General features: G+C 68.2%; 57 protein-coding genes (2 of these 57 only partly in view). 38 read left to right on the forward strand and 19 right to left on the reverse strand.

What is annotated here, in order from left to right:
* Window positions 1-663: the 5' end (the start) of a flavin-containing monooxygenase gene (locus tag ACYR7D_RS23735; RefSeq protein WP_459546739.1), read on the reverse strand. Its footprint begins 879 nt before the window's first position; 663 of the gene's 1542 nt are visible here — the first part of the coding sequence; its start codon is at window positions 661-663; its stop codon lies beyond the left edge, outside the window.
* Window positions 664-1017: 354 nt separating this feature from the next.
* On the reverse strand, window positions 1018-2097 hold the full coding sequence (locus ACYR7D_RS23740) for an SDR family oxidoreductase (RefSeq protein WP_459546740.1): 1080 nt from the start codon (window positions 2095-2097) through the stop codon (window positions 1018-1020).
* 119 nt (window positions 2098-2216) lie between these two features.
* Between ACYR7D_RS23740 and ACYR7D_RS23745 the strand changes: the two genes are divergently transcribed.
* The 7 genes from ACYR7D_RS23745 (at window position 2217) to ACYR7D_RS23775 (ending at window position 8032) form a co-directional block, all read left to right on the forward strand.
* Window positions 2217-2843, forward strand: coding sequence for a TetR/AcrR family transcriptional regulator (locus ACYR7D_RS23745; RefSeq protein ID WP_459546741.1), 627 nt, complete (start codon window positions 2217-2219; stop codon window positions 2841-2843).
* 218 nt (window positions 2844-3061) lie between these two features.
* Window positions 3062-3370 (forward strand): hypothetical protein, encoded by a 309-nt coding sequence (locus ACYR7D_RS23750; RefSeq protein WP_459546742.1) that lies wholly within the window; start codon window positions 3062-3064, stop codon window positions 3368-3370.
* Window positions 3371-3687: 317 nt separating this feature from the next.
* Window positions 3688-4101, forward strand: coding sequence for a DUF779 domain-containing protein (locus ACYR7D_RS23755; RefSeq protein WP_459546743.1), 414 nt, complete (start codon window positions 3688-3690; stop codon window positions 4099-4101).
* A gap of 106 nt (window positions 4102-4207) precedes the next feature.
* Window positions 4208-6607 (forward strand): sensor histidine kinase, encoded by a 2400-nt coding sequence (locus ACYR7D_RS23760; protein WP_459546744.1) that lies wholly within the window; start codon window positions 4208-4210, stop codon window positions 6605-6607.
* Window positions 6608-7027: a roadblock/LC7 domain-containing protein gene (locus ACYR7D_RS23765; RefSeq protein WP_459546745.1), complete on the forward strand. Its 420-nt coding sequence runs from the start codon at window positions 6608-6610 to the stop codon at window positions 7025-7027. It begins immediately after the preceding gene.
* A gap of 32 nt (window positions 7028-7059) precedes the next feature.
* Window positions 7060-7434: a DUF742 domain-containing protein gene (locus tag ACYR7D_RS23770; RefSeq protein ID WP_459546746.1), complete on the forward strand. Its 375-nt coding sequence runs from the start codon at window positions 7060-7062 to the stop codon at window positions 7432-7434.
* Window positions 7435-7444: 10 nt separating this feature from the next.
* Window positions 7445-8032, forward strand: a complete 588-nt coding sequence (locus ACYR7D_RS23775; protein WP_459546747.1) for a GTP-binding protein — start codon at window positions 7445-7447, stop codon at window positions 8030-8032.
* Window positions 8033-8072: 40 nt separating this feature from the next.
* Here ACYR7D_RS23775 and ACYR7D_RS23780 read toward each other — a convergent pair whose 3' ends face one another.
* Window positions 8073-8480 carry an NUDIX hydrolase gene (locus ACYR7D_RS23780; protein ID WP_459546748.1) on the reverse strand — a complete coding sequence of 136 codons (408 nt, stop codon included), beginning with the start codon at window positions 8478-8480 and terminating at the stop codon, window positions 8073-8075.
* Between the two features lie 82 nt (window positions 8481-8562).
* On the opposite strand from ACYR7D_RS23780, the gene ACYR7D_RS23785 reads away from it, so the two are divergent.
* The 15 genes from ACYR7D_RS23785 to ACYR7D_RS23855 all read left to right on the forward strand — a co-directional run bounded on the left by ACYR7D_RS23785 (window position 8563) and on the right by ACYR7D_RS23855 (window position 25849).
* Complete coding sequence (locus tag ACYR7D_RS23785; protein WP_459546749.1) at window positions 8563-8973, forward strand: Rv3143 family two-component system response regulator; 411 nt, start codon at window positions 8563-8565, stop codon at window positions 8971-8973.
* Window positions 8974-9256: 283 nt separating this feature from the next.
* Window positions 9257-9637: an NADH-quinone oxidoreductase subunit A gene (locus ACYR7D_RS23790; protein ID WP_459546750.1), complete on the forward strand. Its 381-nt coding sequence runs from the start codon at window positions 9257-9259 to the stop codon at window positions 9635-9637.
* A 67-nt stretch (window positions 9638-9704) separates the two neighbouring features.
* Complete coding sequence (locus tag ACYR7D_RS23795; RefSeq protein ID WP_459546751.1) at window positions 9705-10259, forward strand: NuoB/complex I 20 kDa subunit family protein; 555 nt, start codon at window positions 9705-9707, stop codon at window positions 10257-10259.
* Window positions 10256-10981 carry an NADH-quinone oxidoreductase subunit C gene (locus ACYR7D_RS23800; RefSeq protein ID WP_459546752.1) on the forward strand — a complete coding sequence of 242 codons (726 nt, stop codon included), beginning with the start codon at window positions 10256-10258 and terminating at the stop codon, window positions 10979-10981. Before ACYR7D_RS23795 ends, ACYR7D_RS23800 begins: the two co-directional genes overlap by 4 nt.
* Window positions 10981-12354 (forward strand): NADH-quinone oxidoreductase subunit D, encoded by a 1374-nt coding sequence (locus tag ACYR7D_RS23805; RefSeq protein ID WP_459546753.1) that lies wholly within the window; start codon window positions 10981-10983, stop codon window positions 12352-12354. Before ACYR7D_RS23800 ends, ACYR7D_RS23805 begins: the two co-directional genes overlap by 1 nt.
* Window positions 12355-12556: 202 nt before the next feature.
* Window positions 12557-13276 carry an NADH-quinone oxidoreductase subunit NuoE gene (nuoE, locus tag ACYR7D_RS23810; RefSeq protein ID WP_459546754.1) on the forward strand — a complete coding sequence of 240 codons (720 nt, stop codon included), beginning with the start codon at window positions 12557-12559 and terminating at the stop codon, window positions 13274-13276.
* On the forward strand, window positions 13273-14601 hold the full coding sequence (gene nuoF / locus ACYR7D_RS23815; protein ID WP_459546755.1) for an NADH-quinone oxidoreductase subunit NuoF: 1329 nt from the start codon (window positions 13273-13275) through the stop codon (window positions 14599-14601). Before nuoE ends, nuoF begins: the two co-directional genes overlap by 4 nt.
* Window positions 14598-17063: an NADH-quinone oxidoreductase subunit G gene (locus ACYR7D_RS23820; protein ID WP_459546756.1), complete on the forward strand. Its 2466-nt coding sequence runs from the start codon at window positions 14598-14600 to the stop codon at window positions 17061-17063. The genes nuoF and ACYR7D_RS23820 overlap by 4 nt, the downstream gene beginning before the upstream one ends.
* Window positions 17056-18870, forward strand: coding sequence for an NADH-quinone oxidoreductase subunit NuoH (nuoH, locus tag ACYR7D_RS23825; protein ID WP_459546757.1), 1815 nt, complete (start codon window positions 17056-17058; stop codon window positions 18868-18870). Before ACYR7D_RS23820 ends, nuoH begins: the two co-directional genes overlap by 8 nt.
* Entirely contained in the window at window positions 18867-19718 is an 852-nt protein-coding gene (locus tag ACYR7D_RS23830; RefSeq protein WP_459546758.1) for an NADH-quinone oxidoreductase subunit J, read from the forward strand. The genes nuoH and ACYR7D_RS23830 overlap by 4 nt, the downstream gene beginning before the upstream one ends.
* Window positions 19715-20014, forward strand: coding sequence for an NADH-quinone oxidoreductase subunit NuoK (gene nuoK, locus ACYR7D_RS23835; RefSeq protein ID WP_058855693.1), 300 nt, complete (start codon window positions 19715-19717; stop codon window positions 20012-20014). Before ACYR7D_RS23830 ends, nuoK begins: the two co-directional genes overlap by 4 nt.
* Before the next feature lies 1 nt (window position 20015).
* Window positions 20016-21902 (forward strand): NADH-quinone oxidoreductase subunit L, encoded by a 1887-nt coding sequence (gene nuoL / locus ACYR7D_RS23840; RefSeq protein ID WP_459546759.1) that lies wholly within the window; start codon window positions 20016-20018, stop codon window positions 21900-21902.
* On the forward strand, window positions 21899-23512 hold the full coding sequence (locus ACYR7D_RS23845; protein WP_459546760.1) for an NADH-quinone oxidoreductase subunit M: 1614 nt from the start codon (window positions 21899-21901) through the stop codon (window positions 23510-23512). The genes nuoL and ACYR7D_RS23845 overlap by 4 nt, the downstream gene beginning before the upstream one ends.
* Window positions 23509-25131 (forward strand): NADH-quinone oxidoreductase subunit NuoN, encoded by a 1623-nt coding sequence (nuoN, locus tag ACYR7D_RS23850; RefSeq protein ID WP_459546761.1) that lies wholly within the window; start codon window positions 23509-23511, stop codon window positions 25129-25131. Before ACYR7D_RS23845 ends, nuoN begins: the two co-directional genes overlap by 4 nt.
* A 223-nt stretch (window positions 25132-25354) precedes the next feature.
* Complete coding sequence (locus ACYR7D_RS23855) at window positions 25355-25849, forward strand: MarR family winged helix-turn-helix transcriptional regulator (protein WP_459546762.1); 495 nt, start codon at window positions 25355-25357, stop codon at window positions 25847-25849.
* An 88-nt stretch (window positions 25850-25937) separates the two neighbouring features.
* Here the strand turns inward: ACYR7D_RS23855 and ACYR7D_RS23860 are convergent, their stop codons facing one another.
* Window positions 25938-26288, reverse strand: coding sequence for a hypothetical protein (locus ACYR7D_RS23860; protein ID WP_459546763.1), 351 nt, complete (start codon window positions 26286-26288; stop codon window positions 25938-25940).
* Window positions 26289-26511: 223 nt separating this feature from the next.
* Between ACYR7D_RS23860 and ACYR7D_RS23865 the strand changes: the two genes are divergently transcribed.
* A complete protein-coding gene (locus ACYR7D_RS23865) occupies window positions 26512-27711 on the forward strand; it encodes a cytochrome P450 family protein (RefSeq protein ID WP_459546764.1) in 1200 nt (399 codons plus the stop codon).
* Between the two features lie 21 nt (window positions 27712-27732).
* Here the strand turns inward: ACYR7D_RS23865 and ACYR7D_RS23870 are convergent, their stop codons facing one another.
* The 3 genes from ACYR7D_RS23870 to ACYR7D_RS23880 all read right to left on the reverse strand — a co-directional run bounded on the left by ACYR7D_RS23870 (window position 27733) and on the right by ACYR7D_RS23880 (window position 29831).
* Window positions 27733-28665 (reverse strand): helix-turn-helix transcriptional regulator, encoded by a 933-nt coding sequence (locus ACYR7D_RS23870; protein WP_459546765.1) that lies wholly within the window; start codon window positions 28663-28665, stop codon window positions 27733-27735.
* A 154-nt stretch (window positions 28666-28819) separates the two neighbouring features.
* Window positions 28820-29593, reverse strand: coding sequence for a DUF1542 domain-containing protein (locus ACYR7D_RS23875; RefSeq protein ID WP_459546766.1), 774 nt, complete (start codon window positions 29591-29593; stop codon window positions 28820-28822).
* A gap of 79 nt (window positions 29594-29672) precedes the next feature.
* Window positions 29673-29831: a hypothetical protein gene (locus tag ACYR7D_RS23880; protein WP_459546767.1), complete on the reverse strand. Its 159-nt coding sequence runs from the start codon at window positions 29829-29831 to the stop codon at window positions 29673-29675.
* 289 nt (window positions 29832-30120) lie between these two features.
* On the opposite strand from ACYR7D_RS23880, the gene ACYR7D_RS23885 reads away from it, so the two are divergent.
* Window positions 30121-30615: a hypothetical protein gene (locus tag ACYR7D_RS23885; protein ID WP_459546768.1), complete on the forward strand. Its 495-nt coding sequence runs from the start codon at window positions 30121-30123 to the stop codon at window positions 30613-30615.
* Here ACYR7D_RS23885 and ACYR7D_RS23890 read toward each other — a convergent pair.
* The 4 genes from ACYR7D_RS23890 to ACYR7D_RS23905 form a co-directional block, all read right to left on the reverse strand.
* The gene (locus tag ACYR7D_RS23890; RefSeq protein WP_459546769.1) at window positions 30606-31820 is read right to left on the reverse strand and encodes a phospholipase D-like domain-containing protein; all 1215 of its coding nucleotides are present in this window, start codon (window positions 31818-31820) and stop codon (window positions 30606-30608) included. The two genes, ACYR7D_RS23885 and ACYR7D_RS23890, sit on opposite strands and share 10 nt — an antisense overlap.
* 269 nt (window positions 31821-32089) lie before the next feature.
* Window positions 32090-32608: a hypothetical protein gene (locus ACYR7D_RS23895; protein ID WP_459546770.1), complete on the reverse strand. Its 519-nt coding sequence runs from the start codon at window positions 32606-32608 to the stop codon at window positions 32090-32092.
* Between the two features lie 72 nt (window positions 32609-32680).
* The gene (locus ACYR7D_RS23900; RefSeq protein WP_459546771.1) at window positions 32681-33160 is read right to left on the reverse strand and encodes a GreA/GreB family elongation factor; all 480 of its coding nucleotides are present in this window, start codon (window positions 33158-33160) and stop codon (window positions 32681-32683) included.
* Between the two features lie 345 nt (window positions 33161-33505).
* Window positions 33506-35044, reverse strand: a complete 1539-nt coding sequence (locus ACYR7D_RS23905; RefSeq protein WP_459546772.1) for a PucR family transcriptional regulator — start codon at window positions 35042-35044, stop codon at window positions 33506-33508.
* A gap of 294 nt (window positions 35045-35338) precedes the next feature.
* Here ACYR7D_RS23905 and ACYR7D_RS23910 point away from each other — a divergent pair, with 294 nt between their 5' ends.
* On the forward strand, window positions 35339-36760 hold the full coding sequence (locus ACYR7D_RS23910; protein ID WP_459546773.1) for a cytochrome ubiquinol oxidase subunit I: 1422 nt from the start codon (window positions 35339-35341) through the stop codon (window positions 36758-36760).
* Window positions 36761-36763: 3 nt separating this feature from the next.
* A complete protein-coding gene (locus ACYR7D_RS23915; protein ID WP_459546774.1) occupies window positions 36764-37810 on the forward strand; it encodes a cytochrome d ubiquinol oxidase subunit II in 1047 nt (348 codons plus the stop codon).
* Between the two features lie 88 nt (window positions 37811-37898).
* Here the strand turns inward: ACYR7D_RS23915 and ACYR7D_RS23920 are convergent, their stop codons facing one another.
* Window positions 37899-38846, reverse strand: coding sequence for a helix-turn-helix domain-containing protein (locus tag ACYR7D_RS23920; protein WP_459546775.1), 948 nt, complete (start codon window positions 38844-38846; stop codon window positions 37899-37901).
* Window positions 38847-39188: 342 nt separating this feature from the next.
* Between ACYR7D_RS23920 and ACYR7D_RS23925 the strand changes: the two genes are divergently transcribed.
* The 6 genes from ACYR7D_RS23925 (at window position 39189) to ACYR7D_RS23950 (ending at window position 46417) form a co-directional block, all read left to right on the forward strand.
* Window positions 39189-40007, forward strand: coding sequence for a SigB/SigF/SigG family RNA polymerase sigma factor (locus ACYR7D_RS23925; RefSeq protein WP_459546776.1), 819 nt, complete (start codon window positions 39189-39191; stop codon window positions 40005-40007).
* 138 nt (window positions 40008-40145) lie between these two features.
* The gene (locus tag ACYR7D_RS23930) at window positions 40146-41183 is read left to right on the forward strand and encodes a YdcF family protein (RefSeq protein ID WP_459546777.1); all 1038 of its coding nucleotides are present in this window, start codon (window positions 40146-40148) and stop codon (window positions 41181-41183) included.
* 197 nt (window positions 41184-41380) lie between these two features.
* The gene (locus tag ACYR7D_RS23935) at window positions 41381-42667 is read left to right on the forward strand and encodes an ATP-binding protein (RefSeq protein WP_459546778.1); all 1287 of its coding nucleotides are present in this window, start codon (window positions 41381-41383) and stop codon (window positions 42665-42667) included.
* 2 nt (window positions 42668-42669) lie between these two features.
* Window positions 42670-44715 carry a CocE/NonD family hydrolase gene (locus ACYR7D_RS23940; RefSeq protein WP_459546779.1) on the forward strand — a complete coding sequence of 682 codons (2046 nt, stop codon included), beginning with the start codon at window positions 42670-42672 and terminating at the stop codon, window positions 44713-44715.
* Between the two features lie 204 nt (window positions 44716-44919).
* Entirely contained in the window at window positions 44920-45375 is a 456-nt protein-coding gene (locus tag ACYR7D_RS23945) for an SRPBCC family protein (protein WP_459546780.1), read from the forward strand.
* Window positions 45376-45577: 202 nt separating this feature from the next.
* Window positions 45578-46417 (forward strand): SDR family oxidoreductase, encoded by an 840-nt coding sequence (locus ACYR7D_RS23950; protein WP_459550262.1) that lies wholly within the window; start codon window positions 45578-45580, stop codon window positions 46415-46417.
* A gap of 88 nt (window positions 46418-46505) precedes the next feature.
* Here ACYR7D_RS23950 and ACYR7D_RS23955 read toward each other — a convergent pair whose 3' ends face one another.
* Both ACYR7D_RS23955 and ACYR7D_RS23960 read right to left on the reverse strand, forming a co-directional pair.
* Window positions 46506-47342 carry an RNA polymerase sigma factor SigF gene (locus tag ACYR7D_RS23955; protein ID WP_459546781.1) on the reverse strand — a complete coding sequence of 279 codons (837 nt, stop codon included), beginning with the start codon at window positions 47340-47342 and terminating at the stop codon, window positions 46506-46508.
* Between the two features lie 279 nt (window positions 47343-47621).
* Complete coding sequence (locus tag ACYR7D_RS23960) at window positions 47622-48995, reverse strand: cytochrome P450 (RefSeq protein ID WP_459546782.1); 1374 nt, start codon at window positions 48993-48995, stop codon at window positions 47622-47624.
* A 323-nt stretch (window positions 48996-49318) separates the two neighbouring features.
* Between ACYR7D_RS23960 and ACYR7D_RS23965 the strand changes: the two genes are divergently transcribed.
* Complete coding sequence (locus ACYR7D_RS23965) at window positions 49319-50293, forward strand: phosphatase PAP2 family protein (RefSeq protein ID WP_459546783.1); 975 nt, start codon at window positions 49319-49321, stop codon at window positions 50291-50293.
* Here ACYR7D_RS23965 and ACYR7D_RS23970 read toward each other — a convergent pair.
* Entirely contained in the window at window positions 50290-50478 is a 189-nt protein-coding gene (locus ACYR7D_RS23970; protein ID WP_459550333.1) for a hypothetical protein, read from the reverse strand. The two genes, ACYR7D_RS23965 and ACYR7D_RS23970, sit on opposite strands and share 4 nt — an antisense overlap.
* On the opposite strand from ACYR7D_RS23970, the gene ACYR7D_RS23975 reads away from it, so the two are divergent.
* Window positions 50404-50574, forward strand: a complete 171-nt coding sequence (locus ACYR7D_RS23975; RefSeq protein WP_459546784.1) for a hypothetical protein — start codon at window positions 50404-50406, stop codon at window positions 50572-50574. The genes ACYR7D_RS23970 and ACYR7D_RS23975 overlap by 75 nt on opposite strands.
* A 191-nt stretch (window positions 50575-50765) precedes the next feature.
* Complete coding sequence (locus ACYR7D_RS23980; protein WP_459546785.1) at window positions 50766-51743, forward strand: glycosyltransferase family 9 protein; 978 nt, start codon at window positions 50766-50768, stop codon at window positions 51741-51743.
* Window positions 51744-51752: 9 nt separating this feature from the next.
* On the opposite strand, the gene ACYR7D_RS23985 is transcribed toward ACYR7D_RS23980, so the two are convergent.
* Window positions 51753-52070, reverse strand: coding sequence for an ArsR/SmtB family transcription factor (locus ACYR7D_RS23985; RefSeq protein ID WP_459546786.1), 318 nt, complete (start codon window positions 52068-52070; stop codon window positions 51753-51755).
* Between the two features lie 184 nt (window positions 52071-52254).
* On the opposite strand from ACYR7D_RS23985, the gene ACYR7D_RS23990 reads away from it, so the two are divergent.
* Both ACYR7D_RS23990 and ACYR7D_RS23995 read left to right on the forward strand, forming a co-directional pair.
* Complete coding sequence (locus tag ACYR7D_RS23990) at window positions 52255-52989, forward strand: M23 family metallopeptidase (protein ID WP_459546787.1); 735 nt, start codon at window positions 52255-52257, stop codon at window positions 52987-52989.
* A 106-nt stretch (window positions 52990-53095) separates the two neighbouring features.
* The gene (locus ACYR7D_RS23995) at window positions 53096-54166 is read left to right on the forward strand and encodes a hypothetical protein (RefSeq protein ID WP_459546788.1); all 1071 of its coding nucleotides are present in this window, start codon (window positions 53096-53098) and stop codon (window positions 54164-54166) included.
* On the opposite strand, the gene ACYR7D_RS24000 is transcribed toward ACYR7D_RS23995, so the two are convergent.
* Window positions 54117-54440, reverse strand: a complete 324-nt coding sequence (locus ACYR7D_RS24000) for a hypothetical protein (protein WP_459546789.1) — start codon at window positions 54438-54440, stop codon at window positions 54117-54119. The genes ACYR7D_RS23995 and ACYR7D_RS24000 overlap by 50 nt on opposite strands.
* 424 nt (window positions 54441-54864) lie before the next feature.
* Between ACYR7D_RS24000 and ACYR7D_RS24005 the strand changes: the two genes are divergently transcribed.
* Window positions 54865-55200 carry an RNA polymerase-binding protein RbpA gene (locus ACYR7D_RS24005; protein WP_449895681.1) on the forward strand — a complete coding sequence of 112 codons (336 nt, stop codon included), beginning with the start codon at window positions 54865-54867 and terminating at the stop codon, window positions 55198-55200.
* 80 nt (window positions 55201-55280) lie between these two features.
* Here the strand turns inward: ACYR7D_RS24005 and ACYR7D_RS24010 are convergent, their stop codons facing one another.
* Together ACYR7D_RS24010 and ACYR7D_RS24015 are read right to left on the reverse strand one after the other, a co-directional pair.
* On the reverse strand, window positions 55281-56111 hold the full coding sequence (locus ACYR7D_RS24010) for an ABC transporter permease (RefSeq protein ID WP_459550263.1): 831 nt from the start codon (window positions 56109-56111) through the stop codon (window positions 55281-55283).
* A 71-nt stretch (window positions 56112-56182) separates the two neighbouring features.
* A protein-coding gene (locus ACYR7D_RS24015; protein WP_459546790.1) for an ATP-binding cassette domain-containing protein crosses the window boundary here: on the reverse strand, window positions 56183-56302 show its 3' portion. The gene runs 870 nt beyond the window's last position; only the last 120 of its 990 coding nucleotides appear in the window; the start codon falls outside the window, past its right edge; its stop codon occupies window positions 56183-56185.

The raw sequence follows: 56302 nt of genomic DNA on the forward strand, positions 1-56302 counted from the left end.
CGGGTCGTCGGCCGGTATGGAGGCGATATAGGTGGGCGAACGCTGCAGCATGGTGACATGCGCTGCGGCGCGGGCCAGGGCGGGCACCAGGGTGATCGCGGTGGCACCGCTACCGATCACCACGACCTTCTTGTCGCGGTGGTCGAGGTCTTGCGGCCAGTGCTGCGGGTGGACGATCCGGCCGGTGAAACGCTCCTCGCCGGGGAAGGAGGGACGGTAGCCGTTGTCGTAGTCGTAGTAGCCCGTGCACCCCACCAGGAAGTCGCCGGTCCAGACCTCTTCGGTGCCGGTCGCTTCCACGAGTACCCGTACGGTCCACCGGTTCTCCACACCGGACCAGCTCGCCGAGACGACCCTGCGGCCGAACCGGATATGCGGGACGACCCCGTACGCCTCGGCGGTCTCCTCGAGATAACGGCGGATACCGGCGCCGTCGGCCAGCATCTTCGTTCCCCGCCAGGGGCGGAAACCGTAGCCGAAGGAGTACATATCGGAATCCGAGCGGATACCCGGGTAGCGGAACAGGTCCCAGGTGCCCCCGATGGCCTCGCGCCGCTCCAGGACCGCGTAACTGCGTCCGGTGTTCTCCTTTTCCAGGTGGCAGGCCACATCGATACCGGACAGCCCGGCGCCGATGATCAGTACGTCGACATGCCGCGTCATTGCGTTCCTCGTCTGTTCGTGCCGGGTCGCCGCCAGATTCGTGACAGACGCACCTACTATCTGTAACCGAGAGTACATAATATTTCCCGGCCACCGGAAGGGAACGGGAAGACCGGAGCGCGGACCACCCGACCCGACGAACCGGGCCTCGGTGGACCACCCGCCGCCGACCTCCATCCGGCAGAGAACGACGGCGGCGGGTTCGGACGGCCCACCGGTACGACCATCCGAACCCGCCACACCGCACCCGGCGCCGGGCCGCCGACGGAGATATTCCGCCCGACGTCTCACGCACCCGGCCCCGGCAGCGGATCCGGCGCGATCATCGCCGCCGCGGTGAGCACGACACCGCCGCTAGACCTGGGCCACCGGTCGCGGCCGGCACCCCGGCGCCGTCGCCGCGCGCCGTCGCGGAACCACGATCCCCCGCCGCACCAGACTCTCCGCGGTATCCCGGATCGTGTCCGAAATCGGGCGCATGGTCCACCCCAGTTCCCGGTACGCCCGGTCGGCGCTCAACCGCTCGACCCGGCCCAGCGTGGGCACGGTCAGCCGCAACCCCCGGTCGGCGAGCGCCGCCACCCGCACCAGCAGATCGGGCAGTGTGCGGGTGGTGACACCGAACCCCCGGGGCCCGTACTCCGCGGCGAGCATCCGAGCCATATCCCGCATCCACAGGTGTTCCCCGGCGCAGATGTAGCGGTGCCCCGCGGCCTGCGGCTTCTCCATGGCCAACCGGTGCGCCACCGCGAGGTCCCGCACATCCACCATCGCCCACCCGACCCGCGGCGATCCCGGATCGGCCCCGGCGAGCAGGCGGCGGATCGGCTCGTGCGAGGTACTCGTCCGCGACGAGAGCAGCGGGCCGAGCACCATCCCCGGGTTCACCACCACCAACTCGAGCCCACGACCAGCGGGCAGTGCGGCCACGAAATCCCAGGCGGCCCGCTCGGCAAGGGTCTTACTGCGCTGATAGGCGGGACTACGCTCGATGACCGTCCAGTCCGCTTCGGTGCGTACCGCGTCGTCCCGGTGCCCGTACGCGATCGCGGCGATCGAGGACGTCACCACGACCCGTCGCACCTCCGGCGCGTCCGCACAGGCCCGCAGCACCCGCAGAGTACCGTCGACGGCGGTCGCGACCAGTTCACCGTCGTCTTCCGGCGGTGTCGACGGGAAGGGCGACGCGATGTGCAGTACATGAGTGCAGCCCGCGACCGCCTCCGCCCAGCCGCTGTCACGATCCAGATGCGCGGCCACGAATTCGAGCTCGGCCCCGTTGCGCGCGGCGTGATCGGCCAGATGCGCCCATCCGGCCGAATCGGCCGTATCGCGGACGGTGGCGCGGACCGCGTAGCCGTGCCCGAGCAGTTCGACGATCACGTGTCCGGCGACGAATCCTGTCGCGCCGGTGACGAGTACCCGTGTACTCATATCCACTTCTCCCATTCCCGCGGCGCCGTCTGAGCACCGCTCAGATAATCTAAGCACTGCATAGATCAGATGTCCAGACCGCATCCGGTCCAGGGCCGTGATGCGCTTACCCTCAGGAGGTGTCCCGCACCTCCTACCACCACGGCGCGCTCCGCGACGCACTGCTGGCCGCCTGCCTGCGGCTCATCGAAACCGAAGGCATCGCCTCGGTGAGCCTGCGCCGGGTCGCCCGGGAGGCCGGAGTGAGCTCCGGAGCCCCGTATCACCATTTCGCCGACCGCGCCGCGCTACTCGCCGACCTGGCCACCCAGGGGTTCCGCAAACTGGCCGAACAGCTCACCGCCGCGCGGTCCGCGGCCCCCTCCCCCACTGCCGCGCTGGAGGCCGTGGTGCAGAGCTACGTGGGGTTCGCCAGAGAACAACCCGGCTATTTCCGGCTGATGTTCCGGCCCGAGTTGTCACAACCGGAGAAGCATCCGGACACCCGCGCGGCCGGCGAAGCCGCGTTCGGAGTTCTCACCGATGCGGTCACCGCCTGCGTGACCGCCGGTGACCTGCCACCGGAACGCGCCGAGACCACCACCCTCACCCTCTGGGCACTCGGCCACGGCCTGGCTTCGCTCTGGCTCGACGGCCAGCTCGACAAACGTGGCGTACTGCTCGGCACCACCCCGACGGCCCTGATCGATTCCGTCATGGGCAACATCACCGGAATCGCCACCCTCGAATCCGGACCGCCCCGATGATCCGCCGGGGCACCACCCCGCCCGGCCGCCGGGGCACGACGCGATATCGCCGGACCGCTCGGCAGTACCGCGCGGATGCCCCGGCGGCACCGTATTCGCCGAAGTCGCCGTGTCCCCCTCGGCGACGGACCACGCGGCGGGCCGACGGTCCCGCTTCGGACATATGGTGGAAACCGGGTCGGCGCGGCGCCCGTCCGAGCCGACCAGGAGGAACTGTCATGAATGCCACCAAAGCCCGGACCGGCCTGATCATCGCGGCCGCCGCGCTGGCACTGGCCGGCTGCAGCGATATCGAGCAGGCACTCAACAAGGGTGGCGACACCCCGTGCCGGGAATACGTCGCGCAGGACGCCGAGACCAAACGAGTGACGATCACCAAGTTCCTCGAGGAACAGCAGGGCCGCGAGCCGACGGGGACCAATGTGGATCTGTCCATGGCCGCGGTCGAGGCACTGTGCAGCGTCCAGGCCAATGCCGATACCCCGATCGAGCGCGCGGACCTCGCCGGAATATTCATTCGGAAATAGCTGAGCCCGTGCGTTCTCGGGCCTCGGCACGGCTCTGCGGCGCACCCCCGGCCGTTCCACGACGGCATCCGGGCCGCGGATAGCCTATACCACAGCCCTTTTCACCGAAGCAGGGAGACCCACTCGCCTCAGCCGAGGCGATACGCAAGAATGTGTTCGCAAAAGTGCTGGCGAAAAAGCGATCCGGAAAGGGGCAGCGGTGAGACCGGACGCGGTGCGCCCGCCCGGCATCCGGCGCCGGAGACTGCGAGGAGCAATATGTTTCATCGGATCGATGCGATAGCACCGCTGTACCGCGGCACGGCGCGGAGTCGCTGATGGCGTATCGCACTGATCGGGTCGCGGTAACCGACAGAGCCCGCAACGCGCTCCGTGAGTTGATCGAGCAGCACGGCCCCATCCTGTTGTATCTCCCCGGGGACGACGCCGGTGAACCGTCCCCGCAGTGGCTCCCGATCCGCGATTTCCGGGCCGCCGACGGCGATACACTGTTCGGGCGGCTGGCCTGGCACACCGAACTGTGGATGAGCGCCGCGTCCTATACGCGATTCGAACGCGAACATCTCACCGTCGACGTCCCGCCCGATTCCGGATCGGCGGGAATCGGGGAAACCACGGACCCGCAGCCGGAGACACCGACGACCTTCCTGCTCCGCGCTCGCCGGCTCAGCGCCGCGGAAACCGCCGCTCTCGAGGCCCGTAAACGCGGTGGCCGCGGCAACGCCGGCTGATCCGTCCGGGCGCGGCTCGGCGTCCGGACGCGATTCGAGGTCAAAGCAGGTCCCGATCAATGGGATTCGATATGCGCACAAGGAGCCGGAACGTTATCTTGTGGCGATGTTCAGAGCGAGGCTCGGTGTCCGCGCCCGGATCCTGGCCATCGCGCTCATCCCGAGTCTGACCCTGTTGGTGGCCGGTGTGGGTGCGACGGGTTACCTGATCGATCAGGGGCAGCACAACCGTCAGGTGACCGAGGCACTCCGCGAGGTCTCGGGCCCCACCCGTAACGCGTACGAGGTGATCCAGAACGAACGCCGGCTGACACTGGCACACCTCGCCGGCGATCCCACCGCGGCCGAGGCCCTCGCCACGGTCCGGCCCGAGACCGAGCAGTCGCTGAGCGATCTGGTAGCGGGTTCGCAGCGGCTCCGGGAGCTACAACCGGAGGAGATCACCGACGACGTCGGCTCGTTCACCACCCTCACCCAGCAACTCGGCAATATCCGTTCCGCCGTCGACAAGCGCGCCGTACCGACCGGTGACGCCTACACCTTCTATGTACGCGTTCTCGATACCTTCGCCATCGGCGCGCAGCTCTCGCACACCTTCGAGGAGAATCCGGAGGCGGTTGTCCAGCTCGGCCTGGTCGCCCGGATCATGCACGCACTCGAGGCGGCCTCCCGCAGCCATGCCCTGGCCGGCGCGGCCCTGCGGACCGGCAACCCTGTCGCGCTTCCCGAAGAGTACATCCAGCAGACGGGCTTCTACCACGCCGAAACCGCGCTGCTGGCCACTCAACTGACACCGGAGATCGGCGAACGGCTGCGCGGCCTGCTCGACAGCCCGGAATGGCAGCTGCTGATCCGCACCGAGAACACGCTCATCGCCCGCAGCGCCCCCGGCGCGGAACCCGGCGGCAGAGCCGACGGACTACCGGCCGCGCAACTGGCGGCATGGGAGGCGGCAGCCGACCACGTCAATCAGGAACTGCTGAACCTCTGGGACGACCAGAACCAGCTGATGCAGAACATCTCGCTCGACGCGGCCGCCCGCACCACCTACCGATCGCTGCTGCTGGGCCTCGCAGCGCTGGTGTTCTCCGCCGCGGCCTTCGGTGTGTCACTGGTGCTGGCCAACCGGTTCATCCACCGCCTGGTCCGGCTGCGCGACCATACGCTGGCGCTGTCCGACGAACGGTTGCCGGATATGCTCGACCGTCTCCGTGCCGGTGAGGACATCGATGAAACCGAGGCCGCCCCGAAACTCGATTTCGGCCGTGACGAACTCGGAGCGGTGGCCACCGCCTTCGAACACGCACACGCGGCGGCGGTGACGGCGGCCGTCACCGAGGCCCGCACCCAGCAGGGCGTCAAGGCGATCTTCCTGAACATCGCCCACCGCAGCCAGGTGGTGGTCCACAAACAGCTGGAGATCCTGGACGAGGCCGAACGCCGTGAAGAGGATCCGGCCATGCTGGACATCCTGTTCAAACTGGATCACCTGGCCACCCGGGAACGCCGCAACGCCGAGAATCTCACCGTGCTCGGTGGCGGTAAACCGGGCCGGCAGTGGCGCGCCCCGGTACCGCTGGTGGATCTGGTGCGCAGCGCGGTCGGGGAAACCCAGGACTACACCCGGGTACGACTCGCCCGCCTGCCCGAACTGCGCATCGCCGGTAACGCGGTCGGCGATCTCATCCACCTGCTCGCCGAACTCGTCGACAATGCCACCTCGTTCTCGCCCCCGCAGTCGCGCGTGCAGATCACCGGCTCGGTCATCGGCAAGGGTGTCGCGGTGGAGATCACCGACCAGGGCATGGGTATTCCCGCCGAGAGCCGCGACCGGCTCAACGAACTCCTGGAGAATCCACCGAATTTCGAGGTCAATTCGCTGCAGGGCGATTCCCGCCTCGGACTTTTCGTGGTGGCACAGCTGGCCGCCCGGCACGGTGTCTCCGTGCGGCTGGGCGAATCGGAGTACGGCGGCGTGCGCGCGGTGGTCATCGTGCCCTCCGTCCTGCTGACCGACCCGGCGGAGGAAACCACGCCGCTGGCCGGCCTGCCGCGGACACCGGCGCCGGCCCCCGACGTCCCGGCGGATCCCCGGGGTGAACCCACCACGGAGACCAGGACCACCGCAACGCTGCTCGCGGACCCGCCCACCGTGCCCACCACCACCCGCGAACCCGCCGAACCGGCGCCCGCCGGAGACTCCGGTCCGCCCGCCGCCGCCCTCGCGGGCGAGGCCGCCGCCCCCCCGGCGGAACCGAAGCTACTCGCCGACGGTCGTCCGGCTTTACCGCGCCGCACCAGGCAGGCTAAAGTCGCACCGCGACCAGAAGATTCGGCCGCTCCGCAGGCCACAACGGCGCGGCCGCGCTCGGCCGAACAAGCACGAGACCTGATGGCAGCGATCGAGAACGGCACCCGGCAGGGCCGCAGGCCATTGCCCGCCGAAGATTCCGGCACCGGAAGCCCGGCGCCGGACGGCCCATCCTCGAAGGAACAGGAAGGCTAAGTGTCCACTTCCACGCAAGGTGATCTGAACTGGTTGCTCGACGACCTCGTCGAGCGGCTCGCCGGGGTCCGGCTGGCGGTCGTACTGTCCACCGACGGAATGCTGCTCGGCCACTCCTCGAAAATGGACCGCACCGAAGCCGAACACTTCGCGGCCATGTCGTCCACGCTGCACGGGCTGGCCCGCAGTGCGGGCGCGCGATTCGACGGCGGCAGTGTGCGCCAGGCGGTGATCGAGCTCGACCGCGCCGTCCTGTTCGTCACCTCGGCGGGCGATAACGCCTGCATCGCGGTGCAGGCGGCCGCCGACGCCAATCTCGGTATGGTGGCCTACGAGATGAACCTGACCGTCCAGCGTGTCGGTACCCACCTCTCGACAGGTTCCCGCGGTGGGGCCGGGGCCGAGCCGCCCCGGTCGTGAGCGCGGCGACGGTGCACAACAAGTGAGCTGGTATGACCGGTAAACGGGATTCCTGGTTCGACGACGAGGCCGGCCCTCTGGTACGTCCGTATGCGATCACTCGGGGCCGCACCGTGGGCGCGGGACACGAGCTGGATATGCTCACGGTCGTGGTCAAAGCGCGCGGCGCTCCGCCGTTGCGCCGCACCGAACCCGAGTACACCGATATCGTGCACCTGTGCACGGAAGCACAAACCGTGGCGGAGGTGGCAGCCGCCTTGAAACTGCCGCTGGCGGTGACCAAGATTCTCGTCGGAGATCTGATCGGTGACGGCCATCTGATCTTCCGGGCTCCGGTGCAGATGGAGTCCGGTCCCGGCGACTTCAACATATTGCGAGCGGTACTGGATGGAATCCGAAAAATTTGACCCTGCCCGGATGGACCCCGGAGCGCCGGCCCTTGCTGCGTCGGTGAAGGTCCTCATCGCCGGTGGTTTCGGCGTCGGCAAAACCACCATGGTGTCGTCGATCAGCGAGATCCCGCCGCTACGCACCGAGGAGATGATCACCGAACTCAGTACGGGGATCGACGATCTCTCCGGCGTCGAGTCCAAGACCACCACCACGGTGGCGCTGGACTTCGGCCGGATCACCATCGACCGGGATCTGGTGCTGTACCTCTTCGGTACGCCCGGCCAGGACCGCTTCTGGTTCCTATGGGACGAATTGGCCCGTGGCGCGCTCGGCGCGGTGGTACTGGCCGATACCCGTCGGCTCGGTAATTCCTTCGCCGCCATCGACTATTTCGAACGGCGCGGGCTGCCCTTCCTGATCGCGGTGAACTGTTTCGACGGTGCTCCCCGCTACACCATCGACGAGGTTCGCGACGCGCTCGATCTCGACCCGACGATCCCGGTGATGCTGTGTGACGCACGCGATCGGGTCTCGGCCAAGAATGTGCTGCTCAGCCTGATCGAGCATCTCATCGACCGGGCCACCCGGCCGAAGAACCTCACCACCAGCTGATCATCCGGTGCGGAGCCGGTGCGCCCGGCTCCGCCCCCGGTCAGGGTGCGAGCAGCCGCGCCGCGTGTAGTTCATCGAACAGCAGCTGGTCCACCGGCGGCACGCGCGGCCGGTCGTGGTAGCCGAACCACGCGAGTTCGGCGATCTCGCTGCTCGCCGTGAGCACACCGCGGTAGTCGGCTCGGTAGCAGCTCATCCGGACCCGGGCGCCGCCGTCGGTGGCCTCGTAGACCCCCACCGGTACGACGGTGGCGGGGTCCAGCGCGACGGTGAGTTCCTCGGTGATCTCCCGCAGCAGGGTCTGTTCATCGGTTTCGCCGGATTCGCGTTTACCACCCGGGATGTAGAAGACGTCCTTGCCGCGCGGACGCGCGCACAGAATCCGGCCGTCCACGATCAGCACCCAGGCGACCGTATCGATGAGTTCCCCGACCAGCTCGTCCGTCACGCGGGGAGCTTAACCGACGTGGCCGAGGGCGTTCTCGGCCAAGGTGCCACGAACCGCACGTCCGCGGACGTACCATGCGGACGTGGCCGATGCGAATCCTCCCGCCGTGCTGCGGGTCCTGGTCTACAGCAACGATGCCGACACCCGGAGCCAGGTGATGCTGGCGCTCGGGCGTCGCCCGCATCCGGAGCTACCCCCCTTGGAGTATCTCGAAGTGGCCACCGGGCCGGTGGTTCTGGACCGGATGGATGCCGGCGCGGCCGACCTGGCGGTGCTGGACGGGGAGTCCGTACCGGTCGGGGGGATGGGGCTGGCCAAACAGCTCAAGGACGAGATCGACAACTGCCCGCCGCTGATCGTGCTCACCGGACGTGCCGACGATGCCTGGCTGGCGAACTGGTCGCGGGCCGAGGCGGTGGCCGCGCACCCGATCGACCCGCTGCGGCTCACCGAAATCGTGGTCGATCTGCTGCGTCGCCGTTCGGCCGCATAAGCGGCGATTGCGTTCTTTCGCTCATAAATCTCAGTCCCGAATTCGATCAAAGCACCTGGCGAATCCCCATTCGTCCTGCCGGGACAGTTGTAGGCTGTGCTTTAGCTCACATGAGCGCGGGAGATGACATATAACCCGCGGTGCCGTATTCCCTGCCCAGCCCCTCTCGGCCTCCGGGCACCGACCGGCAACGCGGGCCGTACCCATCGAACGCCCGACCCCGTTCGCGGAACCCGGCGGCACAACCGCGGGGTTCCAGTTCGCAAGGAGGGGAAGCGCAGTCGTGAACACCGAACTGCCGATACTGGTCCTCGGCGCGGTCGCCGCCGCCTTCGCGGTGATCTCGGTCCTGATCGCGAGCCTGATCGGCCCCAAACGCTACAACCGCGCCAAGCTACAGGCCTACGAATGCGGTATCGAACCGACCCCGCACGCGGTCGCGGGAGGCGCGGGAAATATTACCGGGCAACGCTTTCCGGTGAAGTACTACCTCACCGCCATGCTGTTCATCATCTTCGATATCGAGATCGTGTTCCTCTACCCGTGGGCGGTCCATATCGATGCGCTCGGGGTGTTCGGACTGGTTGCGATGACCCTGTTCATCGTCAATGTCTCGGTGGCCTACGCCTACGAATGGCGCCGCGGCGGCCTCAGCTGGGACTGAACCGCGAACCTCCGATCAGCCGGACCCGCGCCCCGGCGCGGGCCAGAGACCCAGGGAGTAGTCGGACATGGGTTTGGAAGAGAAACTGCCCAGCGGTTTCGTGCTCAGCACGGTCGAAGCCATGGCAGGGTATATGCGCAAGGGTTCGCTGTGGCCGGCCACCTTCGGCCTGGCGTGCTGCGCGATCGAGATGATGGCCACCGGCGGCGGCCGCTTCGATTCGGCGCGGTTCGGTATGGAGGTCTTCCGTGCCTCGCCGCGGCAGGCGGACCTGATGATCGTGGCGGGGCGGGTCAGCCAGAAGATGGCGCCGGTGCTACGCCAGGTCTACGACCAGATGACCGAACCCAAATGGGTGCTGGCCATGGGGGTCTGCGCTTCCTCCGGGGGCATGTTCAACAACTACGCCATCGTGCAGGGCGTGGACCATGTGGTTCCGGTGGATATCTACCTCCCCGGTTGTCCACCGCGCCCGGAAATGCTGCTCAACGCGATCCTCGCGTTGCACGCCAAGATCCAGGCCACCCCGATGGGCGTGAACCGCGCCGAGGCGATCCGGGCCGCGGAACAGGCCGCGCTGGCCGCCACTCCGACCATCCGGATGGAAGGCCTGCTGCGATGAGCACCGAGGAACCCGGAACCCGCAGGACGCGCGCGGTGGAACCGGAACAGCCGGTCGGCCCGCACGACGAGGTGATCGGCGTCCGCCGAGGCATGTTCGGAATCTCCGGCAGCGGTGACACCTCCGGATACGGCCGGCTGGTACACGAGGTCGCGCTCCCGGGCGGTACCCCACCACCGTACGGCGGCTGGTTCGACACCGTGATCGATCTGCTGCGCGCCGCACTGGCCGCCGAGGCGGGCTATGACGCATCGGTCGAGAAAGTGGTGGTGGACCGGAGTGAGCTCACGCTGCACATCCGGCGGGAGCATCTGGTGGCGGTGGCCCGCGCGTTACGCGACGATCCCGCCCTGCGCTTCGAACTGTGTCTCGGCGTGAACGGCGTGCACTACCCGGAGGACACCGGCCGCGAACTGCACGCCGTCTACCACCTGAACTCGATCACCCACGGACGGCGGCTGCGCCTCGAGGTATCCGCTCCCGACGCCGATCCGCATATCCCCTCGCTGTACCGGGTGTACCCGACCTGCGACTGGCACGAGCGGGAAACCTACGACTTCTTCGGTATCCGATTCGACGGGCATCCCTCGCTGACCCGCATCACCATGCCCGACGACTGGCGCGGTCATCCACAGCGCAAGGACTACCCGCTGGGCGGGATACCGGTCGAGTACAAGGGCGCGCGTATCCCGCCGCCCGATGAGCGGAGGGCCTACAGCTGATGAGCGAGATCGATATCCGGCCCGGGATCCCCGGCGGGCCGGAAACCAGCGACCCGAAGTCCGGCGAACCGGCCACCGCCGGCCCCACCGATCCGGTGGTCACCGTCGCCGGCCAGGACTGGGACGAGGTCGCCGACGCACTACGCGGTGCCGGCGAGGAACGCATCGTCGTCAATATGGGCCCCCAGCATCCGTCCACCCACGGTGTCCTGCGACTCATCCTCGAGATCGAGGGCGAAACCGTGGTGGAAGCCCGCTGCGGAATCGGCTACCTGCACACCGGAATCGAGAAGAATCTCGAGTTCCGTACCTGGGCCCAAGGCGTCACCTTCGTCACCCGGATGGACTACCTGTCCCCCTTCTTCAACGAAACGGCCTTCTGCCTGGGCGTGGAGCGGCTGCTCGGGATCACCGAGGACATCCCCGAGCGCGCCACCGTGATCCGGGTGCTACTGATGGAGCTCAACCGCATCTCCTCGCACCTGGTGGCGCTGGCCACCGGCGGTATGGAACTGGGAGCGCTCACCCCGATGCTGTTCGGGTTCCGCGAGCGCGAACTGATCCTCGACGTTTTCGAGGCCATCACCGGGCTGCGGATGAATCACGCCTTCATCCGGCCCGGCGGGATCGCCCAGGACCTACCGGACAACGGGGTGACCAAGATCCGCGAACTCCTGGACCTGATGCCGAAGCGCCTCCGGGATATGGAGCATCTGCTCACCCACAACCCGATCTTCAAGGCGCGTACCGAGGGTATCGGCTACCTCGATCTCACCGGCTGCATCGCGCTGGGAGTCACCGGGCCGGTGCTGCGGTCCACGGGGCTACCCCACGATCTACGCAAATCCATGCCGTACTGCGGGTACGAGACCTATGAGTTCGCGGTGCCCACCACCGATACCTGCGACTGCTACGGCCGCTACCTCATCCGCATCGAGGAGATGAAGGAGTCGCTGAAGATCGTCGAGCAGTGCCTGGACCGGCTGCGGCCGGGGCCGGTGATGGTGGCGGACAAGAAGATCGCCTGGCCCGCCGATCTCACTCTCGGCGCCGACGGCCTCGGCAATTCCCCGCGGCATATCGGCCGGATCATGGGCACCTCCATGGAGGGGCTCATCCACCATTTCAAGCTGGTCACCGAGGGTATCCGGGTACCGCCGGGCCAGGTCTACGCGGCGGTCGAATCCCCACGTGGGGAATTGGGGGTGCATATGGTCAGCGACGGCGGTACCCGCCCCTACCGGGTTCACTATCGCGATCCCTCGTTCACCAATCTGCAAGCGGTGGCGGCGATGTGCGAAGGCGGCATGGTAGCGGATGTCATCGCCGCGGTCGCCAGTATCGACCCCGTGATGGGCGGTGTGGACCGATGATGCGATACCTCCGCCTTCGCTGCGGCCTCCGCGGACCGCATCGACCCACTCCGGAAAAGCACCCCACAAGGCGATACCTCCGCCTTCGCTGCGGCCTCCGCGGACCGCATCGACCCACTCCGGAAAAGCACCCCACAACGGGATACCTCCGCCAACGCTGCGGCCTCCGCGGATCCTGTGTACCGGCTTCGAGGGAGGACCTGTGACCGAGATCCTGTTGCGTCTGAGCACCCGGCCGCAGCCCTACCCCGAGGACGTGCGCGCCCGGCTGGAACCGGACGCGAAAGAGATCATCGCCCGTTATCCGCAGCCTCGTTCGGCGCTGCTACCGCTGCTGCACCTGGTGCAATCCGAGGAGGGATACGTCAGCAGTACCGGGATCGATTTCTGCGCCGAGCTGCTGGGTCTCACGGGCGCCGAGGTGACCGCGGTCGCCACGTTCTACTCCATGTACCGTCGCACGCCCACGGGTACCTACCACGTAGGAGTGTGTACCAATACTCTGTGTGCGGTGCTGGGTGGTGATGCCATCCTCGCGGCCCTGCGCGAACATCTGGGCATCGCGCACGGCGAGACGACCGCCGACGGTGCGGTCACGCTCGAGCACATCGAATGCAACGCGGCCTGCGATTACGCGCCGGTCGTCATGGTGAACTGGGAGTTCTTCGACAACCAGACGCCCGAATCGGCGCGCGCCCTGGTCGACGCCCTCCGCGCCGGGAACACCGTCACTCCGACCCGCGGCGCGCCCCTGTGCACCTTCCGGGAGACGGCACGGATCCTGGCGGGCTTCCCCGACACCAGGCCCGGTGCTCTCGACGGCGAACCGGGAGCCCCGACCCTCGCGGGCCTCGATACCGCCCGCGAACACGGGATGGGCACCCCCGAAGCACCGGCCGCGACCGAGGACGGTGCACGATGACGCTCACCCCCGTCCTCAGCCGGTATTGGGACCTGCCGGACTCCTGGACCCTGGCCACCTACCGCTCCCACCAGGGTTACGAGGCCTTGCCGATCGCCCTGGGGATGTCGCCCGACCAGGTGATCGCGACGGTCAAGGACGCCGGATTGCGCGGTCGCGGCGGCGCCGGGTTCCCGACCGGGATGAAATGGGGTTTCATCCCGCAGGGACCCGAACCCGATGGGACCGCCAAACCCCACTACCTGGTGGTCAACGCCGACGAATCCGAACCGGGGACCTGCAAGGACATCCCGCTCATGCTGGCCGCGCCGCATTCGCTGATCGAAGGGGTGATCATCGCCGCCTACGCCATCCGGGCCGCGCACGCGTTCATCTATCTGCGCGGCGAGGTGGTGCCGGTGCTGCGCCGGCTGCACGCCGCGGTCGCCGAGGCCTACGCCGCGGGACTACTGGGCCACGATGTTCTCGGTTCCGGCTACGATCTCGAACTCACCGTGCACGCCGGCGCCGGCGCCTATATCTGCGGTGAGGAAACGGCGCTGCTGGATTCGCTCGAGGGCCGGCGCGGCCAGCCCCGGCTGCGCCCGCCGTTCCCCGCGGTCGCCGGGCTCTACGCCAGTCCCACCGTGGTGAACAACGTGGAGTCCATCGCCAGTGTGCCGCCGATCATCCGCAACGGTCCCGCCTGGTTCCGGTCCATGGGCAGCGAGAAATCACCCGGATTCACGCTGTACTCGCTGTCCGGGCATATCGCCCGGCCGGGCCAGTACGAGGCACCGCTGGGTATCACCCTGCGCGAACTGCTCGGGTACGCGGGCGGTATCCGCGCGGGACACGAGCTCAAGTTCTGGACTCCCGGTGGTTCCTCCACCCCGCTGTTCACCGCCGAACATCTCGACGTCCCCCTGGATTACGAGAACGTGATGGCACAGGGGTCGATGCTGGGCACCAAGGCCCTGCAGATCTTCGACGACACCACCTGCGTCGTACGGGCGGTCCTGCGGTGGACGGAGTTCTACGCGCACGAATCGTGCGGTAAGTGCACCCCCTGCCGGGAGGGGACGTACTGGCTGGTGCAACTGCTCACCCGGCTGGAGGCAGGCCTCGGTACCCCCGCGGACCTGGACAAGCTGCTGGATATCGCCGACAACATCAACGGCAAATCCTTCTGCGCTCTCGGCGACGGCGCGGCCAGCCCCATCGTGTCGTCGATGAAGTACTTCCGCGACGAGTACATCACCCATCTGGAACAGGGTGGCTGCCCCTTCGATCCGGCCCGCGCCACCGCCTGGGCCGGATCCGCGGCCGGAGAGGGAGTCCGATGACAGCCACGGTCCGTTCCGATTCCGCCGATCTGCAACCGGCCGACCTGGTCACCGTTACCATCGACGGCACCACGGTCGCCGTCCCGGCCGGAACCCTGCTCATCCGCGCCGCCGAACTGATCGGCATCCAGATTCCCCGCTTCTGCGATCACCCGCTGCTCGCCCCGGTCGGCGCCTGCCGGCAGTGCCTGGTGGAAGTGGAGGGCCAGCGCAAACCGGTGGCCTCCTGCACCATGGCTGTCACCGACGGTATGGTCGCGCGCACCCAGCTCACTTCCGCCGTCGCGGACAGAGCTCAGCAGGGTGTGATGGAACTGCTGCTGATCAACCATCCGCTCGACTGCCCGGTCTGTGACAAGGGCGGGGAATGCCCACTGCAGAACCAGGCCATGTCCACCGGGCGTACGGAAACCCGGTTCGAAGGCGTCAAACGTACCTTCCCCAAACCCGTTCCGCTGTCCAGCGCGGTACTGCTGGACCGGGAACGCTGTGTACTGTGCGCGCGCTGCACCCGGTTCTCCCAGCAGATCGCCGGAGATCCGTTCATCGAACTGCTCGACCGCGGGGCGCTCCAGCAGGTGGGTACCGCCGAGCACGAACCCCTCGATTCCTACTTCTCCGGCAACACCGTGCAGATCTGCCCGGTAGGCGCACTCACCGGCACCAGCTACCGCTTCCGGGCCCGCCCGTTCGATCTGGTGTCCAGCCCGAATATCTGCGAACACTGCGCCTCGGGCTGCGCGCAGCGCACCGACCATCGCCGCGGTAAGGTGCTGCGGCGACTGGCCGGTGACGACCCGCAGGTCAACGAGGAATGGAACTGCGACAAGGGCCGCTGGGCCTTCACCTACGCCACCGAACGGGACCGGATCACCACCCCGCTGCTCCGCGGCGCCGACGGCGAACTGGCACCGTGCTCCTGGCCGGAGGCGCTCTCGGCCGCCGCCCGCGGGCTGCGCGCGGGCGGGGGCAACGCGGCGGTACTCACCGGCGGCCGGATCACCGAGGAGGAGGCGTACGCCTACGCCAAATTCGCCCGGGTGGTCCTGGGCACCAACGATATCGACTTCCGCGCCCGCGCCCATTCCGCGGAGGAGGCGCGATTCCTCGCCGCCCGGGTGGCCGGGCGCACCGGCGCCGTCACCTACGACAGTCTGGCCGCCGCGCCGGTGGTGTTGCTCGCCGGTTTCGAACCCGAAGAAGAGTCCCCCATCGTGTATCTGCGGCTACGGAAAGCGGCGCGCACCCGGGGGCTGCCGGTGTTCTCGGTGGCTCCCTACGCCTCGCGCGGCCTGACCCGGATGTCGGGCACGCTCGTCCCGGCGGTTCCGGGTACCGAGCCTGGTGTCCTCGCGGAACTCGGTGCCGACGACGGCGATTCCGTTGCCGCCCGCTTGGCCCGGCTGCTGCGGGAACCGGGTGCGGTGATCCTGGCCGGGGAGCGTCTGGCCGCGATCCCCGGGGCGCTGTCGGCGACGGTGCGGCTCGCCGCCGATACCGGGGCCGCGCTCGCCTGGGTTCCCCGCCGGGCGGGCGAACGCGGCGCGGTGGAGGCCGGTGCCCTGCCCGGCCTGCTGCCGGGCGGCCGCCCGGTCACCGACCCGCAGGCGCGCCGGCAGGTCTGCGATGTGTGGAACATCGCCGATCTGCCCGAGACGCCGGGGCGTGATACCGGCACGGTCCTGGACGGGTCGGCAACGGTGGAAACCCTGCTGATCGGTGGTGTCGAACTCGCCGATCTCCCCGACCCCGCGGCGGCCCGCGCGACCCTGGCGGCGGCACGTTTCGTCGTCTCCCTGGAACAGCGGCACAGTGAGGTCACCGCATACGCCGATGTCGTGTTCCCGGTGGCGACAGCCATGGAGAAATCCGGGACCTTCCGGACCTGGGAGGGCCGGCCGCGCCCGTTCACGGCCGCGCTGACCGAGAATACGGTGCGCCGAACCGCCGCCCCGCTCACAGATCAACGGGTACTGCACAGTCTCGCCGCGGAACTGGGGGTCTCGCTCGGTCTGCCCGATACCGCCGCCGCCCGCGCCGAGCTCGACCGGTTGGGTGCCTGGACCGGTGCCACCGCCGCGCCGCCGACGGTCGAGGCCGCACCACTCGCCCGCACCGAACCGGGGACCGCGGTACTGGCCGGCTGGCGCATGCTGCTCGACCGGGGCCGTATGCAGGACGGTGAGCCGAATCTGGCCGGGACCGCACGGCGGCCGGTGGCCAGATTATCGGCGGCCACCGCCGCGGAAGTGGGCGCCGCCGAAGGGGAGCCGGTGATCGTCGGCACCCCCCGCGGCAGTGTCACGCTGCCCCTGGCCGTCACCGAGATGCCGGACCGGGTGGTGTGGCTACCGATGAACTCTCCCGGCTGCTCCCTCTACACCGATCTGGGCGCCGGACCGGGCAGCGTCGTCACCCTGCGGCGCGCCGAGAAGCGGACGGAGGAATCCGACCATGACTGATCTGTCCCTCTTCGGTCACGACCCGCTGTGGCTGGTCGCCGCCAAAGCCGTCGCCGTCTTCGTGTTCCTGCTGCTCACCGTGCTCTTCGGCGTGCTGGTGGAACGCAAGGTGGTGGCCTGGATGCAGATGCGGGTCGGGCCGAACCGGGTGGGCCCCAAGGGCCTACTGCAGAGCGCCGCCGACGGGGTGAAGATGGCGTTCAAGGAAGACATCGTGCCCGCCATCGTGGACAAACCCATCTTCGTTCTGGCTCCGATCATCTCGGTGATCTCCGCGGTGCTGGCCTTCGCGGTGATACCGTTCGGGCCCGCGGTGTCGATCCTCGGGCAGCGCACCCCCCTGCAACTCACCGATCTGCCCGTCGGCGTGCTCTACATCCTCGCGGTCACGTCGATCGGGGTCTACGGCATCGTGCTGGCCGGGTGGGCTTCGGGTTCCACCTATCCGTTGCTCGGCGGTCTGCGTTCCACCGCGCAGGTGATCTCCTACGAGATCTCCATGGCCCTGTGCTTCGCGGCCGTGTTCCTGCTCGGCGGCACCATGTCCACCTCCGGGATCATCGCCGCGCAACAGCCCACCTGGTATGTGTTCCTGCTGCTGCCGTCGTTCCTCGTCTACTGCGTCTCCATGGTCGGCGAAACGAACCGGGCGCCGTTCGATCTCCCCGAGGCCGAGGGCGAACTCGTCGGCGGCTTCCACACCGAGTACTCGTCGCTGAAATTCGCGATGTTCATGCTCGCCGAGTACGTGAACATGGCGACGGTATCGGCCCTGGCGACCACCATGTTCCTCGGTGGTTGGCGGGCGCCGTTCCCGATCAACCTGTGGGAGGGCGCGAATTCCGGCTGGTGGCCGCTGCTGTGGTTCACCGCCAAGGTGTGGATGTTCCTGTTCGTATTCATCTGGTTGCGCGGTACGCTGCCCCGGCTGCGTTACGACCAGTTCATGAATCTGGGCTGGAAACTGCTCATCCCGACCTCACTGGTGTGGGTGATGGTGGTGGCCACCGCGCGGGTCCTCGACCTCGAGGGCTATCCCGTCCGCGCCCCGATCCTGGTGGTCGGCGGCCTGCTGATCACCGCGGTACTGGTGGGGCTCTTCCTCCGGGCCGGGCGCACACCCGCACCCGCACCCGAATTCGGCCCCGACGAGGAACCGGCCACCGTGGTCTCCTCCTCCGCGTCGAGCGGTACCGAGGTCTTTCTCGGCTTCCCCACCCCGCCGCTACCGGAACGGACCTCGACCATCACCACCTCCCCCGGGTTGTTCGAACCGCTGGCGGGTTTCGCGGTGACCGCGCTCACCATGTTCAAGAAACCCAATACCGAGTTCTACCCCGAGGAGAAAGTACCCACCGCACCCCGGTATCACGGCCGGCACCAGCTCAACCGGCACCCCGATGGACTGGAGAAGTGCATCGGATGCGAACTCTGCGCCTGGGCCTGCCCGGCCGACGCCATCTATGTGGAGGGCGCCGACAACACCGAGGACGAGCGCTACTCCCCGGGGGAACGCTACGGCCGCGTCTACCAGATCAACTACCTGCGCTGCATCGGCTGCGGTTTGTGCATCGAGGCCTGCCCCACCCGGGCGCTGACCATGACCAATGAATACGAACTCACCGACGACAACCGCGCCGATCTCATCTACGAGAAGGACCGCCTGCTCGCGCCCCTGACCCCCGATATGCAGGCCCCGCCGCATGCCATGGCGCCGGGCACCACCGAGGCCGACTACTACCTCGGGCGGGTGACGGGCACACCGGAGCGGCCCACCGCGGACACCGCACCGGGAGGCACGCGATGACACCGGACCCGTCCACGGCTCTCCTGGCCGCCGAACCCCTCACCGGGACGAGTACCGCCGAGGCAGTGCAGTTCTGGATCCTCGCCCCGCTGGCGGTGCTCGGCGCTCTCGGCACGGTCTTCGCGGCCAAGGCCGTCCATTCGGCGATCTGCCTGGCCGCGACCATGATCACGCTCGCGGTGTTCTACATAGCTCAGGACGCCCTGTTCCTCGGTGTCGTACAGATCGTGGTGTACACCGGCGCGGTCATGATGCTGTTCCTGTTCGTGCTCATGCTGGTGGGCGTCGATTCCACGGAATCGCTCCGGGAAACGCTGCGCGGACAACGGATCGCCGCGGCGGTGGTCGGTTCGGGCTTCGGACTGCTGCTGTGCACGGGTATCGCGCACGGGGTGCGGCGCTCCGATATCGTCTTTCCCGCCACCGGGTTCCCGGGCCGGGATGTGATCGGTGCGCTGGCGGAACTGATCTTCGTACGCTACGTCTGGGCTTTCGAGCTCACCGGCGCGCTGCTGATCGCCGCCACCATCGGGGCCATGTTGCTGGCCCACCGCGAGAAGTTCGGGCCGAAACTCGGCCAGCGGGAACTGGCGCGCCGGCGATTCCGCGATCCCGGGCACCGGCCCACCCCGCTGCCCACCCCCGGCGTCTACGCCCGGCACAACGCCGTCGATATCCCCGCCCGCCTCCCGGACGGGTCGTTCGAGGAACTGTCGGTCTCGACCATTCTGCGGCACCGCCGCACCCGGGCGCTCACCGATGCCGCCGTCCTGTCGGTCGGCACCCCGCAGGCTCCCGGCGCCGAGGACGGTACCGCCCGCCCGGCCGAAGAGGAAGGTATCCGGTGAATCCCGAGAACTATCTGTTCCTTTCCGCGCTGCTGTTCACCATCGGCGCCGCGGGTGTGCTGCTCCGGCGTAACGCGATCATCGTGTTCATGTGCATCGAGCTCATGCTCAACGCGGTGAATCTCGCGTTCGTCACCTTCGCCCGGATGCACGCGAACCTGGACGGCCAGGTGTTCGCGTTCTTCACGATGGTGGTGGCCGCGGCCGAGGTCGTGGTCGGCCTGGCCATCATCATCACCATCTTCCGTGCCCGCCGCTCGACCTCGGTCGACGACGCCAACCTGCTGAAGTTCTGACGTGGATACCGCAACGCTGTGGCTGCTGCCCGCCCTGCCCCTGGCCGGCGCCGCCGTACTGCTGCTCACCGGACGCCGGTCCGACGCCTGGGGTCATCTGCTCGCCACCGTGACCGCGCTGGCCTCCTTCTTCGTGGCGGTACTCGCCTTCCTCACCATGCTGGGCCGCGCCGACACCCAGCGCGCGGTGACCCTGGACCTGTTCAGCTGGGTGCCCGTGGCCGGTCTCCAGGTCGATTTCGGGTTGGCGCTGGACCAGCTGTCGATCTGTTTCGCTCTGCTCATCACCGGTGTGGGATCGCTGATCCACATCTATTCGATCGGGTACATGCACGCCGATCCCGGACGGCGCCGGTTCTTCGCCTACCTCAACCTCTTCCTCGCGGCCATGCTGCTGCTGGTGCTGGCGAACAACTACCTGGTGTTGTATCTGGGCTGGGAGGGCGTCGGGCTGGCCTCGTATCTGCTGATCGGATTCTGGTATCACAAACCGACCGCGGCGACGGCGGCCAAAAAGGCGTTCGTGGTGAACCGGGTCGGCGATATGGGTCTGGCAGTGGCCATGATGATCATGTTCGCCACCTTCGGAACCCTGGATTTCGCCGCGGTGTTCGGCGCCGCCCCGAACGCGAGCGACGGCGCACTCACCGCGATAGGCCTTTTCCTGCTGCTGGCCGCCTGCGGTAAATCCGCCCAGGTGCCGCTGCAATCCTGGCTCGGCGACGCCATGGAGGGTCCTACACCGGTATCGGCACTCATCCACGCGGCCACCATGGTCACCGCGGGGGTGTATCTGATCGCCCGATCGAACGCGATCTACGATCTCGCTCCCACGGCGCAGGTCGCGGTGGTCGCGGTGGGTGCGGTGACGCTGCTGTTCGGCGCCGTCATCGGCTGCGCCAAGGACGATATCAAGAAGGCCCTCGCCGCCTCCACGATGAGTCAGATCGGCTATATGGTGCTGGCCGTCGGGCTCGGCCCCGCCGGATACGCGGTGGCGATCATGCATCTGCTCACCCACGGGTTCTTCAAGGCGGGCCTCTTCCTCGGCGCCGGATCGGTGATGCACGCGATGGACGACGAAACCGATATGCGCCGGTACGGCGGGCTGCGCACGCTGCTGCCGATCACCTACGTGACCTTCGGGCTCGGATATCTGGCCATTATCGGCGTCCCGCCTTTCGCGGGATTCTTCTCCAAGGATCGCATCATCGAGGCCGCGTTCGCCGCGGAGGGGGTGGCCGGGCCCGTCCTGGGCACCGTCACGCTGATCGGTGCCGGGCTCACCGCGTTCTACATGACGCGGGTGATGCTGATGACCTTCTTCGGCGCACGCCGTTGGAAACCGGATACCCATCCCCATGAGGCACCGGGTGTGATGACGGGTCCGATGATCCTGCTGGCCCTCGGATCGGTGGGCGCGGGCGCGATATTCGTCTGGGGTTCCTCGCTCCAGCACTGGCTCGCCCCGGTCGTCGGTGAGCAGCACGGGGAGCCCGTACTCCCGGTTCCGGTGATCACCGGCCTGGCGCTGGCGGTCGTCGCGGTGGGTGTGGCGGTGGCGTACCTGCGCTACGCCCGGAGTGAGGTGCCCGCGACCGCACCGGAAGCGGTGACCGCGCTGACCGTCGCCGCCCGGCGCGATCTCTACGGGGACGCGGTGAACGAGGCGGCGTTCGAGCGGCCCGGCCGGCACCTGACCCGGGCGCTGGTCTTTCTCGACAACCGCGGCATCGACGGATTCGTCAACGGTACGGCCGCCTTCATCGGCGGCCTGTCCGCCCGGGCGCGCCGGGTACAGACCGGGTTCGTCCGTTCCTATGCCCTGTCCATGTTCACCGGCGCGGCCCTGGTGGCCGCCGCCCTGCTGGCCGTAAGGATCTGGTGAGCGTCGTGCCCTGGTTGAGCGTGCTCTGGCTGTTGCCCGTGGTGGGCGCGGCTGTCGTACTCGTCCTGCCCGCGAACCGGCGGCATATGGCCCGCTGGGCCGGGCTGCTGTTCGCCGTGGTCACTTTCGGTGTGGCCCTGGGCGTGGCCGCGGGTTTCCAGCCCGGCGGGGAACAGTTCCAGTTCGTCGAATCCCACAGCTGGATACCGGCGTTCGGTGCCGGATACACGCTCGGAGTGGACGGGATCGCGCTGGTACTGGTCCTGCTCACGGCCGGTCTGGTCCCGCTGCTCCTCGTCGCCGGATGGCACGACGACCGCGCGGTCGGTACCGGGAAACGGGTGGCGCACACCTATATCGCACTCACCTTGCTGGTCGAGGCGATGGTACTGGTGTCCTTCCTGTCCCTCGATATCCTGCTTTTCTACGTGTTCTTCGAAGCCATGCTCATCCCGATGTACTTCCTCATCGGCGGTTTCGGACCACGCACCGATGATGCGCAGCTCCGGGCCCAGCGTTCCCGGGCCGCGGTGAAGTTCCTGCTGTACAACCTCTTCGGCGGGCTCATCATGCTGGCGGCGGTCATCGGACTGTATGTGCTCACCGTGCGGGAGGACCTCGGCGCGGACGGGGCCGGCACCTTCGATCTGCGCACAGTGGTGGAAGCCGCCAATTCGGGGCAGCTCGGTGCCGGTCCCGCTGTCCTCAACGCGCTGTTCCTCGGGTTCCTGTTCGCGTTCGCGGTCAAGGCTCCGCTCTGGCCGCTGCACACCTGGCTACCGGACGCGGCCGTCGCCGCGACTCCGGCCAGCGCGGTGCTCATGATGGCCGTCGTGGACAAGGTCGGTACTTTCGGCATGCTGCGCTACTGCCTGCTGCTCTTCCCTGCCGCGACCGACACCTACGCACCGCTGGTGATCACCCTGGCGGTGATCGGAATCGTCTACGGCGCGCTCCTGGCCATCGGCCAGACCGATGTGATGCGGTTGATCGCCTACACCTCGATCTCCCATTTCGGTTTCATCGTGCTCGGTATCTTCGCCATGACCGGTCAGAGCCAGACCGGTGCCACGCTGTACATGGTCAATCACGGCCTGTCCACCGCGGCGCTCTTCCTGGTGGCCGGTTTCCTCGTCTCCCGGCGCGGCAGCAGGCTCATCGCCGACTACGGCGGAGTGCAGAAGGTGGCGCCGGTCCTGGCCGGCTCCTTCTTCATCGCCGGGCTGGCCACCCTGTCGCTACCCGGGCTGGCTCCCTTCGTCAGCGAGTTCCTGGTGCTGATCGGGACGTTCGGCCGCTACCAGGTGGCGGCGGTGATCGCCACGAGCGCACTGGTACTGGCCGCTGTCTATGTGCTGTGGCTGTACCAGCGGATGATGACGGGACCGGTGGCCCGGGGCAGTGAGGGTATCCGCGATCTGCTGCCCCGCGAACTCGTGGTCGTGGTTCCGCTGCTCGGTGCCCTGATCTTCTTCGGTGTGTACCCGAAGCCCGTCCTGGAGTTCATCGATCCGGCGGTGACCCAAACCCTCACCACCATCGGAAGTGTCGATCCCCCACCGTCGGTTCCGGCGCAGCCGGAGGCGGCGAATCCCGGAGGTGCGCGATGAGCCCTCGGCTGCCCGGCGGAACCGTCCTCGCCGCGTCCGTTCCCGCGCCGGATATCGAATACCACGTACTGTCGCCGGTACTCATCGTGTTCGGTGTGGCCGTGCTGGGCGTGCTGGTGGACGCCTTCTTCCCCCGGCCGTGGCGCTACACCGTGCAACTGGTGCTCACCCTGGCCGGGCTGATCGCCGCCCTGGTGGCCGTATTCCTGCTGTCGGGCACCGCGACCACCGCGGTGGCCGGGGCCGTCGCCGTCGACGGCGTGACCCTGTTCCTGCAGGGCACTCTTCTGATCGTCGGGATCCTGGCCGTGCTGTTCGTCGCCGAACGGGGACCGCTGCCCCGGCCCCGGTCCGGCCCCGGTACCTGGAGCCGCGCCGCGGCGCTTCCCGACTACGGCATGGACGCGTTCACTCCGCAGGCTTCCGCGGTACCGGGTAGCGCGACGGAGCGTTCGGCGGCGACCGCCGGTATCACCCCCACCGAGGTATTTCCGCTGCTGCTCCTGGCACTCGGTGGTCTCCTGCTGTTTCCGGCGGCCAACGATCTGCTGACCATGTTCGTCGCGCTCGAGGTGCTTTCGCTGCCCCTGTACCTGTTGTGTGGCCTGGCCCGGCGACGGCGCCTGCTCTCGCAGGAAGCGGCGTTGAAGTACTTCTTGCTCGGCGCGTTCTCCTCGGCGTTCTTCCTCTACGGCGTCGCCCTCCTGTACGGCCGGGCCGGGACCGTCCGGCTCGCCGGGATCGCCGACGCGCTGGCCGCCGAATCCGGTGCACCCACCCTGGCCCTGCTGGGTGTGGCGATGCTGGCGGTGGGGCTGCTGTTCAAGGTCGGCGCGGTACCGTTCCAGGCCTGGGTGCCGGATGTGTACCAGGGCGCGCCCACCCCGATCACCGCCTTCATGGCGGCGGCCACCAAAATCGCCGCGATCGGCGCGCTGCTGCGGGTGTTGCAGGTCGGTGTTCCGGCATTGGCGCCGGACTGGCGCCCGGTCCTCGCGGCGGTCGCCGTGGCCACCATGGTGGTCGGCGCGGTCCTGGCCGTCACGCAGACCGATATGAAGCGTATGCTCGCCTACTCCTCGATCGCGCATACGGGATTCCTGCTGACCGCCCTGGTCGCCGCGAACGACAAGGGCGTCTCGTCGACCCTGTTCTACCTCTTCGTCTACGGTTTCGGCACGCTGGGCGCGTTCGCGATCGTCGGTATGGTGCGGGAATCCGATGGGACCGAGGCGACCGCGCTGTCCCGCTGGGCCGGGTTGGGCCGGCGTTCGCCCTGGACGGCAAGCGCGTTCGCGGTGATACTGCTGTCGTTCGCCGGTATCCCGGTCACCGCTGGTTTCGTCGGTAAATTCGCGGTGTTCCAGGCGGCCGCCGCGGGCGATGCCGGGCTGCTGGTGATCGTCGGCGTCCTCGCCAGCGCCGTCGCCGCGTTCTTCTATATCCGGGTGATCGTGTTGATGTTCTTCACCGATCCGCCGGAGGATGCCCCGATCGTCGTCGGGCCGCCCGCCGCGACGGCGCTGGCGGGTCTGGCCACCGCGCTCACTCTCTTCCTCGGAATCGTTCCGCAACCACTGCTGGATCTCGCCGAGCGGGCGAGCGAGTTCGTGCGGTAGGGGCCGGGCGAACCGTCACGAGGCCGCACCGGCCGGGTGTTCGGCCGTCTGCCGGATGCGCCACCCGGCAGACGGCCCGGTGACGACCGGCCGGTGTCCGGACTGGTAAATACGTTCCCATCAGGTCTTATGTGCGCAGTCGCACGTCCCTGACCATTGATCCGGTAAAGCAACCGACGTATAGTTGATTACCGCAAGCAATTAGCGACCCCTGGAGCCCCGCATGGGAATCTCGCCCGACACCGCACAGAGCCTCCTCGACGAGCTGTTCCTCATCAGTCGATCGCTGCGCCGATCACTCGCACAGCCCGAAGAGGTGCGGTTGCTGCCGGGTGGGATCAGCGTCCTGGTGAACCTGGCGCAGGCCGGGCCGTGCCGTCAGGTCGACCTCGCCGCCCAGATCGGTATCAGCGCCTCGGCCATGAGCCGCCACATCACCGAACTGGTGGCCGACGGGTACGTCGTGCGCAATACCGACCCCAGCGACGGCCGCGCCATTCGGGTCGAGGTCTCTCCCGCCGGCCGGGAACTCCTGGGCCGCATTCGCGAATCACGAGTGCGGGGTCTGCGGGAGGTGCTGGCCGGATGGACGCAGGAGGAGGCGGAGAACGCCCACCGCGTGATGCACCGGCTCCGCAACGATCTCATAGCCCGGGACAGTCGCGGCGCCACGGGCACTCGGCGTGAGGACCGGGGACACGAACTCGATATCCGGTAACACCGCGGTACCGCACAACCCGAACCCCGCAGCCGTCTCCGATGCCCGCCCGCCCCGGAACCCCGGTAGCCGACGGACACCGCCCCATTCAGTTCCAGAGTGCGGCGATCAGCACGGTGACGATCGCCAGCCCACCGGCGGCATCCGGCATCCACGCGGGATCCTTACCCCGTTTCGCATCGGCCCGGCTCATTTCCGCGAACGCGGCCACCAGCACCGCCAGTACGAGCTTGATGCCGATCTTCACCATGTTCAGCTCTTTGTCCAGCGAGGTCAGCGACTCGGCCATACCGACCAGCACCACACCGGTGACGAGCTGCGCGCGGGCGCCCCAGACCATCACCTCGTTGACCCCGGGCCGTCCGGAGACCCAACCACCGACCACCGCCGCCATCCCGAGCAGGTGGGTGACGACCACGACGTTGTAGACGAAATCCATGAGATACGACGCTACTCGATCACGCGGCGGCCTACTACATAGAGTCGTAAAACGCGGGATACGGCTTCCGCCTTCCGCGGGCGCGGAAGTCACGGACGGACAGAACTTGCGTTCAAATGCACGGTTTCATCGGTAATGGGCAGGAAGTGGTGTATCGCGTTGTGCGACCCGGAACGGCATCGGAAACTTTCCGCGTCGATGCCGAAAATTTCAGGGAGACACCATGTCCGAGCCGCTGATCCAACTTCCGACCCCCGGAGAGTCGATTCTCGAAACACATCGGCGAATCCTGCGCGCCGGGGAGGTCGTGCCCATCGAATTACCCGGCGGTGTGCCGGCGTGGATCGCGGTCAGTCATCGTGCGGTGAGCGAAGTACTCGACGACAAGATGTTCGTCAAGCATCCGTCGAACTGCCCCGCTCTGCGTGACGGCCGGATTCCCGCCGATTGGCCGCTGCGAGCACTGACCGATGCCGAGCATATGCTCAACCAGGACGGCGCCGAGCACCGGCGGTTACGCAAAACGATCAACAAGGCGTTCACCTCGGCCCGGATCGCGGCGCTGGAACCACGGATTCAGCAGATCGCCACCGAGCTCGTGGACGCGCTGCCGGTGGACGGTGACATCGACCTGGTCGCGAATTACACCACCCCCCTGCCGGTCCGGGTGATCTGCGATCTGTTCGGCGTGCCGATGGACGAGCAACCCCAGCTCAAGAACTGGACGCTCACGATCGTCTCGGCCACCAGCACGGGCGAGGAAACGCAGGCGGCGATGGCCGCTATGAGCGCTTATTTCACCGAACTGCTCGCACGCAAACGGCGCGAACCCGGTGATGACCTCACCTCGGCACTGCTGGCCGCCGTCGAGGAGAACGAGCTGACCGATGAGGAACTGGTCGGCATGCTGTGGTTGGTGATCGTGGCCGGACACGAGACCACGGTGCATCTGCTCGGAAACGCGGTGATCGCGCTGCGCGAGCACCCCGACCAGCTCGCCCGCGCACTGGCCGAGGATCGCTGGGCGGATGTGGTGGAGGAAACACTCCGGTACCGCTCGTCGGTGGTCGGCGGGCTCATGCGCTACGCGCTCGAGGATGTGACCGTCGCCGGGGTCGAGATCCCGGCCGGCGGTATGACGCTGTGGCACGGTGGAGTGGGTCGCGATCCGCGGAAATACACCGACGCCGACACCTTCGATCTCGACCGCGAGCACCATGATCAGCTGGCGTTCGGCCGCGGCCCGCATTTCTGCCTGGGCGCACCGCTGGCCCGGCTGGAGAGCCGTATCGCCCTGGCCACGTTGTTCGGACGGTATCCGGATCTGGCCTTGGCCGTCGATCCCGGCGATATCGAATACACCGTTCAGATCAGTACGGTCGGTCCGGTCGCCCTTCCGGTGCGGCTGAAGCCGAACGCCTAGGATCGCGAGACGCGGCAGGGATCACGCCCGCAGCGCGGTATCGGTGCGGTGGCGCCGGAACTCCCGGGGCGTCTGGCCGTAACGTTGTTTGAACGCCGCGGAGAACCAGGTGGGCGTGAATCCGCAACGGGTGGCGAGTTCCGCGATGCTCATGGTGGCGTGCGGGTCTTCCAGGAGTTCACGGGCGACCCGCATCGCTTCCTCGTGCCGCACCTGGCGGAAAGTCGTTCCCGATTCGCGCAGTACGAGCCGCAGCTGGCGCGGCGACCAGCCGAGGGCATGAGCAACGGCCGGTAATCGCACATCGGCGCGGCCGAGGTGCGTGCGCAGATACTGCCGGATACTTTCCGCCACCGCGGCGTGATGGGCCCGCTGCGGTTGGGTTTCCCCGGCGAGCATCAGGCACAGCAGTTCGGTCAGCCGATCGCATACGGCGTTGAACTCCCGCTCGGAGAGCCGGGATTGTTCGGCGTGAACACCGCGGATCATATCGCCCGCGATCCGGCCCAGGCCGCTACTCATATCGAGGACCTTCCGCATATGCCGGCGGGGAGATATCCGGTGATCGAACTCCGTGCGCGGAACCTGGAGCGCGTAGGCCGCCGAATGCGGGATGTGCAGATGGCAGGGGATCTCCAGCCCCGCCACGACCGCACGCCCGGGCGGGACCCGCAATATCTCGTCGCGGAAACGCAGGGAGAACACATCGTACTCGGGTGCCACGACCCAGTAGAAGTCGTCGCCCGGAATTTTGCGGACATGCCGGCTGGTGCGGTGGCACGAGCGGGTGCCACGCTGGTTCCAGCGCAGGAGTGTGTACACGTTCGACTCCTGCGTGGTGAGTCCGGCAGACCACCCGTCGATCTCACCGAACTCGTGCGCCATCGGGAGGAACCCGTCGGCGAGCGCCGCGAACGATTCGGGTCCGCACGGGGCCACGCTGTACCAGCGCATGACGACCATCCTTCTCGACCGTATCCACCCCGGGCCGCGGGCCGATGCGGCCGGAGCCATCACGATACTGAATCCCCCCGGTCTCCGGCCTCCGCAGCGGAGGGTACGGCCCCGTTCACCCGATTCGATTCGTGATCCACCGCGGCGCCGGTGATCAGAAATCGAAGCCTCCGCCGTCGAAACCGCCCCAGTCGCCCCAGCCACCGTCCGGCTCGTCATATCCTCCGGCGTCGCCGGATCCGGCCGGTCCCTGGTCCCCGGCGGCGAGCTCGTCCTGATATCCCTGCCCGTAGCCGGTTTCGAAACCCTGCACGCCGTAGCCGACACCGGGCATACCGGAGAACAGGGAGGTGAACAGGAGCGCCGAACCCAACCCCCAGGCCCCGCTGATCATGGCGGGTTTCCACCAGGGTTCGGAGTACCAGCCCGCCGGTACGGGCCGTCCGGCGACGCGACCGCCCGGGTAGTAGTTCGGTGTGGCCGAGGAAGGACGGGGCGAGGCGGCGATCCGGCGGTTCTCGAAGTCGATCACGCGTTCTTCGCCGACTTCACCGGCGGTTTCCCGGCCGGCGAGCTCCGGTACGTCCGGGCCCGGATCCATCCCCATCGCGGTACGTGCGGCACGAATGTAGTAGAGGCCCTCGATCGCGGTTTGTCTCGCCAGTCGCGCCTGGACGGGAGTCCTGGCCCGGTCGAGCTGGGAGCCGGCCGCGGTATAGCGTTCCGCCGCGTCGGCGAGCGCCTGGCGCGAGGCGTCATCGGTGCCGGTCAGCTGGTAGACCTGACCGCCGAGTCGTTCGTTGACCCGGCGGGCACCGGCCAGCGCGTCGGCCAGTTCGACAGCGGCGCGGTCCTTGTTCTGCCGGGACCGCCACACCAGGTAGAGCACTACCGCGATGATCGCCACGGCGATCAGCAGCCATTCCATATACGCACTCCTTCTCTCGGCGGAGCACAGTGCCGACCAGCCTACTCGCGGGAAGCGCACCGGAACCCGGGCGCGAGCCCTACGCGGTGATGAGCTCCGCCCGAGGTAGCGCCGGGCCGTACCGGCCCATCGGCTCTTCGACGAAAACCCGCAACTCGGCATGCCCCTGCCGCACGCCGACCGCGCCTTCGTTGCGCAGAATGCGTGCCGCACCCGTGAGCAGCATCGATACGGCCACCGGGGGAATCGGGTGAGATCGGCGCCATGAGAACGCAGACCCTTGTGACAGCAGCGGTTTCGATATCACGGACACCAGCGACAGCCGGCAACCGCTGTCCATAGCCGGGAGGCGACAGCACCACGACCTCGCCTCGATCTGCGTGCGGGTGCTCGGGGAGAAGATCAGCGGCACGCGCTAGCTCGCCGACCGGTCCGTCCGAGTTCCCCATCCCGTATACATGTGCTTATTATCTACGCATGCTTACTAAAAGTTCGTCGTTTCAGCGCACCGTCGCGCGAGGGAAATCATGACTGCCCGGCCCTTCTCGGAGGGGACGGTACTTCTGCCGTGGAAGCCCGGTCCACGCAGCGATATCGAAGGACCCGTTTTCGTCAGCGTGACGGATTTCCTGGCAGCGTCGGAGGAGGATGCCCAGTCGATCTATCGGCTCGGTTCGGAACTCAGTGAGACCTGGCCGGTGATGCAGGGCGCGGTCGGCGTATGGCTGTGGGCCAGACCCGCTCAACTGCGCGGCGGATCCATCTCGGTATGGCAGAGCGAGCAAGATATGCGGCGATTCGTCCGATGGCCGGTACACGGCCGCATCGTGCGAGCCTGGCGCGGACGGGTTCGTGTGGCCGCCGACTCCTGGTCCGCGGACCGGTTGGCAATCGACAGCATATGGTCGCGAGCCGGAAACACCATCGACCGGCCGCATGCCCGCTCCCACCCCGCACTCCCCGGGGCCGGGCCGGGCGACGCCCGGGTCGGCACGGACCGCCCGTCCACGGATCACAAGTAGCGCCGGATGGGCAATACCGCCGTTTCGCGGGCCCGATGCCACAGCGAGCGCCGCTGCCATCGAGGGAGCCGGATCGGCTCGCTCACCGAGAGATCGTCGTCGAAGTGGGCGTCCAGCGTAGCGGTGAACTCTTCCTGCAGGACCACGAGCATGATCTCCTCGTCATGGGAGAGGGAGCGGCGGTTCAGATTGGTCGAACCGACCAGGGCTGCCACCCCGTCCACGGTGATCACCTTGGCATGCATCATCGTCGGCTGGTACTCGTAGACCCGCACACCGCAAGCCAGCAGGGCTTCGTAATCGCGCCGGCCGGCCAGCTGGCAGACGCGCTTGTCGGTGTGCGGACCGGGGACCAGGATCTCCACCTGCACGCCGCGGTTCGCCGCGGCGCACAGGAGCTCGATGAAGTACGGATCCGGTGCGAAATACGCCGTAGCCAGCCGCAGCCGCTGTTCGGCCGATTCGATGACCACCCTGAGCAGGGTCTGCATATCCTGCCAGCCGAAACTGGCCGAACCCCGGACCACCTGGACGATCGCGTCTCCGTGTCGTTCGTGCGGGGTGAACCGGTCACGCTCGTCGAACAGTTCCTCGTGGCACTCGGCCCAGTTCTGCGCGAACGCCGCCGCGACACCGTCCACCGCGGGCCCCTCGAGCCGGACATGGGTATCACGCCACTCGTGCTCGTCCCGGGCGTCGCCACACCATTCCTGCGCGATACCCACCCCACCGGTGAACGCCACCTGCTCGTCGACGACCAGCACCTTGCGATGGCAGCGGTGATTCTGTTTCAACGGCGACAGGTACAGGGGCTTGCGGAACCAGGCGACCTGCACCCCGGCCCGGTCCATCAGATCCAACAGTTCGGTCTCGATCAGCCGGCTGCCGAAACCGTCCAGCAGGAGCCGCACCCGCAGCCCGGCGCGCGCCCGATCCGCCAGCGCGTGGGCGAATCGGTGGGCGATATCGCCCTGCCAGTAGACGAAGGTCATCATGTCCACGGTGTGCCGGGCCGAGTGGATGGCGTCCAGCATGGCAGGAAATATCTCGTCCCCGTTCCGCAGGGCGACCAGCGTGTTTCCTTCCGTCGCGGCAACTCCGATGAGTCGTTCCAGACGGCGGCGCAAACGACTGGCGCCCGCCGGGGACGTGGCGTCACCCATGCTCTGTTCGGCGGGTTCGGGCACATCACACGTACTGGTCATGATCTCTCCTCGGCCGGCGCGCACAGCCCTGAGCAGGGAGGGCCCGTTCCGGCACGGGCCCTCGCACGCAAACTCGACTGTAACCACTGGTTCCGGATAGATCGTCGACCAGTCACCCACGCCGGCCGGAGCACGGTGATCCTCGGGGCGGGGCCGGTCCCCCGGTGCCCGCTCCGGGACGAGGCCGGATGATCACCCGGTCACCGGGGCTCCGGGACCCGCACATCGGTCGGGCGGCCGGTGGTGCGCCCGGCGCCGACGACGCGAAATCAGGAGAGGTGACCGGTTTTCCACGCGCCGGCGGCCCGGTTCCCGCGGGTGGCGCAGCGGGGTGCGCGGCCCGGCTTTCCCCGGGGGACCAGAACAGCGGTGTGGCACCGGTGCGGGTCCCATATCCGTTCGGAAGGGGTGCCGGACATCTCGTACTCGCTCGGCGTAGTGAACATGATCACCAGCCCGGTGCGTTCGACGGTCCGCCGGAGTTCTTCGGTCATCGGACCGCCCACGTGCAGGACCCCGGGTCCGGCACCGGAGGCCGGCGGTAGATCCACGGTCAAGGCCGTCGAGTCCCACTCGGCGGGGTCACGGGGGTGGCCGGCGATGTAGGTACGGGGTGAGTCCTCGGTACCGAAGGCGAGCGTGGCCAGCACCCTCTCGCGGTCGGGGAGTCCGAAGAGGTCCCAGAACCCCGCGGAGAGCCACAGTGCGATCGGTAGCGTGATCACCCGGCCATCGTGGCCGGGGTTCGGCAGCTCGGTGCGTACGAGATTGATGTCGATATCGCGCATACGCCGGGTCTTTCTGGAAGCGGGCCTACGTCGGGCCGGGAATCGTTGCCGCGGCCGGGTGGGCGACGGGTATCACGGAGCGGGTGTCGGCGGCTGTCCTGCCGTGGCCTCGGCGACCCGGCTGTAGGGGACGGCGTCGAGCAGAGTGACCCGGACGGTGGCACCGTTGGGGACGCGGTAGGTGCGCTGTTCCCCGCGGGAGGCTCCCGTCAAGGCAGCCCCGAGGGGCGATTCCGGGGAATAGACCTCCAGATCGCCGTGCTCGAGATCGCGGACTCCGAGTAGGAAGGTTTCGATATCGTCCGTTTCGTCGTAGCGGACGGTGAGCACCATGCCGGGCTCGGCGATACCGTCATCCGGCGGATCCTGCCCGATCACCGCCTCTGCCAGCAGCTCCTGGATCTGGCGGATACGTGCCCGGCGCTGGTAACGGACGGCGAGTTCCTCGTCGCTCACCTCGCCGTAAGTATCGGAGGCGGTCAGCTCGGCCAGTTCGGCGCGGAGCTGTTCGTGGGCCTGCGGGGTCAGCCATACGGGCGCGGTGCTTGTCATATCGTCCTATGGTTTCTCGATCGAAAGCGGCAGAGTGCGCCGTCAGGGCGGCCGAGGTGGAGGAGGCGGGCCGCCCTGACGGCAGCTGTCCGTAGGACCGGGTTCTGCGGCACCGGTTCCACGGCTCGGAAAATGGCCGGTGGGTCTTCAGCCCGGTGCCGTGCTCGCGGCCCGGCACCGTCTCGTTCGGCTACCGCCGAATCGGCGCTTCGCGCGGGTCACGGCTACCTCCACTGACGAACGAATGTGCTGTCGAAACCATCATGTCCCGGTCGCGAGCCGGTGTGCTTGTCCGTTCGCCACAGTCCGACCCCGGTAACTTGTCCGCTTTCTACACAGGGACCGCTATTCGTTCGCGTGGACCGCTATATCGATCATCATCGCCAGGCGTTTACCGGCGTCGTGCACCTCGAGCGAGACGATATCGCTCATCCGGCGGAGCCGGTTGCGGACGGTGTTCGGATGGACCCCGAGCCGGTCTGCGGCCACCACGAGATCACCCTGCGCTTCGAGCCACGCCCGCAGCGTGGCCACATAGGGAGTGGCGTGCTCCCGGTCGTAACGGCGCAGCTCCGCCACCGGCCCCCGCGCCGGTACCCGGCCGGTCCGTGCCGCGGTGCGGAGCCGCTGGAGGAGGATGTCGTCCCAGGATTCGTCGTAGGCGGGAACCGGTGCGGTATCCGGGCCCTGCTCGTGCAACGTCAGGCATTCGTCCGCCTCCTGCCGGGACGCGGGTAGGTCGGCGGCCGCCGAGGCCGTACCGCCGATACCGGCCGACATCGTCACCCGGGCGGGCAGGGCGGCGCGCAGCACCGCCACCCAATCGCGTGCGGTACGCACCTGCTCACCGGGCAGGATCGTGTAGAGGGTGTTGCCCGACAACGCGCTACGCCCCGGGCGCGACCAGCCGAAACCGATGGTGGCCCGTTCGAAGGTGAGCAGTAACCCGGCATGTCGTTCGGCCCCGATCTGCGCGCGCACCGCGACAACACGCAGCGGCTCCGGGGCGAGACCGAGCCGGCCGACCACGGTGGCGGCATCCGGGGTGCCCTCCAGCAGCCGGATCACCAGCTCGGACTCCACCTGGCGCTCCAGATCCGCGCTGGCCCGGGACCGCAGCAGGTGCACGGCCACCGTCCGAGCTCCGTCGATCAACGCGATCCGCCGGGCATCGGGTAACGGAGCGGGGCAGGTCACCCATACCGAACCGAGCAGCTCCCGGCCCGCCCGCACCGCCACCACCGTTCGCCCGGTGAGACCGCGCTCCGGGTCCGCTTCGACGAACAACGGTTCATCGGAGTCCGCCAGATGCGCGTAGACACCGCGCGTTTCGAACAAGGCGCGCAGATCGTCGGGCGGCTGCCGGCGCAGCACCGTCTCCGAGCGGGCACGATCGGCTCCGTGCCGAAGGCTGGAATAGGCCATCACCCGCGATAACCGGTCCTCGATGGTCACCGCGCCCGCGACCGCGTCCGCCAGGCTGTCGGCCAGGGCGAACAGGTCTGTCGGACCGCGCCCGGATGCGGTTTCCCGGCCCTCGAGCACCAACCCGTAGACCACCCCGGCGAGTTGACTCCACGACACCTCCGGATCCACCACCAGCACCGCGACACCGGCATCGGACCCCACCGCCACCGCGTTCTGCGCGCCCTCGGTATCACCGCGCACCAGCACCGCGACCGCCCCCGCGGCTCGCGCCCCGGCCGCTGCCTCGGTCATCGAGCGGGCACCGACCGCGAGGAAGATATCGCCCGCCGCGCTCGCCGGGGCGGCGACGTCGTACATCGCCACGCTGCGGATCACCACCGAGCGCGATACCGGACAGCAGCGCAACCGCACTCCGTACCCGCCCAATACATTGACCAGGCGGTCCAACCGCACCATCAGTCACTCCCCTCCACACCGGTTCAGCCACCGTAACCCGGTCCGCGGGCGCACCCCACCGCCTGCCCGGCGCGCCGACCGTTCCGATCTCCCCACCGAGCATGCCCGTCCGCCCGGTAGCCGAACTCCCCGCCCCGGATCCGGCGCGACACTCCGCTCGGTCGGCTCCGCCGGTTGCCCGGGCCGCGAACGGATAGCGTGACAGCCCGAGAGAGACAACTGGGGGGACGGCTCGATCAATGGCCGGCGAGTACGGGAACCGGGTCCGTTCGCCGAGTAGCGAAAGGGGCTGTGATGGTGTCGAGCACAGTGGCCGCGCTGTTCCACGCGGCCGGGGACGGCCCGCCCGGTCTTCTGCCCGCCCGTCAGCAGATGGCTTTCTCGCTGGGCTGGCATATCATCCTGGCCTGCTTCGGGGTCGCATTTCCCGCCATGATCTTCGTCGTGCACCGGCGCGGGCTCACCCGTGACGATCCTGTCGCGCTGCGGCTGGCGAAGCGCTGGACCACGGTTTCGGCGATCCTGTTCGCTGTCGGGGCGGTATCGGGGACGGTGCTCAGCTTCGAAATGGGTCTGCTGTGGCCCGGCCTGATGGGCCGCTACGGCGACGTACTGGGCTTGCCGTTCGCCTTCGAAGGCCTTTCGTTCTTCATCGAAGCCATCTTCCTCGGTATCTATCTGTACGGCTGGGGGCGGATGCCACCACGGCGGCATCTGGCGATGCTCGTCCCGATGGGGGCGGCGGGCGTGGTGGGCACGTTCTGTGTGGTCAGTGTGAACGCCTGGATGAACGACCCCGCGGGCTTCCGGCTCGTCGACGGCGAAGTCACCGATATCGACCCGTGGCGGGCGATGTTCAACGACGGAGCGTTCCTGCAGTTCGCCCATATGTGGGTGGGGGCGTTCATGGTGGTCGGGTTCGTGGTGTCGGGTGTCTACGCCGCCGGCCTGCTCCGCGGCCGCCGCGATGCCCATCACCGGCTGGGCTTCACGGTGCCGTTCGGCTTCGCGACCGTCGCCGCGCTGCTGCAGCCCTTCGTCGGACACATTCTCGGCATGCGCGTGCACGACGCGCAGCCGGCGAAGCTGTCCGCCTTCGAACTGGCCACCACCACCGAGGGCCCGGCCCCACTGCGTATCGGTGGGGTACTCGTGGACGGCGAGGTCCGCTGGGCTCTCGATATTCCGCGCCTGGGCTCCATCATCGCCCGCAACTCGTTGACCGCGCCCGTGCCCGGTCTGGATTCGGTACCGGTCGCCGACCGGCCGCCCGTCAACATCACCCATCTGGCCTTCCAGACCATGGTCGGTATCGGCACCCTGCTCGCGGTCACCGTGGCCGTGTTCTGGCTGATGCGGTGGTTCCGGCGTGATCTCCTGGACAATCCCTGGTTCCTGCGCACAGCCGTCGTGGCGGGCCCCCTGGCGGTACTCGCCCTCGAATGCGGCTGGATCGCCACCGAGGTCGGCCGCCAACCGTGGACGGTATGGCAGGTACTGCGCACCGCCGATGCCGCGAGCACGAGCACCGGTCTGTGGTGGAGTTTCACCGGCGTGCTGCTGGTCTACCTCGGCATGACAGTGGGTGCCGTCGTCGTGCTGCGGTCCATGACGCGACGCTGGCGCGCCGGCCACGAAACGATCGCGGCACCCTATGGTCCCGGTGAGTCACCCGCCGACCTGGCGCAGCGTATCCACGGCGCCGGAGAGCGGTGAGCGATGGACCTCTCCGATGTGGTCGCGAGCGCGATGTTCACCGGTGTGGTGCTGTATTCGCTGTTCGCCGGCGCCGACTTCGGATCCGGGTTCTGGGACCTGACCGCGGGCGGAGCCCGGCGCGGCGGCCGCCTGCGGGTCCTGATCGACCACAGCATCGGGCCGGTGTGGGAGGCCAACCATGTGTGGCTGATCTACATTCTGGTCTTCTTGTGGACCGCCTACCCGCGGGCGTTCGCCGCCATCATGACCACGCTGTTCGTTCCGATGAGCCTCGCCCTGCTGGGAATCGTGCTGCGCGGGGCGAACTTCGCCTTCCGCAAGTACTCCGCGACCATGGCGCAGGCACGCCTGTTCGGTGCGTTGTTCGCCGGAGCGTCGCTGATCACCCCGTTCTTCTTCGGTACCGTCGTCGGCGCGATCGCCTCGGGCCGGGTGCCCGCGGACGGCTACGGCGACCGGGTGAGCTCGTGGCTGAACCCGACCTCACTGCTCGGCGGCACGCTGGCGGTGGGTACCTCGGCCTTTTTGGCCGGAGTGTTCCTCACCGCCGATGCCGGCCGTTCCGGCGACCGTACGCTCGCGGAATACCTACGGCCCCGCACACTGCTCGTCGGTGGGGTGACGGGGGCAATCGCCATCGCGGCCATCGCCCCCATCCGGCGCGACGCACCGACTCTCGGTGCCGAACTGCTCGGGCGCGCCCTGCCCCTGATCGTCCTGTCCGCGCTCGCCGGAACGCTCACCCTGATCCTGGTGTTGCGCCGCCGGTTCGGATGGGCTCGGGTCTCCGCTGTGGTGGCGGTCGCCGCGATCGTCATCGGCTGGGCAGTCGCCCAGACGCCCTGGATGCTGGTCGACGAGCTGCTCATCTCCGAGGCCGCGGGTGCGCGCGCCACCCTCCTCGCGCTGCTGGCAGTAGTGGGCCTGGCCGCGGTGACGGTATTACCGGCCCTCGCCTACCTGTTCTGGCTCACCCAGACCGATCCCTGGGTCCGCGACGACACCACCGCGGCCCATGCGACCGGCGACCCCGGCGTCAACACCTGATCCGGCGACCGATCCGACGTGGTCGCGGCCGCGGCGGACGGCGGGACCGGCCGCTTCGTGACCCGGATCGCGACGGCCGTTCCTCACCTCAGCTGTGCAGCACATCGGCCGGGGATCGACCGTAATGGCGCCGGTAAACGATGGCGAAGCGACCCGGATGAGCGAATCCCCATCGGTAGGCGATGGAGCTGACGGTTTGTCCGTCCCCGGGAGTCGCGGCACGCAGGTCCTCGTGAGCGCCCGCCAGCCGCAACCGTTGCAGATACCGCAACGGTGTGGTGTCGAGGTGGCGGCGGAACGCCAGCTGCAACGCGCGCGGTGTCACGAACGCCGCGGCCGCGACCTGGGAGACCGTCACGTCCTCGTGCAGGTGGGCTTCGAGGTAGGCGATCGCGCGACGCACCGTTTCGGGGTGGGCGTCGCGGCGGTCGACGGCCTCGGGTTCGGTCACCGCCGTGGTCGGCATGGTCGCCAGCACGGTCGCGGCCAGATAATCGGCACTCGTGGCGGCCAGCAGTGGGTTGTCCGGCACGGCGGGATCGGTGGCGACGCGTTGGAGGTGGCTGATCACCGCCGCCAGTTGCCGCCCCGCCGCCGGGCTCAGCGGACGGTGTCCGCTGAGCCGGACCGGCGCTTCGCGGCCGGTGGTCCCGGCGAGCCGGGTGAGCAGGGCAGGGTCGAACATCGTGATATCGAAGCGGGAGGAACGGACCACTCCCGAGTACGGCAGATCATGCGGGGTGAGCAGGCCGATATCACCGGCGGCGAAGGTGTCCGGGCCGCTGTCCTGGTGGTTCGCCTCGATCGCGCCCGAGTACACCGTGGTCAGGCATACCCTGTTCAAGGGTTCGGCGTCGTAGACCATATCGAAACCCAGATCCAGGCGGTCCAAGCTGACCGGACCGAGCATATTCCGGCGGATGCGGGTCCGCACCCGGTGCGAGCCGGGGTTGGCGATCTGCATCTGGGTATAGGCACTGTTCAGGAATTCCTCGGTCGCACCGAGGTCTTCGCTTTCGAACGCCAGATTCCGCACGGCGATCCTCTCGAGTAGGGGTGAATCGCCGGGGCCGCGCAGTCCAGCGGGCGGAACGACAATTGTGTCCGGAGCCGTGACGCTGGTCGATGAGCCCCGTTCGTACCACCGTACGGGTTCCGGCTTCCTGATGCCGACCACTGCGGCGGTCCGGTGCCCCGAAGAAGCGACGAACGGGACACGGACTCGGTGCCGGAAACGAATATTTCCCCATAGAAGCCGTCCCCGGAACGAAGAGGTCACGTCGATGCTGGTTGTCCGCGCCGGAAGGTGGTAGCCGCCCCGCGTTGTCCCCCTCCACCGGCGCTCTTCCAGGTGAAGGCAAACGAAAGCGAGATTCTCATGACACTCGTGGCAGTACCCGACGCCCCCGCCCGACGCCGCACCGGCCGCGGCACCGACAGCTACGACGGAATCGAGCCGCTCCTGGAGCGACTCGGGGCGATGGACACCGACGATCCCGAGCGGCTGGTGTTACGAGAAGAGATCATGCGTCGCTGTCTGCCGCTCGCCGATCACATCGCGCGCCGGTTCACCGGCCGCGGTGAAACCTATGACGATCTGCATCAGACCGCCTCACTGGGCCTCGTGCTGGCGGTCGACCGCTACGACCCCACCCGGGGAGCCAGTTTCCTCGCCTTCGCCGTGCCCACGATCATGGGGGAGGTCCGCCGCCACTTCCGCGACCACACCTGGGCGGTCCGGGTGCCGCGGCGGATCAAGGAGACCCAGCTCGCCATCGGACCCACCATCGAAAGGCTCTGCCAGCGGCTGGGACGCACTCCGACGGCGATCGAGATCGCCATGGAGATGAACCTCGACCTGCTCGAGGTCACCCAGGCGCTGATGGCGGGTAATGCCTATCGCACCAACTCGTTGGATACCGCGACCGAGGACGACGAACACGGGGCCACGGCGCCTCAGGTCACCGAAACGCTCGGGGAAGACGACCCGGGATACGAGCTCACCGACAACGCCCTGGCCATCGCCCCCCTGCTGCGCACATTACCGGCCCGCGACCGGCAGGTACTGCATCTGCGGTTCTTCGAGAACTACACCCAATCCCGGATCGCCGCCGAATTGGGGGTGTCCCAGATGCACGTCTCCCGCATCCTGGCCGCCACCCTGGACAGGCTGCGCGAACGCGCCCTCCGGGATTGACCGCCACCGCGGCGCCGGGGCACCACCCGGCGGCCCGATACGAAAAGTTCCCGCCCGGCGCGAGGACGGGCGAGTTCCGGGTATCCCGCGGGTAGCGGACCGGGTATCCGGCCGCACCGGAGGTGGAGGAGACGGGAAGTGGATCCGGCGGTGTTACTCGCGGCAGGCGGGATCGTGGCGATATTCGGTGCTGCCCGGATGAGCCGGGAACCGCGCCGGTTGTCCACCGGTTTCTTTCTGCTGGCGGCCGTCTCGCTGGTCGGCGCCGGTACGGTCGCCGCATTCGCGCGGCCGGTCGGCGCCGCTACACCGGCCGTGGCTTCGCTACTGGTCGCGGCGCTGTTCTCGGCGGCCGTGATCGTGGCGGGCCTCGGATTGCTCGTGAACGGGATCACCGTCACCCGCCGGGAGGGTGTGCGACCTGTCACGATGACTCCGGTGGTGGTGGGGTTCGGCCTTCTGGCGCTGCCCCTCGCCGCGACCCTCACGCTGCGCCGCTGGCCCGCCGTACCGCACTGGCTGATGCCGGTCGCCGCCACGGCGACCCTGGTGGGGGTGTACCTGCTGGTGCACCTGCTCGCGTTCGCCGGATACGCCACCGTGTACGCCCGGCTTCCCGAAGAGACGGGCGCGGACGCCATCGTCGTCCTCGGCTGCGGCCTCGACCGCAACCGGGTCACCCCGCTGCTCGCGGCCCGCTTGAACCGGGCGCTGCAGGTCTACCGGGCCGAAACGGCGCTCGGGCGGTCCCCGCTGATCGTCACCTCCGGCGGGAAGGGCAGTGACGAGTCCGTCAGCGAGGCCGACGCCATGGCGGAGTACCTCCTCGCGGCCGGTATCGCCGGCACCGCGCTCGTACGGGAACGGCACTCCCGCAACACCGAGGAGAACCTGCGTAACAGCATGGAGATCCTGCGCCACCACGGCCTGGACCGCCCCGGTACCCGGATCACGGTGGTCACCAGCAACTTCCACGCGCTGCGCACCGCCGCGCTGACCCGCCGCCTCGGGATCGACGCCCAGGTCGTCGGCGCCCGTACCGCACGCTACTTCGTTCCGGCCGCCTTCCTGCGTGAGTTCGTGGCCGTATCGGCCACCCATTACCGCCGCACCCACGCGGCAGTGGCCGCTGCCGTGCTCATCGCGCTAACGACCGCTGCCTATCTGTCTTTCTGAGCACCGCGGCCCGGTACCCGCCTGCGAATCCGGCGTCCACCCATCGGAGCCGGGTGGTATCCCGAGCCGCCCGGCGGCATCGGCGGCACCGGGCCCGGCCCGGATCGTGGCGGCGACCCGGCCGCGGTCGTGACGGCGCTCACGGGAGGACCGATGACAGCCCGGTTTGATTTCTATATCCCGGGTAACCGAGTTGCGTGAGGAAAAATATATTCGTACCGGCCCTATCCGATAAGCAACGTCGCGAAATCGAAACCGTCGATATTCCGGGCGGATTGTCGTTACACGGCCTACTCGATTACGAGACGCTCATCTCCGCCGAGGAGTTCGATTTCGACGACCTGCTCGAGCGGGCCCGTGCGGAACTACGCGCCTTCGACGGCCCGGTGGACGCGATCATCGCCCATTGGGATTTCCCCACCAGCGTGCTCGTTCCGATCCTCGCCGCGGAGTTCGACATACCTTCTCCCAGCCTGGAAAGCGTATTGAAGAACGAGCACAAATATTGGAGTCGTCTCCTGCAACGCGAAGTGGTCCCCGAATGCGTGCCGAAATTCTGCGCATTCGATCCGTTCGATCCCGACGCCCTGGAAAAAATAGATGTTCCGTTCCCGTTCTGGGTGAAACCGATCAAAGCGCACTCCTCACAATTGGGATTCGAGGTTCCGGACGCGGAGGTTTTCGCCACCGCCGTGGAACAGATCCGAGCCGAGATCGGCCGGATGGCCGACCCCTTCGACCGGGCACTGGCCCGGGCCGACCTCCCGGAGGAGATCCGGCGGTTCGGCGGACGGACCTGTCTGGCCGAACAGGTCATCACCGGCACCCAGGCGGCGCCCGAAGGCTCGATGTTCCGGGGTGAATTCCAGGTCCACGGCGTTTTCGATATGCGCAAGGACGCGGCGGGGCACAGCTTCGACCATCTCGACTATCCGGCGCGGACCGTACCGCCCGAGGTACAGCAGCGGATGATCGAGGTCACCGAACGCTATCTGCGGCACACCGGGTACGACAACGGATGCTTCAACTCCGAGTTCATGTGGGACGCCGATACCGGCGATCTGTGGTTGATCGAGGTCAACACCCGTATCTCCCAGTCCCACAGTGACCTGTTCATGAAGGTCGACGGTAGCTCCAACCACGCGGTGGCCATCGATGTCGCCCTGGGTATCCCGCCGCGTATGCCGCACCGCAAGGGAGAGTTCGCGGTAGCGGCTCAGTGCATGGTTCCACGCTACGAGGACGGGGTCGTGACCCGAGTACCCGGGGCCGGCGACATAGCCGAGCTACAGCGCCGATTCCCCGGAACCGTGGTGCGCCTGGACGCCGAGGTCGGTGACCGGCTGTCCGAACTGCCCAATCAGGACACGTACCGCTACAAACTCGCGACCCTCTACATCGGTGCGGGCGATCCGGAACAACTGCAGCGACGGTACGAGGAGGCCATCGCCGCGCTGCCTTTCGAATTCGAGGAGGACGACTGAGGGTGCATACCGTCGAAGAATTCCCCTACCAGGTATGCGAGACCGAGAACGTGTTCATCCCGATGCGCGACGGCGCCCGGCTCGCGGCCCGGGTGTGGCGCCCGCGTACCGAGGAACCGGTCCCCGCGGTGCTCGAGTACATCCCCTATCGCAAACGCGATCTCACTCGGGCCCGGGACGCGCTCAACCATCCGTACCTGGCCGGTCACGGGTACGCGAGTGTGCGGGTGGATCTGCGGGGCAGCGGTGATTCCGACGGCGTGCTCACCGACGAATACCTGCCCACCGAACACGACGACGCCTGCGATGTCATCGAATGGCTGGCCGCCCGGCCCTGGTGCGACGGGAATGTCGGCATGATGGGGATCTCGTGGGGTGGTTTCAACAGTCTGCAGGTCGCCGCCCGCCGGCCGCCCGCGCTGAAGGCGATCGTCAGCGCGTCGGCCACCGAAGATCTGTACGTCGACAATATGCACTACATGGGCGGTTGCCTGCTGTCGGACAATTTGTCCGAGGCCACGGTGATGTTCGCGTTCAACAGTTTGCCGCCGGATCCCGAGATCGTCGGCGACCGCTGGCGCGAGCTGTGGCGGGAACGTCTCGAGGGCAGCGGGCTGTGGATCGAACCCTGGCTGGAACATCAGCATCGCGACGACTACTGGAAACGCGCCTCGGTGAACGAGGACTACAGTTCGGTGCGCTGCCCGGTGCTGGCCGTGGGCGGCTGGGCCGACGGCTACACCAATGCGGTGTTCCGGCTGCTCGAACATCTCGACGTACCGCGCCGCGGTCTCATCGGGCCATGGGGGCACAAGTATCCGCATACGGGTGTGCCGGGACCGGCGATCGGATTCCTGCAGGAATTGGTGCGCTGGTGGGATCACTGGCTCAAGGGCCGTGATACGGGGGTGATGGACGAGCCCATGCTGCGCGCCTGGATGCAGGACAGCGTTTCGCCGCAACCGACCTACGAGGACCGGCCGGGCCGTTGGGTGGGCGAACCGAGCTGGCCGTCCCCGCACCTGCGACCCCGCCGTTTCGCCCTCTCCAGATACGGCCTGACCGAGGACGCGTCGGGCGTCGAACGGCGTGCGCTGCGGGTGCAGTCCCCGCTGAGCGTGGGCATGTTCGCCGGTAAATGGGCATCCTACGCGGCGACCCCGGACCTGCCGTCGGACCAACGGGAGGAGGACGGCGGTTCCCTGGTGTTCGAAACCGAAACGCTCGAGACGGCTTTCGAGGTACTCGGCCCCGCCACCCTGGAACTGGTGGTCTCGGCGGACCGGCCCACCGCGATGGTGGCGGCGCGGCTGTCCGATGTGGCGCCCAACGGTGAGGCCACCCGCGTCACCTACGGCCTGCTGAATCTCACCCATCGCGGCGGCAGCGAGAACCCGGAACCGCTCGAACCCGGACGCGATTACCGGGTGAGCGTGCCACTGAACGGAATGGCGCATTCCTTCCCGGCCGGCCACCGGATCCGGCTGTCGATCTCCTCCTCCTACTGGCCGCTGGCGTGGCCTTCGCCGGAACCGGCGATGCTGACCGTCACCACCGGTGAGAGCACACTGACACTGCCCCATCGCCCGCCGCGCGCGGAGGATCGGGAGCTGCGGCCGTTCGGGCCGCCGGAGGCCGCCCCCGAGGCGCCCTCGACGCATCTGACCCCCGGCACCCATCACTGGAAGGTGGAGCGCGATCTGGCCACGGGCGTCTCCACCCTGGAGATCGAGAACGACCAAGGCACCATCCGCCTCGACGACACCGGCACCGTCGTCCGCCGTGCGACGACCGAATGGTTCAGTTTCCGGGGCAACGATGTGACCTCGGTCCGGGGCGAGACGCGGACCGTACGCAGGCTCGAACGCGGCGACTGGCGCACGGAGGTCACCACACACACCACATTGCGCTGCACCCCGGAGGAGTTCGTCCTGGACGCCGAACTCGACGCCTGCGAACTGGGTGATCCCGCGGCGGATCCGCGCGAGACACGTAAACGGGTGTACTCACAGAACTGGCACCGCCGCATCCCGCGCGACCTGGTCTGACCGAAAGCCGACCTGTCCTCGGCGGACGTGCCCGGGTCGTGGCCCGGGCACCGTCGCCTACGAGGAAACCCGGATCGCCACGGCACGGCTGTTTGGTGCGGCGTGCGCAGGGTAGAGCGAGGAACGACCCCACCCGTCGCCCGGCCGGGCGGAAGTCGCGACCGATCCGGCCCGGCGGTGGTATCCCGGACGATCGGAGGATCGATGGCGGCCCAACCGAAGGTGCGCATACCGCTGCCCCCCGAAGAGGTGTTCGCCGTCCTCGCCGATGGCTGGCTGTACGGCCTGTGGGTGGTGGGCGCCACCCATATCCGCAAGGTGGACGAGTCGTGGCCGGAAGTCGGCACCCGTATCCATCACAGTGTCGGGGGGTGGCCGCTGTCGCGGAACGACACCACAGAGGTTCTCGAGGTACGAGCGCCGCATCATCTCGAGCTCGAGGCCCGGCTGTGGCCGGTCGGCGCGGCGCGAGTACGGCTGGAACTCACCGAGATCGGGCCGGGCCTCACCGAGGTCCGGATGACCGAACACGTCACCAAGGGCCCCGCGCGGCTACTGCCCGACGCACTCCAGGACCTCACCATCTTCCCGCGGAACCACGAATCGCTGCGGCGGCTCGCGGCCCTCGCCGTCGGCCGCTCCCCCACCGGACCACGCTGAGGGGCTCGCGCCCGCCCGGCCGCTCGCCCACGCCGATCGGCCGCGCCCCGGACCGGTTCGGCACCTGTGGTTCCCGGCCGGGAGGGGCATGTGCCCGAGCCGTCCGGGTAGCCCGCTGTGGGGTGTCCCGGAGCACCGGTGGAACGCCGCCGCGACGGCGTACGCGATCACCGGCACCACCCCGAAGAAAGGATACGAGACCATGGGATTTCCCGAGCAGCAGCAGACTGTCCCCGGCATACAGGCGCGAATGGACCCGCGACCGGATTGCGGAGAGGACAGCTACCGCGGCTCCGGCAAACTCACCGGCAGAGCCACCGTGGTGACCGGGGCGGACAGTGGGATCGGTCGCGCGGTAGCGGTGGCCTTCGCCCGGGAGGGTGCCGATGTCCTGATCTCGTATCTGGACGAGCACGAGGACGCCGAAGAGGTGGCGCGACTGGTGGAACAGGCCGGGCGCCGGGCGGTGCTGGTACCGGGGGATCTCGCCGATCCCGGCCACTGCGGTGCCGTCATCGACCGGGCCGTGCGGGAATTCGGCCGGATCGATGTCCTCGTCAGCAATGCGGCCTATCAGATGACCCACGAAACTCTCGAGGAGATCGGCGCCGAGGAATTCGACTACACCTTCCGGCTCAATATCGGCGCCTATTTCCACCTGGTGAAGGCGGCGCTACCGCATATGCGGCCGGGCTCCTCGATCATCGGCAGCTCCTCGGTGAACTCCGATATGCCCTCGCCGACACTGGCCCCCTACGCCGCCTCGAAGGCCGCCATCGCGAACTTCTCGGCGAGTCTCGCGCAGATGCTGGGCGAGAGGGGAATACGGGTCAACAGCGTCGCCCCGGGACCGATCTGGACTCCGCTGATCCCCTCGACGATGCCGACCGAGAAAGTCGCCGCGTTCGGCGATGATGTTCCGCTCGGCCGGGCCGGCCAGCCGGCCGAGCTGGCGGCGGCCTATGTGCTTCTCGCCTCCGACGACGGCAGCTATATCTCGGGCGCACGCCTGGCCGTCACGGGTGGCCGCCCGATCTTGTGAGCAGGGCCGCGCCGGTTCCCGAGTGGCTCGGGAACCGGCGCGAAGCCGCGGGAAGGAGGCCGCGCTACCGCGTCCGTGCCCGCGAGGTTCAGGCGGCGTTGCGGAAGGCGGGCTCGGCGAGTGCCTGCTCCCGTAGAGACTTCAGGGTCCGGGACAGGATCCGCGAGACCTGCATCTGGGAGACACCGAGGCGTTCGGCGATCTGCACTTGGGTCATACCGCCGAAGAAGCGCCAGACGAGCACCTGGCGCTCGCGCTGCGGCAGCTCTTCGATCAGCGGGCGCACCGCCATGGCGTCTTCCAGCAGTTCGTAGCAGCGTTCCTCACTACCCAGCCGGGCCAGTACCGCCGGCGACCGGGATTCGTCGTCGCTGTCCTGCACCGCCGCGTCGAGGGAGTTGCTGGTGTGCCCGTTACCGGCGACCAGGGCGCGGGTGACCTCGGTCAGTTCCACATCGAGTTCGGCGGCGATCTCACGCGCTGTCGGCACCCGTCCGAGTCGCTGGGAGAGCACCTCGGTGGCCGGACCGATCCGCAGGTGCAGCTCCTTCGCGCTGCGTGGTACCCGGACCGCCCAGGTGTGGTCGCGGAAGTGACGACGGATCTCACCCATGACGGTGGGTACGGCGAAGGAGAGGAACGATGCCCCGCGCTCCGGATCGAAGCGGTCCACGGCCTGCAACAGGCCGAGCCGCGCGATCTGCAGGAGATCGTCGAAGGTCTCGCCGCGGCCGGCGAAGCGGCGGGCGATATGGTCGGCCAGCGGAAGGCACAGGTGCACGATGTGCTCACGCAGTTCTCGCCGGTGCGGGTCGGCCGGGTCGAGGGCCGCGAGCTTCTCGAACCAGGGTTCGATGTTGTCGTAGCTGTCACCGGCACCATCGGTACGGCCGGGGCGGGAGGGGCGTTCGGACGTAGGGTTCATCGTGGGCTCCTCGGAGTCTCCCAATCGGCTCGCTGATCAATTCGACTCCCGAGACATACCCCCATTCGGTGGTGATCGAAACGTGATCTCTTCAATTCGGCGGAAAAGTGACGAACCCTACCCGGAGGACAGGGCCGGAAGTCTTGTGCGACAGCCCCTTCGGCTCCCCGGTGGAACCGGCCGGAAAGGCGTTTCCCGACCCGGCTCCGGCGAGGGGAAACGGCCGGTCACAGTTGTGTCACGGCAACCGGCCCGTCTTCCCCGGTGGAAGCGAACCGGTCAGCGAGGAAGCCCGGAAGAGGCGGGCGTGGGAGCCGGGGCCGGTTTCACCGTGAATTCGATTCCGAAGTTGTCGAAAGTGGCGGGCAGGGGTGCGTCCGGGGTGAGGCGGGGTCGGGACCGCAGCCGGAACTCGGCACCGGACAGCAGATGGGCGAGCAGGGTGCTCGTCACGAACAGGACGAGGTTGCGCCCGGGACATTCCGCGGGCCCGGCACTGAAGGGCACCAGCTGCGGGTACTCCTCGGCTCGTCCGTCCAGCCAGATGTCGGGGACGAACGTATCGGCGAAGGGCAGCTGTTGCCGGTCGCGATGGAACGCCTGCGCCAGGATCAACAGCGCGGCACCGGCCTCGATCTCGAACTGCCGCGCACCGCTGCCCCACCGGGTCCGTTCGGTGGTATCGCGCAGGATGACCGGCGTGGTCGGCCACAGCCGCACCGACTCCGATACACAGGCACGCAGATAGGGACGTGGCCGGATATCCCCGGGGTCGGCGGCGTCGGCGCGGGCCCGCGCCCGCTGCTGTGGGTGTTCGGCGAGCAGCGCCAGTGCCCGCGCGGCCGCGATACCGGCCGCGTCGAAGGCGAACAACCAGTGCGGTACCTGCCCCACCGGATCGACCGCGCCGGCGGCGGGGACCTCGGCCAGGGCGGCGGCCAGGCTGCCCGGTTCGGCGGTGGTGACCTGGTCGTAGAGCCGTTCCAGAAAGCGCTCCCGCCGCTTACGATGCGGCGGCGCGAGAAAAGACCAGTTCCCGGCCGAGCGCAACCGCCACAGTTCGTCGGTGAGCGCCTCATCGTCGCGGGCGTGTTCGCCCAGTACCAGCCGCCGCACCAGCCGCCACCACGCGCGGGTGAATTCACCGGCATCCAGCCGGCCGCGCTGCCGGGCCCCGTCGAGCAGTTCGCGGGTTTCTCCGGCGATAGCGGCCGCGAACGGCTCGGCGAGCCGGTGCACGGCGGCCGGGGTGTCGAGAGCGGCTTCGTTCACCGCCCGGCGGCTCTCGCGGACCGGGCCGCGCGAGATCAGCACACCGTGCGGCTGGAACTGGCTCAGAGCCGCTCGTTTCTCGCGGTTCGCCGGGTCGAAGGGAACCGGGGCCTGTGCGAGCACACGGCCGACATCCGCGGGATCGAGTACGACGATGACACGGCGGCCGGGGAGGGCCAGTTCCACCGGGCCCGGACCGAATTCCGCGCGGAGAGCGTGGATCCGGGCGATCGCCCGGCGATCGGCCCGGATCCGTTCGAGCAGCCCGAGCACCGCGCGGCGCCGCGCGATCACCCCCGCGGCAACGGCCGGGAATCCCAGATCGACCAGTGTGGTGGCCGCGCGGATCCCGGTGAGCCGATGCTGGTTCCCGTCTCCCATACCCGATCTCCTCCCGTCTGTGGCGCCCCTGCGCCGACGTCGGAGCGCTTACCCGGGGGTCCGACGGCGAAACGACCGGACGGCACCGTTGCGCCTTCTTCCGCAATCCCGCCCCCTGGGCGTGCCATCGCAACCGGCGCCGCAACCGCTCCGATTCTCTTGCGGCGGAACGGGCCGTCTCACGGACCGAGCGCTGGGCCGGTGTGTCCACGATCCGCCGGGACCGGCCGGCTGTACCGATCGCCGACCCCCATCGCGCGAATCTCGCCGTTTCCGCGTGGCAGATCGTCCGTCACGCGCTCGCCTGGTGGAAAACTGTGGGGATGGGTGCCACCACCACCGAGGCGCCGTCCGGTAGGCGGCCTCGCCGGTTGCTGCGCACGGCGGTGTGGTCGGCCTATCTGGTGGCGCTGGCGGTCGTCAGCGTTTTGTTCGGACCGCCCACCGACCGGATCTATCAGGCCCTGTGGATCATCGTCGGGGTCGCCGCCTACAACCCCGGCCGCCCGTGGCGCGAGTACCTGCGCATCCTGGTCGATTGGGTGCCGTTGATCAGCGCGCTGGTGATCTACGACCACACCCGGGGGATCGCCGATGGCCTCGGTATGCCGGTACGGGTGGCAGAGCTGGTCTCGGCGGAAAAGTGGCTGTTCGGGGGCACGATTCCCACGGTGCGGCTGCAGGAGCAGCTGATCCACGACGGCGTACAGCCTTGGTGGACCCTGTTCACCGGAATGGTCTACACCAGCCATTTCGTGGTGCCGTGGCTGGTCGCCGCGATCTTCTACGTCCAGTCCCGGGAGCGCTGGTCGAAATACATGCGCCGGATCGTGCTGCTGTCCTATCTGGGTCTGCTGACCTATGTTCTGCTGCCCGCCGCGCCCCCGTGGTTCGCGGCCCGTACCGGGGTGATCCCCGGCGAGATCCACCGGAGCACGGGTTTCGGCTTCCACCTGGTCGATTTCGATATCAGCGGGAACTGGCTGGCCGCACAGGGCAACCCGGTCGCCGCGCTGCCGTCCCTGCACGCCGCGTTCGCCCTGCTCGTCTCGATCACACTGTGGCCGCTGGTCGGGCACTGGTGGTGGAAGGTACCGCTGGCGTTGTTCCCCCCGGCCATGGCGTTCACTCTGGTCTACGGGGGTGAGCACTATGTCGTCGATGTGCTGGCGGGCTGGGCCTATGTCGGGGTGACGATCCTGCTGGCCGAGGCATGGGAACACCGCCGGCAGCCCGCCGGGCAGCCGGCGGAACCGGGGTCGGGGCCGCCGGACACATCGCCGGGGAGCGCGGCCTAATTCTCCTCGCGGGAACGACGCTCCACCCAGGGGGCGAGCAGCAGTGTGCACGCCCGGCGCATATCGTCGTCGACGGTGACGAAGCCTCGGCTGTCTGCGAATCCCTGCTGGTGCTCCGTCGCGACGACGACTACCGGGTGTGGCGCGCGGGCGCGAACAGATTCCAGCTCGTTCGCACCCCGCACGGCTGGCGGATCTCACGCCGGGCCACCCGGGCCCTCGACGGCGGCACGCAAGCACGTGACCTGCTGCGCGCCACACTCCCCAGGGACGTGCCCTGACCCGCCCTTCCCGCAGGCGGCGACCGGCCCGCGGCGCACCCGGTGTGTGACTCAGGCCGCTACTTCCCCGAAGTTTGCGCCGGAGCCCTGCGGGTAGTCCTCCGAGGGAGTGCTCTCGTCGTGCGCTGTCCTCATCAGGGCGGTCCGGGAGGGGGCGGGATGAGCGAGCAACGGGCGGCTAGGAGAGTCGGGTGTCGGTAGTTCTCGTGCTTCAGGCACGCGGTCTCGGTGATCTGCTCACCGCTGTTCCGGCATTGCGTGCGCTGCGCCGGGCCCGCCGCAACGATCACCTCGTACTGGCCACTTCCGCCCGGTTGCGCCCGATCGTGGACGTGATCGCCTCGGTGGACGAGATGGTGCCCATCTCCGGCCCGCAGGGATTGCGCTGGGACGGCCCGCCGCCGAAGCTCGCGGTGAATCTGCACGGGGCCGGCGCACCGCCGATCATGGAGCTCATCAAGACCCGGGCCGAACGTATTCTCAGCTACCGCGATCCCGCTTTCCCGGAGATCCCCGGACCGGAGTGGCAGGCCGACCGGCACCCCATCGACCGCTGGTGCCACTTGCTCGAATCCGACGGTATCGGCGCCGACCGGCGCAACCTGGGCCTGGTGCCGCCGGTGGCCACCACCAGCCGGCGCGACTGCATGGTGGTCCACGTCGGCGCCGGTGCGGCCGCACGACGCTGGCCCGCCGAGCGGTTCGCCGCGGTGATCCGGCATCTGCTCGTGCTCGGGCACGAGGTGGTGCTGACCGGCGACGAGTACGACCGGGACAATGCGCTGGAGATCGCGGCCCGGGCCGGATTGCCCCGTCACCGCGTGCTGGCCGGGGAACAGAACCTCATCGAGTTGTCGGCCACCGTGGCCGAAGCGTCGGTGGTGCTGTGCGGGGATACCGGCGTGGCCCATCTCGCGACCGCGTTCGGCACCCGGACCGTGCAGCTGTTCGGACCCACTTCCCCGGAACAGAGCGGGCCGCCGCAGCACCTGCGCAACCGTCACGAAGTTCTGTGGGCGGGGCGCAGCGGCGACCGGGACGCGCACACCACCGACCCCGGCCTGTTGCAGATCGAGGCGTCCGAGGTGATCGCCGCCGTGGACCGGCAGCTGGAGAAGCGGCGCAGTGAAGCCGGCGTGACCAGCGCGGCATACCGCAGGGTGGGCTGACCGTCCGCCTCAGCCCCGGCCGCGGGCCTCGCCGAGCGCCGCGGCGTAGGCGGCCAGCGCGCTCGGCCAGAACTGTTCCAGGTAGTCACGGGCATCGCCCAATCCCCGCGGATCCAGGGAATACAGCCGCCGGTTACCGGAGGGCCGCACCATCACCAGCCGCGCCTCGCGCAGCACCCGCAGGTGCTGGGATACCGCCGAACTGCTGATCCCGATCTGCGCGGCCAGTTCCCCGACCGATTTCGGGCCGGCGGGCAGAGCTTCGAAAATCGCCCGCCGAGTGGGGTCGGCCAGGGCGATCAGCGGCGCAGCTCTGTTAGCGACCACTGAATCAGTCTCACTGACCGGAATGCGCACGGTCAAATAAGATCAAATGTCTCATTTGTGCAGCTAGGCGGGACATATCCCCGGTTTCGTTACCGTTCGGTAATACGCGACCTGGGCTTATGCGGCCGAGTGACAGTAACCACATGATTGCTGAACAGGCATGACAGTCCCCTAGCTTGTAGTCATGCCCGTGACCCTTCCGTTACCTTTCCGCAAGTTCACGGTGCCGTCGACCGGCCGTCGTCGCCTGACGACGCAGTTAGTCGCCACCTCGACCGCGCTGTGCGCCGGTTTCGGCCTCTTCGCCGCCGGTGCCGGCTCCGATAACGAACAGATCACCACGGTGGCCGCCACCGAGGTTGCCCAGGCGCCGGTTCCCGTCGCAGACCTGCCCGCCGAGATGCAACCCGCCGCGCAGCAGGCCGCGCCTCAGGATCCGGCAGCCTGGGCGCCGCACCAGGAAGCGGCCGACCACCAGCCCACTCCCGTGTCCTTCCCGGCTCCCGAACCGCCCCGGGCGACCACCGTCCGACCGGTCAACGGCGTTCTCACCTCCGGCTACGGCGCACGCTGGGGTACCTCCCACAACGGTATCGATTTCGCCGGCAATATGGGCGCACCGATCCATTCGGTCACCGACGGCGTCGTGATCGAGGCCGGCCCGGCCAGCGGCTTCGGCCTGTGGGTACGCGTCCAGCAGGATGACGGCACCGTCGGCGTCTACGGCCATATGCAGGACATTCTCGTTCAGGTGGGCCAGCAGGTCCTCGCCGGTGACGTGATCGCCACCGTCGGCAACCGCGGCCAGTCCACCGGACCGCATCTGCACTACGAGGTCCACCAGCCCGGCGTCGGCCCGATCGACCCGCAGCCCTGGCTGGCCGCCCGCGGCCTCGACGTCAACAACTTCGCCGGCTGATACCACCGCCGGCTCATCCCGAACGGGCCGGCGGTACCGGAGTACCGGCCGCATCCCGTCCCGCAGCGGGACGCGACGGCCGGGTTCCGGTTCCTACCGTCGGCCCATGTACGCCATATCCCTTCCCGGCGCGCCGGAATACCCCGGCCGCCCCACGAACTCCGATCTTCGTCGGGTGATCGGACGCCTGCACCGGCCATTGCTGCTCAGTTCCGCGGCGATGGCCGGTCTGGTGTTTTTCGGCCTGGTCGCCATGATTTTCGACGAGCGGAGGGTGCTCGGCGAATCGGTCTGGCTCAAGCCGGTGAAATTCGGGCTCGCATTCTTCCTGTACTCGCTCACCCTCGCCTGGCTGCTCTCACTACCCCATACGGGGCGGCGCGTCACCTGGTGGCTCGGTGTGGTGTTCGCCGTCACCGGTTTCGTCGATGTGGGTTTCATCGTGGTGCAGGCCGCCCGCGGCACCTTCAGCCATTTCAATACCGAGACCGATACGGTCAACGAAATAGGGCAGATCGTGTTCGCCTCCGGTGTACCCGGACTCTTCGTCGCGAATCTACTGATCGCCGTAATCGTTTCGATACGTCTGCGCGCCGACCGTCCGCTGCTCCGGGCGATCCGGGGCGGGCTCGCGCTCGCGGTGACCGGGATGGCGCTCGGATATCTGATGGGATTCACCGGCACCCAGCTCGCCCGCACCGCCGACGGCCGCCTGGTGGAACTGGCGGCCGGTCACACCGTCGTCGATGCCGGTACCCGGGCGGCCGTCGGTGCGCCGGACGCGGTGGCCGGTATGCCCGTCACCCACTGGAGCACTCTGGGCGGCGATCTGCGCATCCCCCATTTCCTCGGATTGCACGGTATCCACGTACTACTGGCGACGGCCTTGCTGACGGCCTGGTGCGCCCGGCGCCGTCCCCGGCTGCGCTCCGCGGAAATCCGGAGCAGGCTGGTGGGGGTCGTCGCACTCGCCTGGGGCGGCTTGCTGGCGATCACGTTCTGGCAGGCGATGCGCGGCCAGTCGCTCGTACACCCGGACAGCGCAACCCTGCTCGCGCTCCTCGTACTGGGTGTGCTCGTCGCCGCCGGCCTGGCCGCGGCACTCACCGCCGCGCCGCCGGCCCGGCTCACCGCAACCGTTCCGCGTCCCTGGCCAGTTGGACCAGGACCGCGCTGAGTCGCGCGAGTTCGGCGGTATCGGCGCCCTCGTCGATGGCGGTGGCCACGTCCTCGGCCGCGCAGCGGGCGGCGAACCAACGGTCGGCCAGCGCCGCGGCCTCGGCAGCGCTGAGCACCACCGAATCGGCGGGGATTCCAGTGCCCTTCACATTGTTGCGGTGTTCGTAGGCGCGCTGACGACAGGATTGACGGCAATATCGGCGCCGACGCCCCGATTCCGAATCCACTATTTCCCGACCACACCACAGGCAGGACTGCAACCGGCGCGACATGACCCGACACCTTAATAGGAACAGTGCCCCCAGCACACATCGCACACCGCGCAAGGCACCGCGCGGAAGCTCGTACAATAGAAGGGCTCTTCCCAACCGGGAACGGATCGCCCCTCGCGAACGTTGACAAAACAGAGTGCACGGCCGGGAACCCGGCACGAATTCGCAATTCGTGTCACAGCGAACGGTCCGCGCACATGATCCGAACGGTCGGCGGATGGCAACGGCCGGCGAAACGCGACCCACGAGGTCGCGATAGCAAACCACAGGGGTCAACCCACTGGTTCGCCCCCGGCTCGGGTTGCGGTGCCCCGCAGCGGATACGCCCGCAGGTGTGCTCCGCTCGGTGCTCCGCCGACCGAGTGGCCGGGAACCGCGAACAGCGCGCGGCAACGCGCCGATAACACAGAGAGGACCTGTACAGATGGCAGATCGCGTACTCCGGGGCAGCCGGCTCGGAGCGGTGAGCTACGAAACCGACCGCGACCATGATCTGGCTCCCCGCCGGATCGCCCGGTACCGGACCGACAATGGTGAAGAGTTCGACGTCCCGTTCGCCGACGATGCCGAGATCCCGCCCACCTGGCTGTGCCGCAACGGCCAGGAAGGCGTGCTGATCGAGGGCACCACTCAGGAAGCGAAGAAGGTGAAGCCGCCCCGCACGCACTGGGACATGCTGCTGGAGCGACGGAGCAAGGAAGAACTCGAGGAATTGCTCAAGGAACGTCTGGAGCTGCTCAAGACCCGTCGCCGGGGCTGAGTACCCGCACCATCGCGGACTCGGAAAAGGCCGTGCCCGCCGGATCTTCCGGCGGGCACGGCCTTTCTCGTGGTCCGGTTTCAGTGGCTGGCCACCCGGCGGTACTGCAGCAGCGCCAGCGGCATGGCGATCAGCAGGATGACCACCGAACAGATGACCGCGTATTCGACGCAGTGATCGGCGGCCCAGCCGCTCGCCGGGACGAACGTCGGCGGCGCGCTGTTGTCGAACAGTTTCCGGCCCGTCGCGGCGACAGCGGTGATCGGATTCCATTCGGCGATAGTGGCCAGCGGGCCGGGCAGCGATTCGCCGGAGATGAATGCCGAGGAAATGAACGACAGCGGGAACAGCCAGATCAATCCGGCACTCTGGGCGACCTCGACATTGGGGGCGAGCAGGCCGGTGAGCGCACCCACCCACGACATGGCGAACGCAAAGAGCAGGATCACCCCGTAGGCGAGTGCGGCGGCGGCCACACTGCCCTCGATCCGCCAGCCGACGATATACCCGCACGCGGTCATCACCAGCAGGCTCACCACACTCACCACGAGATCGGAGAGCGTGCGCCCCATCAGCACCGCCAGCCGCGACATGGGCAGCGCCCGCATTCGATCGATAATGCCTTTTTCCAGGTCACCGGCCAATCCGACAGTGGTGAACGCGGCGCTGAAGGCTACTGTCTGCGCCATGATCCCGGCGATGAGGAACTCCCGGTATTCCCCGCCACCGAGGGAGGCGCCGAAAACATAGGCGAACAGAAAGACGAACATCAGCGGCTGGATCGTGGCGGTGACCAGCAGCGTCGGCACCCGCATGATGGTGAGCAGATTGCGGTGCGCCACGATCGCGCTGTCCCGGAGAATACGTAGCCGGGGCCGGGCCGCTTTCGGGATCCGGTGCGAGGCGGGCATATGATCCTGCTCCGACTCCGCCTCGGCCCCAGTGGTGGTTTCGGCTTCTTCGACCGCGACTTCTGCGGTGCTCACGACATGATCTCCTCGGGTACATCGCTGGTTTCCGGCTCGGTTTCCGGCTGCGCCGGGGTGCCGGTGAGGGACAGGAAAACGTCGTCGAGGCTGGGGCGGTGCACCCGGGCGTCGAC

It is taken from the genome of Nocardia sp. X0981, from assembly GCF_977089955.1.

What these genes read in the sequence shown, in the direction of transcription:
- ACYR7D_RS23795 (WP_459546751.1), top strand. Translation starts at nt 9,705, where the DNA reads ATGGGTTTGGAAGAGAAACTGCCCAGCGGTTTCGTGCTCAGCACGGTC.
- ACYR7D_RS23820 (WP_459546756.1), top strand. Translation starts at nt 14,598, where the DNA reads ATGACAGCCACGGTCCGTTCCGATTCCGCCGATCTGCAACCGGCCGAC.
- ACYR7D_RS23950 (WP_459550262.1), top strand. Translation starts at nt 45,578, where the DNA reads ATGGGATTTCCCGAGCAGCAGCAGACTGTCCCCGGCATACAGGCGCGA.
- ACYR7D_RS24010 (WP_459550263.1), bottom strand. Translation starts at nt 56,111, where the DNA reads ATGCCCGCCTCGCACCGGATCCCGAAAGCGGCCCGGCCCCGGCTACGT.
- ACYR7D_RS23740 (WP_459546740.1), bottom strand. Translation starts at nt 2,097, where the DNA reads ATGAGTACACGGGTACTCGTCACCGGCGCGACAGGATTCGTCGCCGGA.
- ACYR7D_RS23965 (WP_459546783.1), top strand. Translation starts at nt 49,319, where the DNA reads ATGGGTGCCACCACCACCGAGGCGCCGTCCGGTAGGCGGCCTCGCCGG.
- ACYR7D_RS23855 (WP_459546762.1), top strand. Translation starts at nt 25,355, where the DNA reads ATGGGAATCTCGCCCGACACCGCACAGAGCCTCCTCGACGAGCTGTTC.
- ACYR7D_RS23870 (WP_459546765.1), bottom strand. Translation starts at nt 28,665, where the DNA reads ATGCGCTGGTACAGCGTGGCCCCGTGCGGACCCGAATCGTTCGCGGCG.
- ACYR7D_RS23910 (WP_459546773.1), top strand. Translation starts at nt 35,339, where the DNA reads ATGGTGTCGAGCACAGTGGCCGCGCTGTTCCACGCGGCCGGGGACGGC.
- ACYR7D_RS23750 (WP_459546742.1), top strand. Translation starts at nt 3,062, where the DNA reads ATGAATGCCACCAAAGCCCGGACCGGCCTGATCATCGCGGCCGCCGCG.
- ACYR7D_RS23945 (WP_459546780.1), top strand. Translation starts at nt 44,920, where the DNA reads ATGGCGGCCCAACCGAAGGTGCGCATACCGCTGCCCCCCGAAGAGGTG.
- ACYR7D_RS23760 (WP_459546744.1), top strand. Translation starts at nt 4,208, where the DNA reads ATGTTCAGAGCGAGGCTCGGTGTCCGCGCCCGGATCCTGGCCATCGCG.
- ACYR7D_RS23905 (WP_459546772.1), bottom strand. Translation starts at nt 35,044, where the DNA reads ATGGTGCGGTTGGACCGCCTGGTCAATGTATTGGGCGGGTACGGAGTG.
- ACYR7D_RS23990 (WP_459546787.1), top strand. Translation starts at nt 52,255, where the DNA reads ATGCCCGTGACCCTTCCGTTACCTTTCCGCAAGTTCACGGTGCCGTCG.
- ACYR7D_RS23775 (WP_459546747.1), top strand. Translation starts at nt 7,445, where the DNA reads ATGGACCCCGGAGCGCCGGCCCTTGCTGCGTCGGTGAAGGTCCTCATC.
- ACYR7D_RS23960 (WP_459546782.1), bottom strand. Translation starts at nt 48,995, where the DNA reads ATGGGAGACGGGAACCAGCATCGGCTCACCGGGATCCGCGCGGCCACC.
- ACYR7D_RS23885 (WP_459546768.1), top strand. Translation starts at nt 30,121, where the DNA reads ATGACTGCCCGGCCCTTCTCGGAGGGGACGGTACTTCTGCCGTGGAAG.
- ACYR7D_RS23830 (WP_459546758.1), top strand. Translation starts at nt 18,867, where the DNA reads ATGACACCGGACCCGTCCACGGCTCTCCTGGCCGCCGAACCCCTCACC.
- ACYR7D_RS23955 (WP_459546781.1), bottom strand. Translation starts at nt 47,342, where the DNA reads ATGAACCCTACGTCCGAACGCCCCTCCCGCCCCGGCCGTACCGATGGT.
- ACYR7D_RS23755 (WP_459546743.1), top strand. Translation starts at nt 3,688, where the DNA reads ATGGCGTATCGCACTGATCGGGTCGCGGTAACCGACAGAGCCCGCAAC.
- ACYR7D_RS23805 (WP_459546753.1), top strand. Translation starts at nt 10,981, where the DNA reads ATGAGCGAGATCGATATCCGGCCCGGGATCCCCGGCGGGCCGGAAACC.
- nuoF (WP_459546755.1), top strand. Translation starts at nt 13,273, where the DNA reads ATGACGCTCACCCCCGTCCTCAGCCGGTATTGGGACCTGCCGGACTCC.
- ACYR7D_RS23895 (WP_459546770.1), bottom strand. Translation starts at nt 32,608, where the DNA reads ATGCGCGATATCGACATCAATCTCGTACGCACCGAGCTGCCGAACCCC.
- ACYR7D_RS23915 (WP_459546774.1), top strand. Translation starts at nt 36,764, where the DNA reads ATGGACCTCTCCGATGTGGTCGCGAGCGCGATGTTCACCGGTGTGGTG.
- ACYR7D_RS24000 (WP_459546789.1), bottom strand. Translation starts at nt 54,440, where the DNA reads ATGTCGCGCCGGTTGCAGTCCTGCCTGTGGTGTGGTCGGGAAATAGTG.
- ACYR7D_RS23860 (WP_459546763.1), bottom strand. Translation starts at nt 26,288, where the DNA reads ATGGATTTCGTCTACAACGTCGTGGTCGTCACCCACCTGCTCGGGATG.
- ACYR7D_RS23995 (WP_459546788.1), top strand. Translation starts at nt 53,096, where the DNA reads ATGTACGCCATATCCCTTCCCGGCGCGCCGGAATACCCCGGCCGCCCC.
- ACYR7D_RS23875 (WP_459546766.1), bottom strand. Translation starts at nt 29,593, where the DNA reads ATGGAATGGCTGCTGATCGCCGTGGCGATCATCGCGGTAGTGCTCTAC.
- nuoH (WP_459546757.1), top strand. Translation starts at nt 17,056, where the DNA reads ATGACTGATCTGTCCCTCTTCGGTCACGACCCGCTGTGGCTGGTCGCC.
- ACYR7D_RS24005 (WP_449895681.1), top strand. Translation starts at nt 54,865, where the DNA reads ATGGCAGATCGCGTACTCCGGGGCAGCCGGCTCGGAGCGGTGAGCTAC.
- nuoN (WP_459546761.1), top strand. Translation starts at nt 23,509, where the DNA reads ATGAGCCCTCGGCTGCCCGGCGGAACCGTCCTCGCCGCGTCCGTTCCC.
- ACYR7D_RS23865 (WP_459546764.1), top strand. Translation starts at nt 26,512, where the DNA reads ATGTCCGAGCCGCTGATCCAACTTCCGACCCCCGGAGAGTCGATTCTC.
- ACYR7D_RS23925 (WP_459546776.1), top strand. Translation starts at nt 39,189, where the DNA reads ATGACACTCGTGGCAGTACCCGACGCCCCCGCCCGACGCCGCACCGGC.
- ACYR7D_RS23900 (WP_459546771.1), bottom strand. Translation starts at nt 33,160, where the DNA reads ATGACAAGCACCGCGCCCGTATGGCTGACCCCGCAGGCCCACGAACAG.
- ACYR7D_RS23800 (WP_459546752.1), top strand. Translation starts at nt 10,256, where the DNA reads ATGAGCACCGAGGAACCCGGAACCCGCAGGACGCGCGCGGTGGAACCG.
- ACYR7D_RS23890 (WP_459546769.1), bottom strand. Translation starts at nt 31,820, where the DNA reads ATGACCAGTACGTGTGATGTGCCCGAACCCGCCGAACAGAGCATGGGT.
- ACYR7D_RS23770 (WP_459546746.1), top strand. Translation starts at nt 7,060, where the DNA reads ATGACCGGTAAACGGGATTCCTGGTTCGACGACGAGGCCGGCCCTCTG.